Source organism: Porticoccus sp. W117 (assembly GCF_030341905.1).
Lineage (GTDB): Bacteria > Pseudomonadota > Gammaproteobacteria > Pseudomonadales > Porticoccaceae > SCSIO-12696.
In genome coordinates, this window is record NZ_JATAAF010000013.1 from 1 (window position 1) to 57,671 (window position 57,671).

A 57,671-nucleotide genomic window follows, 5' to 3' on the forward strand; every position below is an offset into this window, starting at 1 on the left:
TCAACCTGGTCAACAACGGACAATTTAAAGGCTAACGAATAATCACGCTGAGTGCGCTTAGCTGTTGATTTCATATCACTTTCCAATTTGGTGATTGAAAAGTGTCAACGTTATTCAGGACGGGACACTGCTAAACAAAAAGCCCCGCTTCCATAGAAAGCGGGGCTTTTTGTTTGCAGCCAGCTTTATTGTGCGTTGCTGGCAGCTTCTTCCTGCATTCTTTTCTTGAAGCTCTTGGCGCGCTGGCCGGGGCCGCTTTCCGGATCCATGGAAATGGCGTGTTCGTAGTAGCTCAGAGAATCTTGCTGAGAGCCGCCAGTGGTGTTGGCGTTGATAATGCCTTTAAACAGGGCAGCGGATTGGCGCATGCCCATGGAGTAACTGTCGTCGGCAACAACGCTCTGCATAAAGTTGACGCCGTTTTCGCCTTGATCGGCACCGATAAATGAGTCACCCAGCTGTGCCAGCAACCTTTCCAGATCGTGGCCCTCTTTGAGGTGTTTGTAGTTGTCGAAAACTGCCAGTACTTTTTCCAGTCTTTCTTCTTTGCTGATATCGCGGCCAATGGCTTTCATATCCTTGGCGATTTTCTGACTTGTCAGAATGGCGTTGTACTTGTTGAACAAAGCGTCGTCTTTACCTTTGGACAGTTCGGCAATCTCGATGATCTTGCCTTCGCGGTCGTCAACGATAGCGCTGTCGTTGCTCACCAGTTTGTCCAGCAGGCGGGCGCGCTCTACACCAGAGGCTTTGGCGATTTGTTTTTGCAGTTTTGCGGTGGCCTGTTTGCCGTCGCGCAGGGCTTGCAGGTTGGCGATGTATTTTTCAGCGCCGCCTTCTTCGTAGCCGGTCATCGCATAGCTTTTGGCGTTGCTGTCGGTGAGATAGATGCTGGGAAAGCCTTCGGGCTGAAACACTTCTTGCCATTCTTCGTTGTGTTCCAGCTGTTCTTCACTGATCAATTCTTCGTCGTTGGGGAAGTCCAGTTCCACCAGCACCAGATTTTTCTTGGCGTAGTCCACAAACACGGGCTTGGACAGAACTTCTTCATCCAGCTTGATGCACCAGCCACACCAGTCGGAACCAGTGAAGTAAACAAAAATGTCCTTGCCTTCGGCTTTGGCGGTTTTTTGCGCCTGATCCATGTCAGTGATCCAGGGCTCAGGTTTTGCTGCCAGCGCGCCGCCAGCAACAGTCATTACGGCAATGGAACACAGGGTTTTTGAAATGGCTTTTAACATGGTGCACTCCCGATAAATTTAAGGCAGCGAGTATGGGTGATGATCGTCCATTTGTCCCGTTAAGAATTGTTAATAAGTTTTTACGTTTTAATATATGGTTATTTTTGGAATTTTATTCCTTTATTTTCGGTTTTGTTTCCGTTGTAGATAGCTGATAAAGTTGCCCGGCGAGTGGGTTCCACAAAATTACAATACTGAATTACAACAAGGGTAGGGGGTTCTGATGGCAGCGGCTGCCGGGCAACACGAAAACTGGTCATCCCGTTTTGGGTTTTTAATGGCGTCGGTGGGCTTTGCCGTCGGCTTGGGTAATATCTGGCGCTTCCCCTACATGACCGGTGAGAACGGCGGCGCTGCTTTTGTACTGGTGTATCTGATTTGCGCCTTTGCCATCGGCGTGCCGATTTTGATGGCTGAGGTGATGATTGGCCGCCGAGGCAAATTGTCGCCTCCGGGCTCCATGGCAGCGGTTGCCAAGCAGGAAGGTACAAGCCGGGTGTGGGGTGCGGCTGGTGGTATGAATTTGTTAACCGCGCTGACCATTCAGGTGTTTTACTGTGTGATTGCCGGTTGGGTATTGAGCTACTTCTGGAAGGCTCTCAATACTGGCTTTGTGGGTATAGACGCCTCGGTTGCGGAGTCAACCTTTACGGCAACGGTGCAGGATGTGCCCGGTATGCTGCTGTGGACAGCTATTGCCCTTGGCGTAACCGGTTTTATTATTTACCGGGGCGTGCAAGACGGCATCGAGAAAGCGGTAAAGATAATGATGCCCACTCTGTTTCTGTTGTTGGTGGCGCTGGTTATTTACCATATGTTTGCCGGTGGTTTTCCGGAGGCGGTGGACTACCTGTTTAGCGCAGACTTCAGCAAGATTACCGGCGCTGTTTGGCTGGCAGCCATTGGCCAGGCATTCTTCTCTGTGGGCGTGGGTATGGCCGGGATGATGACCTTTGGTGCTTACCTGCCGCAATCCATCTCCATCAGCAAATCTGTATTCATCATTGTTTTAGCCGACACCTTTGTGGCGCTGCTCGCTGGCTTTGCCATATTCCCCGCGGTGTTTGCCAACGGTTTGGATCCGCAAAGCGGCCCCGGTTTGATCTTTAAAACCCTGCCGGTGGCGTTTTCCCAAATGCCCGGTGGTTACGGAGTGAGTATTGTCTTTTTCATGTTGTTGTCAGTGGCAGCCATTACCTCCATGGTTGGTTTGCTGGAGCCATTGATTTCCTGGGCGGAAGAGCGCAAAAACACCAGCCGCCAAAAAAGTGCCATCATCATTACCTTGATTACCGCCGCTATCAGTGTGCTTTCTATTTTGGCGTTTAGTGGCCAAATGACCTGGACGCTCTTTGGTCATACCTTTGGCGATTTAATGGATGTGTTCTCCAGTCGCTTGCTGTTGCCATTGGGCGGTTTGTTTATCGCCATATTTGCCGGTTGGTTTATCAGCCGCAAATCCAGTATGGATGAACTGGATATTCAAAACCCGATTGTTTATCAGGCGTGGCGCTTCTTTATTCGTTTTGTGGCGCCAGTGGCGGTGCTGATTATTTTGTTTAAAGGGATCACAGAATAATCAGCGCTGTTTATTGTGTTTTGCGGTAACAGTGTCAAGAAATGTGAAATGGGCGGCGTTGATACGCTTGCTGTGGCAAACTCCTTGCCGCTATTTTGGAGAGACGTCATGAAAAAGCTGTTAGCCCCTTTATTTGCCGTTGCCCTGTTGTTGCCCGTTGTTGCCAATGCCGAGCCCATCGAGTTTTCGTTTCCGGATCGTGAAGGCGAAGTGCACAATTTGTCCGATCATAAAGGCAGGTACGTGCTGGTGGACTTCTGGGCCTCCTGGTGCGTTCCCTGTCGCAAGCAGACGCCACACTTGAAGAAGTTTGAGCAGGAAAACCACTACGACAATCTGGTTGTGATGGGTATTTCCATGGACGACGATGTTGATGCCTGGGTGGATGCTCTGGATGAAGACCAGCCTCTGGGACTGCAGTTAATCTGTGAAGATAATTTTGATGATGATCTGGCAGTGAAGCTGGATATCTATGGCATCCCCCGTTTTGTGCTGTTTGGCCCCAGCGGCGAAGTGGTAGATGGTGAGCTGCCTCAGCCCAGTGATGACAATTTTAAATCCACCGTTGAAAAGCATGTTGGTGCGGCGCATTAAGCCCGCTTAGGTTGTAACAACAGTCAGTCTTTTGGCTTCTAAATCCGCGAAACTTCGGCTATGGGCAGCTTGATGGTGAAGGTGGCTCCTTTGCCACTGCTGCTTTCTATTTCGATAGAGCCTTTATGCTTATTGGTTACAATTGAGTGGGCAATAGCCAAGCCTTGACCTGTTCCCTGGCCCACTTCTTTGGTGGTGAAGAACGGGTCAAAAATTTTGTGTTGAATACTCTCTGAAATCCCCGGCCCTGTATCTGCTATACGGATCACTATCTGTTTTTTTTGGTTTCGACCTGTGGTAATGGTAATTCGGCCACCTGCACAACCGGCCTCTTTGAGTTGGCCTGAAATGGCTTGTACCGCGTTAAGAATAATGTTGATCAAGACCTGATTCAGTTCCGCCGGGAATCCGGGCACTTTAGGTAACGTAGTGTCCAGACTGGTTTCAAAATCAATAATATCCTTGCATTCGCTGCGTATTACGATAAGAGTGTTCTCAATGGCATTGTTGATGTCTACAAGTTGTCTGTTGTTGCTGCCTGGATGAGAAAACCCTTTCATGGCAGAGACGATTTCTGCGATGTTTTTCATGCCGTCACAAGATTGTTTCAAGGCTTCCGGTATTTCCTCAGTGAGAAACTCCATATCTGCTTCTTCCAATAGCTGTTTCCCTTCTTCTGCCAGAGAGCCTGAAGTGCGCTGCAATAGTGATTGCATCTGCTGAAACAGTTCCATCACTTCGCCAAATGAGCGTTCCAGAAATTCCAGGTTATTGTGGACGAACTGCACTGGAGTGTTAATTTCGTGGGCGATGCCAGCAGCTAATTGGCCAATGGCCTCCAACTTTTGAGCTTGTAGCAATTGCTGCTGAAGCTGGGCTTTTTCTTCAATATCCCGAAACACGACAACTGCGCCAATCTGCTCTCCTTCTGCGGAAATCACTGGAGCGCCATTTACCTCAATTAACTTCATCGGTGAATCTTCACCATGTTTCTGAATGCACATGCCAACATTGTGGGTAGTCTCCCCAGCCATGGCGCGAGCCAGTGGTAGCTGTTCCGGAGGGAAGGGGGTCGTACGATCGGTTTTGAACATGCCGTAGGTATTGCTCCAACTGTCGGGATCTACAGAAGAAGCGCCCAAGCCATGGATTTTATTCGCTGCTTTGTTGAAATGGGTGAAGTTGCCTTCCATGTCGCATACCACAACGCCGTCGTTAAGACTTTCGATAATGGCCAGCAGGGTGTCCTTATCATTGGGCATGCCTGGATGCTGGTTTGCCATAGTATTGCTCGCTTCTAATGGTTGGAAAAGATAATACCCATAAAAAGTTAAAGGTTATTGGCTGGTATGTCGATAAGGTAAAAATTGTAAAAAGTTGGATACAAATTGAATTGAAGCTGATTTATCCTACGGCAATCGCTAGCGGTTTGCTACATAAAGGAGAGTAGTAATGAAGTGTCTGAACCGTTGCGGCAAAAGGCGTGTATTTATCCCCCTGTTATTCTTTTTTAGCTTGTCATCTCAAAGCGAGCCAATAGTCCCGATAACCTCTCCCAGTGGCCTGAACGAACGTGAGGTGCAGCTCGGTAAGCGCCTGTTTCACAGTACAGAATTGTCTCGCGATAACAGCATTTCCTGCGCTTCTTGCCACAAGGTTGGCGGTGGAGGTGACGATGATTTGCCTTTTGCTGTGGGAGTGGATGGCCAGGTTGGGCCAATCAATTCCCCGACGGTGCTCAATAGTAGCCTTAATGCCTTCCAGTTTTGGGATGGCCGTGCTGCCACCCTTGAAGAGCAGGCAGAGGGGCCCATACACAACCCCCTGGAGATGGGCAGTTCCTGGCAAGAGGTAATTGAAAAGCTGTCCGGTAGCTCAGCTTGGGTGGATGAATTTCGAGAGGTTTATCAAGACGGTATTACGTCGGTCAATATTGCTCGCGCTATTGCCACCTATGAACGTGCGCTGGTAACGCCGAATTCCCCCTTTGACCGCTATTTGCAAGGAAATGAGTCGGCCATTGAAGATCAAGCCAAAGAAGGCTATCGGTTGTTTAAGCGTATGGGCTGTGTGTCTTGCCACCAGGGACAGAATGTAGGGGGCAATATGTTTCAACAGTTTGGCATCATGGGGGATTATTTTCGTGACAGGGGCAGTATTACTGAGGCGGATTACGGCCGCTTTAATGTTACCGGGAAAGAGCGAGACCGCTATACCTTCAAAGTGCCCGGGCTGCGCAATGTGGCACAAACGGCCCCCTACTTTCACGATGGCAGCGCAGAAACCTTGCCCGATGCCATCCGCACGATGGCGCGCTATCAGCTGGGAAGGGGAATAACGGCTGATCAGGTAAGGGCAATTGAAGCATTTTTAAAATCGCTATCCGGGCAAGTCAGGGAGGATTTGTTATGAGTAAACAAGCCATTCTTTCTGTATACGCCAAGGTTTTGATAGGCCTCTTTTTGGTGCTACTGGTGACTTTTTCCTTGTTGAGTATCAATAGGTACAGTGCCAGCTATGAGTACCAGAAGAGTTTGCTGTCAAAGCTACGGTTGTCATCACAACAACTGCATGCCCAGCTTCTGGAGGTACGAGGTGGGTTTGTTGTTGATTATGATGGCATGGTTGAAAAAGTATCTGAAATCAATAATCTGCTGTCCTCGTTTGCCAGCTCTAATTCGTTAAATTCCCAGTTGTCGGAGGAAGAGAAATCTGTTTTTGGCGGTTGGTTGGAGGGGCAGAAAAAGATTGATATCTCCTCTGCTGGCCTTGTTGCTGCGCAGTCCAGCCGTGCACAGGTTGTTGAAGACTTTAAATCTAATTTTTCGGTATTCAGAAATTCCCAGCTCATTGTTTTTCAACTCATAGCAGATCTTCGCCAGATGCACGCGGATAATCGAGTGTTGAATGATGATTTGGATAAGCTGGAGGCGAATGCTTTAAAAGCCATTCACGCAATGATTGATGAAAACGATAGCGCCCTTGATAGCAGTTTGAGCATTATCCGGGAGAGACACAGAAAATCATTTGAGGATATTGACGAATTCTTAGGGTTTATTATTGGCCACTTCAAAGTTATTAATACCAGGGAGTCAATAATAAGTGACATCGTCAGGGATGAAGTGGTGCTCTCAAAGGATTTTGAAGAACAGCTGGATGTTTTTGAGTACAAACTGGATGGCGAGTATCACCAGCACAGCCAGCGTTCATCAATGTATCGCTACGGTTTTGGTGCAGTGGCGCTGATTGTTCTTTTTTATGGCATATTTCAAGCGGTGCGGTCTGGCAGATTGGCGAGTCAGCTGTTGGTGCATAACGAAAACCTGGAAGAAGTGGTTGCCAAACGTACAGAAAATCTGAAGCTGGCTACTGATAATTTGCAGGCTGAACAAAAAGAGCGGGAAAAAGCTCTGATAGAGTTAAAAGAATCGAGAGAGATGCTGGATGCCATCATTAACAATCTTCACGGTTGTGTGTATGAGTACGATATCGTTGATGATTCGGTAAGCTATATGAGCCGAGGCTCTGAAGATATTTGGGGTGTCAGCCCCAGAGAAATGTCTACCAAAGAGGATATCAGGAAATATACCAATCAGGACGATTTGCCATCGGTGTGCAGCGCGTTTGAGCGATCATTGGATGAGCATGCGCCCTTTAATGTTGAATACAGAGTGATGCAAAAATCAGGGAATGAGCTCTGGGTGAGGGAGGTGGGTGTACCTATTGTTGAAAATGGTGCCGTCAAATCGGTTGTTGGTCTGGTGTCAGATATCAATGAATTCAAAAAAGCCGGCGAAGATAAAAAACGCATACAGGAAGAACTGCACCACGCGCAAAAAATGGAATCTGTGGGGCAGCTTGCTGCCGGTGTGGCTCATGAAATCAATACCCCTGCTCAGTTTATTTCCGATAACCTGGTATTCCTTCAAGAATCGGCCGGTGAATTAATTGGCTTGGTGAAAGACATCGAGGCAGAAGTTGAAAAGAGCGGTGGGGAGTCTACAAGACAAGTCATCGGTGAATTACTTGATAGGGCGGATATGGACTACCTTGCTGATGAGGTGCCGCAAGCATTGTCGCAATCAGCGGGTGGTATCGAGCGCATAGCAACCATTGTTCGTGCTATGAAGGACTACTCCCACCCCGGAGAGTCTCTTGAATTTGCAGATATAAATGGGGCTTTGCAAAGTACTATTATCGTCTCCAAATCTGAATGGAAATATTTTGCCAAACTGGAAACAGCCTTCGATGAAGATCTCCCTATGGTTGAGTGTGTGGTGGGAGATATTAATCAGGTGGTGCTGAATATGATCGTCAATGCTGCCCATGCCATCGTCGATAAATTTGATGATCCCGATAATTTGGGTGGCTTGATTACTGTTCGAACAAAAACTCTTGAGGAGCAAGTTTGTATAGAAATCAGTGATAACGGTGCGGGTATGTCGGAGTCGGTGAAAAATCGTATCTTCGATCAATTCTTTACTACCAAGGAAGTAGGCAAAGGTACTGGCCAAGGGTTGAGTATTGCCTACCGACTTATCGTTGAAAACCACGGCGGAAAAATAGATGTGGAGAGTGAGCCTGGGGAGGGGGCAACATTCCGTATTGTATTGCCTGTATCACAATCTCAAAAAAACAAAAATTAGAGTCATATGGAGAAAAATATGAAACGGATTGCCTTTGTCGACGATGATAAAAATGTCTTGGATGGTCTGCGCAGAATGCTGCGTTGTAATCGAAAAGAATGGAAAATGAATTTTTACCTATCCGGCGATGAATTGTTGTCAGAACTGGACGATAACTCGTTCGATATTATTGTCAGTGATATGCGTATGCCCCATATGAATGGTGGGGAATTGCTTTCCAGGGTTAAAGAACTATCGCCATCTACGTTGAGGATTGTGCTTTCCGGGTATGCCAATGAAGAAATGATTTTGGAAAGTTTGCATGCCACTCATCAATTTATCTCCAAACCCGCAGACAGTGACAAGATTACCAAATCAATCAATCGCGCTCTGCATCTTCAGGAATCACTGGAAGAGAGTGGAATAAAAGAATTTGTGGGTTCTATAGACGCCCTCCCCACATTGCCGGCGATCTACGATGAACTGATGCGAGAAACCTGTTCCGATGATTCTTCTCTGGAGCGGGTAGGGGAAATAATTGCTCGGGATGTGGCTCTTTCCGCCAACATATTAAAAATTGTTAACTCAGCATTTTTTGCCTTGGTCAGACATATAGAGTCACCCAGTCAGGCGGCCTCTATATTGGGGATGGACACCCTGAAAAACCTGGCGCTTTCCACCAGTGTGTTCTCCAGCTTTAAATCGGATCAAGGCAGCATTGAAGAAATAGAACGCCTTAACATGGCCACTCAGAGAGTGGGAGTTCTTTGTGGCAAACTTGGCAAGGAAAGTAGCTTGTCTGCCAGAGCTATTGATCATGGACAAATAGCGGGAATGATGTGCAATTTGGGTGAGTTGATTGTCCGCGTCTATCCTTCAGAGATGGCTGCCTGGAGTGGAGGTCAACCCAGTTTGTCACATGTGGGTAGCTATTTGTTGGGCATATGGGCAATGCCATTTCCGGTAGTGGAAGCGGTGCGTTGGCACCGTTGTCCGGCAGACAGCCAAATTGATGAGCTGTCTCCTTTGGCAGTCTTGCACTTCGCCTGGGCCCTGTTAAGTGCGCATGCGGATGGAGAAGAGATTGACCTCGAAAACGACAAACTGGATACGGACTATCTGAATACAGTCATCGGTGCTGAAACGCTGCAGCGATGGCTTCGTGTTACTGAAGAATTTTGCGATCAGGTAGATAGCTGATATGACTGAAAAAGTATTATTTGTTGATGATGAGTCCAGCATTCTCGATGGCTATCGCCGTACCTTGAGAAAGCGCTTTACGGTTGTGACGGCCCTTGGTGGGAAAGAAGCCCTCAGCCTGATGGAGACTGAGGGGCCGACTCCCGTCGTGGTTTCTGATATGAATATGCCAGAAATGAATGGTGTTGAGTTTCTGTGTGAGGTCAAGAACCGCTATCCGGATACGGTGCGCCTGATGCTTACCGGCAACGCCGACCAACAAACTGCCGTATCGGCAATCAACACCAGTGACGTGTATCGTTTTTTAAATAAACCCTGCCCCCCTGACCAAATGGCACAGGTGATTGATGCAGCCCTGGATCACTATAAATTGCTCAAGATGGAGCAGGAACTACTGGAGAACACTGTAAAGGGAAGTATTGATGCGCTGGTGGAAATTCTCTCACTGATCAGCCCGAAGATTTTTGGCCATGCGTCTGTCATCAGTAAATACGTCTCCAGCTGTGCCAGTAAAATGGGCATTGTTTCATCATGGGATCTGGAGGCGGCGGCGCTGCTCGGTCAGGTGGGCAAAGTGACCTTGTCCGACGGAGTTTTGGATCGCTTGCTCAAGGGGGCTCCTTTGAGTGAGGATGAGCAGCAAGTGTACGACCGGTATCCTGAGGTAGGGGCCAAACTGATCAATAATATCCCTCGCATGGAGGGGATCTCCCAGGCAATACGCTATCAAAATAAAAGCTATGACGGCACTGGACTGCCTGATGATGGTGTATCAGGCGATCAGATTCCGTTGGGAGCCCGATTGCTAAAGCCGATTATGGATTTGGTGGCTGGCGAAACTCGGGGGCTTTCCGCGGAAGAAGCACTGTCCAGGCTTAAAACAAATAGCAGTCGCTATGACCCTCAAGTATTGACGGTGCTGGAGCAAGTGATCTCTGTTGCCACGGAGAAAGTAGTTAAGGAAATCAATGTTGCTCAATTGATGGAGGGGATGATTGTCGCCACGGATATTGTCACGTCCTCAGGCACCTTGCTGGTTGGCAAAGGGCAGGCAATATCTTCATCCATGATTACGCGCCTGATCAATTTTTGCAGTAATGGCGCTGCACCTGAAAAGGTCAATGTGCTGGTAAGTAAGTGATGCTTTGGTCGGGACTGTCAGGATAAAGCATATTGGCTCACCCAGTTTACAGCGGCTTCCGGTGTTGAAAACTGCTGCCTCCAGGCAATGGCTTTTTTATCCAGAGAGTAGGCGGCTACAGAAAACACCTTGCGGTTTAATCGGGTAACCTCTCCGGGGCAGACATAGATATACAGTGGGCCGTTTTCGCCCTGTACCACAGTGGCTTTGTTGTGCCAGTTTTTCAGGGTGATATTCGGTGCGATGTGCGAATCCTGAATTCCCAAAATCGGGTCTTGAGGCGGCACAAAATATTCTGTGCTGTGCGCGATTTTGTGGCGACAGAATTTTCGTGTGGCTGTTGCGGCAGACATAAAAAAACCTCCGTAAAGGAGGCTGACGTTGGCTCGAATGATTGCTCAAGGTATTAACGGCAAGTACCTTGAACCTCATCTCCCCGTATTGCGGTAACTTTGGGGGAACCACCTTGCCCAAGCAGGCAGGTTGGCGATGGCGTCAGCCATATCTCTTGATGAAGGTTGAGATTCTAGGGATTGTTGGCGGACAAGTCCAGAAACTTGTCCGCTATTTGGGCTATTTACAGTTTCTCAAACAACAACGTCATGCGGTCGCTTTCGCCGATGGCTATGTATTTTTCGTTATTGCCGTCATTGGCCCAAAGTCTGGGTGGCAGTGCCCATACGCCGCGTGCGTAATCTTTGCTGTCCTTTGGGTTGGCGTTTACTTCACTGGTGTCGATGAGTCGAAAGCCCGCACCTTCAGCCAGTTTGACGACGTCACTGACGGTTACGTAGCCCTGGCCGCTTGCCTTGTCGGCGCGGTGTTCCACCACGCCCAGCAAACCGCCGGGTTTAAGTGCCTTGGCAAACAGAGCGAAGGCTTTTTCACCGCCGCCGGGCTGGCCAGTCCAGCTGTGTACGTTGCGGAAGGTCAGCACTCGGTCAGCGCTGCCGGCAGGTACGTCGAGAACGTCTTCGAAGGGGTTGAATTTAACCAGCTTGGCATTGGCAAAAACTTTCGGATGTTTTTCAAATTTTTGAATGATAGGCAGCTTCTGTTTGGCTCGTGCCAGCGCCATTTTGCGCTGCTCTTCATTCAATTTGGACAGCATTTCTTCTGTGGGCTGGAAAGGCTCAGTCTGGCCTGAGGCGGCGTAAAGTGTGCCGCTTTTGCCCAGATATGGGGCAAGAATTTCGGTGTACCATTGCCAGGATCCCGGTGTTATTTCCACCACGGTTTGTCCCGGTTTGATGCGGAAAAACTCCAGGGTTTGTGCCGGGTGTCGGTATTGGTCGCGGGCTTTGTGCTCGGCGATACGGTGGTTGCCGTCAATGGCTCTCTGCAATGCCTGGTCATCGGCTGCCAGGCTTGTTGCCACTAGTGCGGTGGCGAGTGTCACGATCAATTTCATTTTTCCCTCCAAAATAAAAAAGCACCTGCAGCGTTTATTCGCTGCAGGTGCGTTATTAAATGCCAGGGGGGAGAAACTGTCAGCCACTCGCCGGTTAAATTTTGTAAACCTGCGGAGTTACAGGAGCCCGGCCAGCTTTTCAGCCAATACCGCGTTTACCTGTTGCGGGTTCGCCTGGCCTTTGGATGCTTTCATAATCTGGCCGACAAAATAGCCCATCATCTTCGGTCGCTTGGCTTCGTCCGCCTTAACGTAGTTGTCCACTTGTTGTGGCGAGTTGGCGATGACTTCATCCACCAACGCTTCGATAGCGCCGGAGTCGGAGACTTGTTTTAAACCGTGTTTGTCGATAATGGCGTCTACGTCGGATTCTCCAGTCCATAGATGATCGAAGACTTGGCGTGCCATTTTATTGGATAAGGTACCATCGGAAATTCGCGCCACCAATGCAGACAATTGTTCTGCTGCAATCGGATTGTCGGCAAATTCTTTTTCTTCCGCATTCAGGCGCGCTGCCAATTCGCCCATCATCCAGTTGGCCACCAGTTTTGCATCGCTTTGTTGGGCGGCGCTTTCAAAGTAGCTCGCAGTTGTTGCATCTGCCGACAGCAGGTTGGCGTCGTAGGCGGACAAACCGTAATCGCTTTGGAAGCGGGTGCTGCGAGCGTCCGGTAACTCTGGCAGGGTTTTGCGCAGGGCTTCGATGTAGTCGTCTTCAATCACCACTGGCAGCAGGTCCGGGCAGGGGAAGTACCGGTAATCGTTGGCTTCCTCTTTGCTGCGCATGGAACGGGACACTTTGCTGGCGCCGTCGTACAGGCGGGTTTCCTGCACTACCTGGCCGCCGTCCTCAATCACATCGATCTGCCGTTGCACTTCCCGGGCAATGCACTCTTCCATAAATTTGAATGAGTTGAGGTTTTTGGTTTCGGTACGGGTGCCCAGGGGTTCGCCGGGGCGGCGCACGGAAATATTCACGTCAAAGCGCATGGAACCTTGCGACATATTGCCGTCGCAAATGCCGAGTGAGGTGACAATGCTGTGCAGCTTTTTAGCCATGGCCACTGCTTCAGCGGCGTTGGACATATCCGGTTCCGTAACGACTTCAATCAGCGGTGTGCCGGCACGGTTTAAGTCTATCCCTGACATGCCATGACTTTCCCCTCCAAAGAAAGCCTCGTGGAGCGACTTCCCTGCATCTTCTTCCAGGTGAGCGTGGTGAATCCGCACATCTTTAGTGCTGCCATCATCCAGTGCAATTTCCACACGGCCGGGGCCAACAATGGGTTTTTCCAGCTGCGTAGTTTGATAGCCCTTGGGCAAATCCGGGTAGAAGTAGTTTTTGCGTTCAAATGCGGATTCTTTGCCGATTTCGGCGTCGATGGCCAAACCAAACATCACCGCGTATTTGAACGCCGCTTCGTTGGGTACCGGCAGGGTGCCGGGCATGGCCAGGTCAACTGCGCTGGCCTGGGTGTTTGGCTCGGCGCCAAAGGCGGTACTGCTGCCGGAAAAAATCTTACTTTGAGTGGCCAGTTGCACGTGCACTTCCAGGCCGATAACAGTTTCCCAACTCATGACTGAACCTCCGCCGGCATTTGTTTGTGCCAGTCGGTCACCTGCTGGAAGCGGTGGGCGATATTGAGCATGTGTGCTTCATCAAAATAATTGCCGGTGATTTGCAAGCCAACGGGCAAGCCGCTGCTAAAGCCTGCCGGAATTGACATGCCAGGCAGTCCCGCCAGGTTGGTGGAAATGGTGTAAATATCTTCCAGATACATGGCCACCGGGTCGGCGGTTTTCTCCCCCAGCTTGAAAGCCGGATTGGGGCAGGTTGGCCCCATAATTACGTCAACCTTCTCGAAGGCATCCACAAAGTCCTTCTTGATCAGGCGGCGCACCTGTTGGGCCTTTTTGTAGTAAGCGTCGTAGTAACCGGCGCTCAGGGCGTAGGCACCCACCATAATTCGCTGCTTTACTTCCTGGCCAAAACCTTCGGCGCGGCTGCGGGTGTACAGGTCCATCAAATCTTGCGGGTCTTCGCAGCGGTAGCCGTAGCGCACCCCGTCAAAGCGAGACAGGTTGGCAGAGGCTTCCGCCGGGGCAATCACGTAATAGGCGGGCACCGCCAGGTGGGTGTGGGGCAGGGTGATTTCCACTAACTCAGCGCCCAGCTTTTCATATTCTGCCAAAGCATTGCGTACGGCTTTTTCCGTGTCCGCATCCAGCCCCGCTTCAAAATACTCTTTGGGTACGCCAATTTTCAGGCCATTCAAATCATCGCCAAGGTCGGTGGTGTAATCCGGTACTTCGCGATCAATGGAGGTGGAGTCTTTAGGGTCGTAGCTCGCCAGAGTGTTGAGCATAATCGCCGCGTCTTCGGCGCTGCGGGTAATAACGCCCGCCTGATCCAGGCTGGAAGCAAAGGCCACCATGCCGTAACGGGATGCCCGGCCGTAAGTGGGCTTGATGCCGGTAAGGCCACACAGGGATGCCGGCTGGCGAATGGAGCCGCCAGTATCAGATGCGGTAGTAGCCACCGCCAGTTGCGCGGCCACCGCCGCGGCGGAGCCACCGGAAGAGCCGCCGGGTACGCGCTCGGTGTCCCAGGGGTTTTTCGCCGGGCCGTAAAAGCTGTTTTCGTTGGAGGAGCCCATGGCGAACTCGTCCATATTCAATTTACCCAGCATCACCGCGCCATCGCGCTGGTAGTTCTCCACAATGGTGGCGCTGTAGGGGGGCACAAAGTTGTCGAGCATTTTCGAGCCGCAGGAGGTTTTAATACCCGCGGTGCAAAACAGGTCTTTATGGGCGATGGGAATGCCACACAGCAATGGTGCATCCCCAGCTGCCAGGCGCGTGTCCGCAGCGGCCGCCTGTTGCAGAGCCAACTCAGGGGTCACAGTGATAAAGCTGTTGTATTGGCTGTCCAGCTGTTGAATGCGATCCAGATAGTGTTGGGTCAGTTCGACGCTGGTGAACTCTCCGGCACGCAGCCCGGCGGCCAGTTCAGCTATTGTGTTGGGAAAGGTCTTTGTGTGCATCAATCAATCACTTTGGGAACAAGGTAGAGGCCATCTTCAGTGGCCGGGGCGATGGCCTGGAAGCCGTCGCGGTTGTTTGTTTCGGTAACGCTGTCGGCGCGCAGCCGTTGCACTGCATCCAGAGGGTGTGCCATGGGGGCAATGCTGTCGGTGTCCGCTGCCTGCAGTTGGTCCACCAGATTCAACACCTTGTTGATGCGGTCAGTGGTGTCGTCGATCTCTTCGGTCGAGATGGCCAGACGCGCCAGAGTGGCCACTTTGGCGATGTCTTTTTGTTCAATACTCATAAGCGGGTGATTGCCTGGTTGAGTGTGGGTTTATAGAGGCGGCGTAAGTTATCACAAATCCACTGACAATCGCACGGTTGTTGTTGCCCTCAACCCCCGTGGTTGTTACAGTCGCGGGTTAAATTTACCCTAACTATTCAGCTCACGTGTCAAAGCACACATGGCTGTGTTAAAAATTGATTATTTACACGTGTAAACTCACAATTTTCGCCTTGCCCTGCGCGCTTTGACACGCAATCTGAGCAGTTACGGGGCACGTTGAATAACTACAATTTACACAAGATTTTCTCGGCGACCTTCTTCCTGAACCTCCTTCCTGAAGAGTGCCAACAAGGAATAACAAACTGATGGTTTTTAGACGACTGCGCGGACTTTTTTCCAACGACCTTTCTATTGATTTGGGAACCGCCAATACCCTGATTCATGTCCGCGACAAAGGCATTTTGCTCAACGAGCCCTCGGTGGTGGCCATTCGCCATCATCACGGCCAGAAAATTGTTGAAGCGGTGGGTGTGGAAGCCAAGCGCATGCTGGGCCGTACCCCTGGCAACATTACCGCTATCCGGCCAATGAAAGACGGTGTGATTGCCGACTTCCAGGTGACCGAAAAAATGCTTCAGCACTTTATCAAGAAAGTACATGAGAACAGCCTGATACCCCCCAGCCCGCGAGTGCTGATCTGTGTGCCTTGCCTGGCCACGGAAGTGGAGAAGCGCGCCATTCGCGAATCCGCCGACAGCGCCGGTGCCCGCGAGGTGTACCTGATTGAGGAACCCATGGCGGCGGCCATTGGTGCTGGCCTGCCAGTGGAAGAAGCCTGCGGCTCCATGGTGGTGGATATCGGTGGTGGTACCACCGAGATCGCCATCCTGTCACTGAATGGTGTGGTGTATTCTGATTCCGTGCGTATCGGTGGTGACCGCTTCGACGAGGCTATCACCAACTACGTGCGCCGCAACTACGGCAGTGTGATCGGTGACTCCACTGCCGAGCGCATCAAAATTGAAGTGGGCAGCGCCTACCCCGGCAGCGAAGTGCGTGAGATCGACGTGCGCGGCCGCAATCTGGCGGAAGGTGTGCCCAAGAGCTTTACCCTCAACAGCGACGAAATTCTGGAAGCCTTGCAGGAGCCACTGGCGGGCATCGTCCAGGCGGTGAAGCGGGTGCTGGAACAGTCGCCCCCGGAATTGGCGTCGGACATCGCCGAGCGCGGTATTGTGCTCACCGGCGGTGGTGCACTGTTGCGTGACATCGACCGCTTGTTGACTCATGAAACCGGTTTGCCGGTAATCGTTGCGGAAGATCCGCTCACCTGTGTGGCCCGCGGCGGTGGCCGTGCCATGGAAATTATGGACAAGCGCAACCTGGATATACTGTCGCCCTGATGGCATATCACCGTCATCCCCGCGTAGGCGGGGATCCATTTCTGCGAAATGGTAGATTCCCGCCTACGCGGGAATGACGAAAACTACTAACATCACAGGGGAACCACTATCAAAAACCTGTTTGCACGAGGTCGCTCTCCCTCAAGGCGCATCCTTGTGCTAGGTTTGCTCGCCCTGGTGCTGGTATTTGTGGACAGCTACACCACTTGGCTGAAGCCGGCGCGCAATTATCTGGAAGAAGTGGTTTACCCGTTGCACTGGCTGGCAGACTTGCCGGGGCGTATGGCGGAGTGGGGCGAAGAATCCACTCTCAGCCGCGCCGACCTCACCAGTGAAAATCATCAGTTGAAAGCGCAATTACTGGTACTTCGCGCCAGCCAGCAACGTATGTCTGGGCTGGAAGCGGAAAACATTCGCCTGCGCAGCCTGCTCAACGCCACCGAAATGGTCAAAGACCGGGTACAGGTGGCCGAGTTGATCGGTATTTCCCCAGACCCCCTCTCACACACCTTTACCATCAATCGCGGCAGTGCTGACGACGTATTTGTCGGCCAGGCAGTGCTGGGTGCCGATGGCCTGATGGGGCAAGTAGTCGACGTATTCAGCGGCCACAGCCGGGTATTGCTGATAACCGACAGCCGCCACGCACTGCCGGTGCAAGTGCGCCGCAATGGCTTGCGGGCCATCGCTGAGGGTATTGGCGATGGCAACCTGAAGTTGCGCTATATCTCTCCCACCATGGACATCGCCGAGGGCGATTTGCTGGAAAGCTCCGGGCTCGGCGACCGCTACCCGGCGGGCTATCCGGTGGGCACGGTGGAACGCATTGAACACGACCCCGGACAGGCGTTTGTGGAAGTGATAGTGGCCCCCAGTGAACCCCTCAATCGGCGCCGTACTGTGCTGTTGGTATTCCCCTCCGAAGAGCAACTCGGAAGCAGCGGCAAATGAGACGTCGCAAACAGTCCCAAGGTCGCGGGCTACTGTTTGTCGCCTTGCTGACTGCCCTGGTATTGCAGCTGTGGCCTCTGTTTGGTGGCGTTGCCCTGTGGCGGCCCCAGTTTGTGCTGCTGGTACTGACCTTTGCCCTGATTTATCGCCCGGACTACTACGGCATCGCCACTGCCTGGGCGGCGGGGTTAGTAATGGATGCAGTAACCGGCGGTGTATTTGGTCGCTACGCCCTGGCCTTGGGCATTTGCGCCTACCTGTTGCATCTGTTTCGTCAACGCTTGTTGCATGCGCACGTGTGGCACCAGAGTGGTCTGGTGTTTTTGTTGGTGGCGATGACGCAATTGGTGGTGATGAGCATCAATACATCCGCTGGCAGTGGAACCAGCTGGACACTGGTGTGGTATCCGGCGATCACATCGGCGCTGTTATGGCCATTGTTCTACACACTGATGATGCGCCTCACCCGGCGTTGATCCCACTTGGAGCTGTACAGTGAATGGCGCTGATTTTATTCTCGCTTCCGGCTCCCCCCGGCGCAGCCAGTTGCTGCAGCAAATTGGTGCTGCTTTTGCGGTTGCACCGGCAAACGTGCCGGAACAGGTGCTGGCTGACGAAATGCCACGAGACTATGTCACCCGTTTGGCATTGGCCAAGGCGCAAGCGGGGTTTGATGCCCAGCGAGAAAGTCGACTGCCGGTACTGGGTTCCGATACCGCAGTGGTGCACGGCGGCCGTATTCTCGGAAAACCCCGTGATCAGCAAGACGCGGTGGATACGTTGATGAGCCTCTCCAACAGCTGCCATCAGGTGCTGTCCGGTATCGCCATGGTGGATGGACAGCATTCTGTGACTCGTTATGTGGAAACCTCCGTACACTTTCGTACTCTCAACAAACAGCAGTGCCAGCGATACTGGGAGACCGGCGAGCCCATGGACAAAGCGGGCAGCTATGGTATTCAGGGTTTAGCGGCAGTATTTGTGGAGCGCATTGAAGGCAGTTATTCCAATGTGGTGGGATTGCCATTGGCAGAAACGGCAGATTTGTTGGCGGAGTTTGGGATAGAAGTGTGGAGGGACGTACAAAGGTGATTCAGGCTTTGATACTAAAGAACAGGTGGTCGCACGTCGCACGTCGCACGTCGCACGCTAAAACCAAGCACCCTGTCAGAAAGGTTGGCGTCGTCCCCGCGAAAGTGGGGATCCATGTTTATGACGAAGTAGAGAGATGGATTCCCGCTTTCGCGGGAATGACGAAAGCACTGAACCAAAGCGTGCGACGTGCGACGTGCGACGTGCGACCACTTACCGAATACTCAGCAGCTTCAGCTCACTGCCGCCATCATCAGGTGCATCACCCATGAGCGCAGAAATCCTGATCAACATCACCCCCATGGAAACTCGCGTGGCGCTGGTGGAAAATGGTGTGCTCCAGGAAGTGGCCATTGAACGCACTCTGAAAAGAGGTGTGGTGGGCAATATCTACCGCGGCAAGGTGGTGCGGGTAATGCCCGGCATGCAGGCGGCGTTTGTGGATATTGGCCTGGAAAAAGCCGGTTTTATTCACGTGGATGACATTCATGTGGATGCCGCCGCTGATGGCAGTGAACAGAAAGTAGAGGACATTCGTCAGCTATTGCACGACGGCCAGGGTGTTACCGTGCAGGTGGCCAAAGACCCTCTGGGCACTAAAGGTGCGCGGCTCAGCAGCAAGTTGTCGGTGTGTTCCAAATACCTGGTGTATATCCCCAAAGAATCCCACATCAGCATATCCCAGCGTATTGAAGGAGAGGCGGAACGGGATCGGCTGCGGGCAGAGCTATCCACCGCGTTAGCGGAAGAGGGGGATGAAAAAATTCTCTCCGCCGAGGCCAGCCCCGATGGTGGCTATATAATTCGTACCGCCGCCGAGGGCTTGTCTGCGGACGAGTTGCGCCGGGACGTGCACTTCTTGCAGCGCCTGTGGCGGGACATTGTCGAGCGCGCTCCGGTGACGAAGCTGGCCAGCAATGTGTTTGAAGACTTGCCTCTGCACCTGCGCACCCTGCGGGAGATGACCCGCGACGGTGTGGAGAAAATTCGTGTGGACTCCCGCGAGTGTTACGAAAAGATGTGCTCCTTTGCCGGTAAATATCACCCGGATTTGCTGCCGTTGATAGAGCACTACCCCGGCGAGCGCCCGCTGTTTTACCTCTACTCGGTGGAGGATGAAATCCAGAAAGCCCTGCAGCGCAAGGTGCAATTGAAATCCGGCGGTTATCTGGTGATTGACCAGACCGAGGCGATGACCACAGTGGATGTGAATACCGGTGCTTTTGTCGGCCACCGCAATCTGGAAGAAACCATCTTCAAAACCAACCTGGAAGCGGCCACCGCCATCGCCCGCCAGCTGCGCCTGCGCAACCTGGGCGGCATTATTATTCTCGACTTTATCGACATGCGTGAAAAAGAGCACCAGCGTCAGGTGTCGCGTACTCTGGAAAAGGCGCTGGAGCGGGATCGCGCCAAAACCAGCGTGTTGACCACCTCGGAGCTGGGTCTGATTGAAATGACCCGCAAGCGCACCAGCGAGAGTCTGGAGCATTTGCTCTGCGAACCCTGCGAGCAGTGCCACGGCAGCGGCAGCGTGAAATCGGTGGAAACCCTGTGCTACGAAATTCTGCGGGAAATTCTCCGCGAGGCCCGCGCGTTTGAGTGCGAAAAGTTTCTGGTACTGGCCTGCCAGCCTGTGATTGACCGCCTGCTGGACGAGGAATCCGCCAACGTGGCGGACCTGGAGGAATTTGTCGGTCGGCCAATTCAGTTCCGCGTGGAGTCGATGTACTCTCAGGAGCAGTACGACATTATTCCGGTTTAGGCGTTACATGAGAGACGAGAGATGTGAGATGGGAGACGCGGCGCTCAATTCAGGGGGTGTGGTTTTCCGTTTTCCGTCTCACATCTTTCATCTCCCGGCATTCACATGAAAGCACTGAAATTACTTAGCAAACTGACCCGCTGGCTGTGGTTTTCCATGGCCGCGGTGGTTATCAGTTACGCGGTAGTTGTGGTGCTGGGGCGCGCCATGTTGCCCTATCTGGACGACTATCGCCCCCAGATATCACAGCAACTTTCCAACCTGTTAGGTGCACAGGTGCAGTTGCAACGGCTTTCCGGCACCTGGCCGCGACTGGCGCCCACCCTGTCTGCCGATGGCGTGCAGATTACTGCAGACGATGCGGGCCATATTGGCATTGGCCAGTTGAGTGCCGAGTTGGAGCCTTTTGCCAGTATCTGGCACGGCCAGCTGATCTGGCGCAAGCTCAGCCTCAGCGATGTCAGCTTGCAGTTGGTGGAAGATTCCAACGGCCGCTGGTCCCTGGCTGGCATTCCTCTGACCGGAGGTAGCGGCGGCATTCGCCCCCTGGATATGCTGCTCTACAGTTCGCTGATTGATGTGGGTAGCTTGTCCATATCCCTGAATTTTTACTCCGGTGCAAAGTTGGCCTTCGATGCGGGTGAGATTCTTGTTGAAAACAACGATGAGTTTCACCGCATTATCGCTGGCATCACGACCGCTGATCGACTCGATGACGAGAAACAAAATGCCGACGATGAACCCGCCGCCATTTTTGTGTTTGAGGGGGAGGGTGACTACCGGGATCTGGATGAGTTTCAGGCTCAAGCCTATATAGAACTGCAACAACTCAACCTGACCTCCTTTGGCGACTTTTTGTCCCAGCTATTACCTGTCTACAAAGAGAAACTGGCCACACTGGATGGCAGCGTTGCCACCCAGTTGTGGATGCAGTGGGGCGACCGCGGCCGGGTGGAAATGAGTGGTCGCCTGCAAACCGACCAATTGCCATTGGACAAAGCTCTGGCGCTGCCTGTGGTAACCGGCTTGAACACCGACATCACCGGCTGGTACCAACCCGGTGAGGATTGGGGGCTGGCGCTGCAAGGGCTGAAGTTTCAGTGGGGTGAAGAGAATATCATGCCCCTGGATATTCGCTTTAAACAGAGGGTGGGTGACCGCTGGGGCGAATTCGGTTTGGATATCAACTACCTCAGTGTCGATGCGCTGCGCAAATTATTGGTCAATAGCGCCTTTCTGCCAGAAAAAGTGGCAGATGCCATGGCCGCCATTGAGCCCCGCGGGCATGTGGATAATGTCAGCCTCGACGCGGTGCTGTTGGAAGATGGACTTCCGGACTTGGTGTTGAAGGCGAACCTCAGGGATGTAGCGATCAATGCTTACGAAGGTGTCCCTGCTGCCAGCGGTGTGGACGGCTACCTGGAAACCACCATTTACGATGGCATGCTGGCCCTGGACAGCAGCGACGCCAGTATCCACTTCGAAAAGCTGTTTGACAGCGCTATTGAAGTGAACCGGGTGACAGGCACTCTGGGGTGGTCCTGGGATCGCCAGCGCAATCTGCTCTACCTGACCAGTAGCCTGTTGCAGGCAGATTCCCCGGCCGGTCAGATGAAAGGGCAGTTTTATTTGTATCAACCCATTGTGCGCAGTGACGATGCTCCGCAGCTGTTCCTGCAATTGGGGGTGCTCAACAGTCACTCCCGCTATCGGGATCAATTTGTACCCACGGTTCTGAACCCCAACTTAACCGCCTGGTTGGATCGCGCCCTGGACAACATCAGCGTATCGGAAGCCGGTGTGATCTACCGGGGTTCGGTGCGCAAGGGGCAGGATGATAAGCGCACCATACAGCTGCACCTGGCGGCTAATGGCGAACGCCTGATTTATCACCCGGAGTGGCCGGCGCTGGAAGAATTTTCCGGTCGCCTGTTGTATCACGGTGATCAGCTGGAGGGGCATATTGACAGTGCCCGTATGGGTGGCATGGAGATCGCCAACGGTGAACTGGACATGGATGCTCTGGGTGATCAACGCCTCAATATTCGCGCCAGTGGCACCGCCAATGGCGAGCAGACTTACCAGTTGTTGCGCCGTTCGCCGCTCAGATCGCGACTGGATGGCCTGGAAGGCTGGCAATTGGGCGGTGAGGTCAGCGCCAGTGTGGATCTGCAGGTTCCCCTGAAAGGCGATTGGCAAAAAGGTCGTTATCAGGTGGTGGCGGATGTGGTTGATGGCGAGCTTTCCCAGCCGGAATACCAGGTGCGTATTGATGACATTGCCGGGCGTGTGCACTTTGATCTGGACAACGGTCTTAACGGCGACAATCTAACAGGCAAACTCTGGGGTATGCCCGCCACCGCCACTCTGGCCACTGAAGATGAAGGCCTGAAACTGACTGTAGATGGCGCTTTGCAACCGGCGCTGTTGGCACAACACTTCAATCTGGACATTGAGCAACAGATACAGGGCGAGAGCCGCTATCACGCACTGGTAACATTGCCGGGAGGTGAAGACGAACGGCCCGGCTCGATTAACGTGCAAAGCCAGCTGCAAGGTGTCGCTGTTGATTTGCCGCAGCCCTTTGGTAAGGAAGCAACCCAGGAGCAGAGCCTTGAGGTGTTGCTCACCTTTGGCGACGTGGTGGATATTGAGGCGTCCTACGGCCAGAGTGTTCGTGCTGGCGCCCAGTGGCAGGGTAAATACCTGCAGCGTGGCTACCTGGGTGTCAATCGCTCTGATTTGGAGTTGCCAGAAAATCAGGTGTTGCTGCTGGCGGCGGATGTCAGCGACGTCAACCTGGTGGATTGGCAATCCAGCCTGCTGACACTTTTTGACAGCCCCGAACAAAATCAGGGTGAGGGCACCTCAAGGCGTTGGTTGCCACCGGCTATTCTCGATGTGCGTGTGGGCGAGCTGGGGGTATCTGCACTCAGCCTGGAAAATGCCCACCTCAGTGGCACTCTGGTGGGCTCGGTGTTGCGCACCAGCCTCGAGTCCGATGCTGCCGCGGGTAAGCTGAATATCCCTCTGGATAACAGCCGCCCCATGGTGATTGATCTGGAGCACCTTAAGCTGCCGGAGTTGCCACAGTCAGGCAACGAAGGTACAGAGGATGCCGACGGCGCTGCTGCGTTTGACCCACGCACCCTGCGCAGTATGGCGTTTTCCGTGGACGATCTGCAGTTGGGTGAGCGGCAGCTGGGTTCGGTGTCATTTTCTCTGGATGCCAGCGAACAAGGTCTGACCATCAGCGACCTGAATGCCCAGGTGCTTGGCCTGCAGGCAGACGGGAATTTCCAGTGGCGCTACGACGGCGAGCAGCACAGCAGCAGTTACAGTGGCACCATGCAGTCAACCAATATTACTCAGGTGCTGGAAAATATCGGTATGGAACCGATTATCGAAAGCGACAATGCGGCGTTCCAAAGTGAACTGACTTGGTCCGGCCGCCCCTGGGAGTTTGATCGCAACAACCTGATGGGCCAGATAACTTTTAACCTGAGCGAGGGCACCATCCAGCAGAGCACTGGCGGCGCCAGCCCATTTATACGGGTGGTGGGGTTATTGAATTTCAGCACCTGGTTACGGCGCCTGAAGCTGGATTTTTCCGACGTGTTCAGCAAGGGTCTGAGTTACGACAATATCCATGGCAGCCTGATTTTTGACAGCGGCTATCTACGCTTTCCCGAAGCCATTGTCGCCAAAGGGCCGTCGGGTACCATGAAAATGTACGGCAACATCGACATGATCAACGAGCAACTCGATACTCAGTTGGTGGCCACTCTGCCGGTGGGTACCAACCTGCCCTGGGTAGCGGCGCTGGCGGTTAACCTGCCAGCGGCTGCTGGTGCCTGGGTAATCAGCAAAGTGTTCAAGAGGCAAGTGAATAAACTTTCCAGTCTCAGCTACAAAATTCACGGCTCCTGGGACGACCCGGAGTTTGAAATTGAAAAAGTGTTCTCTGATAAAAAGAGCATCGTTGAAGAAAAAGCATCACCGTCTGAGACTGAAGCCCAATCGGAGCAAGGTACGTAATGACTAAAGTAGCCGCCATTCAAATGTGCAGTACCCGCGATCTGCAACACAACCTGCAGAGGGCCGAGGCACTGTTGGCAGAAGCTTCGGGGCAGGGTGCCCAGCTGGCCGTACTGCCGGAAAATTTTGCCTACTATGGTTGTAAAGAACTGCGGCAGGCAGCCTGTGATGAAGCCGACGCTACTGGCCCGGTAAGACAGTTTCTCAGCGAGCAGGCCAAACGCCATAACATGTGGATTGTAGGCGGTACCGTTCCCGTGGCTGAGTCGGGAGATGAGCGAGGCTATGCCGCCTGCCTGGTGGTGGATAGCGAGGGCGAAGAAAGGGCGCAATACCACAAAATTCACCTGTTCGATGTGGATGTGGGTGACGCTCACAAGCACTATCGGGAATCGGACGATTACCGCCCTGGTATTGAGCCAATGGTGCTGGATACCCCCTTTGGCAAGTTAGGTTTAAGTGTTTGTTACGACTTGCGCTTTGCAGAAATGTATCGGGAGTTGGCAGATCGTGGCGCGGAAATTGTCGTCGTACCGTCAGCCTTTACTGCCGTCACTGGTGAGGCACACTGGCAGCTGTTGCTGCGTGCCCGCGCGGTGGAAAACCAGTGTTTCGTTATCGGCGCCAATATGGGCGACCGCGATCATCCCAAGCGCCCTACTTGGGGTGGTTCTGTGATTGTTCATCCTTGGGGGGATGTACTGGCGGAAATGGATGGTGGTGAAGGGGTGATTTTTGCTGAGTTGGATTTGGGTGAAATTCAGCGGTTAAAGAAAAATATGCCTATTGCTCAGCACCGGCGCTTGTAGACCCCGTCATTGCGAGGAGCCGAAGGCGACGTGGCAATCTAGTGGCTTGAGCTTTGTCGTTGTTCTTGGGAAAACTTTTAGCAAGGGTTTCGCCCTGCTGGGCGAATTCCTTTTTTGCTCGTGCAAAAAAGGAATCAAAAAAGCACGCCCCAGTCGCCCTTGGCCTTCGGGCAGTGACTCGCGCCTTCCATGGCGCTCGGCCCTACGGGCCGCCTTTGGCGCCCAAATCGGCTTTCCTGCCGATTTGTCCTCGCTTCTCCGGTGCCATGGCAGGGTCGCGCAGAGGGTACTTCCTGTACCCGCTGCGCTGAAACGGACGTCCTGTCCGTTTCACCCTATGTCACCTCCGTCGCTCGGCAAGGGCGAAGGGGGTTGGTGCACTCCGTAGCAAGTTCTGTTGGTGCCCGTAGCGCGCTGCTCGTAGCTTTGTTATGGTTCGAGCCCGCAACCTGCAACCCGCAACCGTTATGACAAACCCCATCCGAATCGCCACCCGCAAAAGCCCATTAGCTTTATGGCAGGCGGAATACGTAAAAGCCGAATTGCAAAAACACCACCCTGGTCTGGCGGTGGAGTTGGTGGGTTTTACTACCAAAGGCGACAAAATTCTTGATACACCCCTGGCCAAGGTCGGTGGCAAAGGGTTGTTTGTTAAAGAGTTGGAAGTGGCCATGCTGGAGGGGCGCGCGGATATTGCGGTGCATTCCATGAAGGATGTGCCTATGGAGTTTCCCGATGGCTTGGGCCTGACCACCATCTGCCCGCGGGAAGACCCTACCGATGCGTTTGTCTCCAATCAATACAACGATTTGTCGCAACTTCCAGCGGGCAGTCGTGTGGGGACGTCCAGCCTGCGCCGTCAGTGTCAGTTGCGTGAATCGCGGCCAGATTTGCAGATTCTCGACTTGCGCGGCAACGTCAATACCCGTTTGGCCAAGCTGGATAATGATGAGTATGACGCCATTATTCTGGCCAGCGCCGGTTTGATTCGTCTGGAAATGGGCGAGCGCATTCGCAGCCGTATTGCCCCGGAAGATTCTCTGCCCGCCGGTGGTCAGGGGGCGGTGGGTATTGAATGTCGTAACAGCGATCAGCGCACCATCGATTTGCTGGCGCCATTGCACCACCACAACACCGCTGTGTGTGTAACCGCCGAGCGCGCCATGAACCGCCGTTTGCAGGGCGGCTGCCAGGTGCCCATTGCCTGCTATGCGGTGTTGGAACCTGATAACCAGTTATGGCTGCGTGGCTTGGTGGGCGCGGTAGATGGTTCCCGTATCCTGCGGGATGATATTCGCGGCCCGGCCAGCGATGCTAAGCAACTGGGTATCGTGTTGGCGGATCGACTGTTGGCAAGTGGTGCCGGTGCCATTCTTGCCGAAGTCTATGGAAGCCAATGAGCTTCGCGGGAAAGAAGGTTCTGGTTATTCGCCCCAAGGCACTGCCGCAGTTGGGGTCGGATGAATTTATCGAACAGCTGGCAGCCACTGGGGCAAACCCTTTGCATCTGCCAGTGATGCGTATTGATCCCTTTGTTGTGCCTCTCACCGCTGAATCTGCCAGCGAGCCGGTGGAACAAATCAAAACCACCGTAATGGCGTTGGCCAATTATCAAGTCGTGATTTTTTTCAGCCGCCCGGCAGCGTTGCTGGGCGCTGACTGGATCGACCACTATTGGCCGCAGCTGCCCGTGGGGTTGCAGTTTTTTGCGGTTGGCGACAGCACCCGTCAGGTGTTGGCGGAGCAGGGGGTTGATGCCCAGGTACCCTCCCATACCCAAACCAGCGAAGGCTTGTTGGCGCTGCCAGAGTTGCAGCACTTGCAAGATACGAAAATCCTGATTTGCAAAGGTGAGAGGGGGCGTGAGTTTTTGGCGGATCAGCTGCAACAGCGCGGCGCCCAGGTGGATGAGTTAAACCTGTATCGTCGCAGCCCCACCAACAAGCATCAGGAGGATATCGTCCGTGCTTTGCAGAATGGCCTGAATGCCGTGGTGGCACACTCCGCGGAGTTGCTTGAGAGCTTGCTGAGTCAGGTACCCACAGTACTGCATGGTGATCTGTTTGCATTGCCTCTGGTAGTGCCCAGTGAGCGGATAGCGGATATCGCGACAGGCAAGGGTTTTGTAAACCTTCAGGTCGCCAACTCCGCTGTGCCGGGCGACATGGTTTCGGCTTTAAGCAGGTGTTACATTAGCGACTGACATCTATCAATTTCGCAGAGAAATGGGCCAGTGACGGATAAAGACCATAAAACACCTGACACCCCGAAAAAGGAAGACTCCGAAAAGGGCGGCCCCGAACAACCTGCGGCCGACAACAGCCAGCAGCCTCCCACCCTGACCAAACGGGCTGAGCAGCCGTCCGATGAGAAAAAAGACAAGTCGTCAGCCAGAAAAGCGGCGGCGGACAAGAAAACCAGCACATCCAAACCCCAGCACTTGCCGGAACCTCTGGATATAGAAGACCTTTCCACCGACAGACGTTCCGTTGGTAAAAAGTCCGCAGGCAAAAAAGCCTCTGCCAGAAAGTCGCGTCGCAGTACTCGTAATCGCCGCAGCGCTTGGCCCGCGCTGTTAGTCACCGTGCTATTGCTGGCCGGGATTGGGGCCGGTGGTTACTACGGCTGGCTCTATCTGCAGGATTGGCAAACCACTGGCAATAGCCAACAGCAAGCGTTGCAGGCACGCCTGGATCAGCAGGCGCAGCAACTGCAACAACTACAGCAGCAACTGCAACAACAGCAAAATTCCACGGAACTGGATTCGCTGGCAGCGCGCTTGCAACAGGCGGATCAGGTAGACCAGGCCAATCGCCAGCAGTTGGATGAACTGCAGCGGCGAGTCACCAGCCAGGGCAGCCGCTTGCGTAACCTGTCAGTCTCGACCCGGGACGATTGGCTGTTGGCCGAGGCGGAATACCTGTTGCGCCTGGCCAACCAACGCCTGCTTACCGAGCGCAGCACCGCCAATCCAGTATCTCTGTTACAAACCGCTGACGCCATTCTCAAAGATTTCGACGATCCGGACTTGTTTGCCGTGCGTAGCCAGATCGCCAAAGACATAACCGCATTAAAAATTGCCACCATCGTGGATCGCGAGGGTTTGTATCTACAACTCAACGCCCTGAACGAAACCATTCCAGAACTGACCCTGGCACTGGATTTAAAAGAACAAATACCTCAAGCCGCTCCTTCGCAAACGGTGGATAGTGAACAGAGTTGGGGCGACCGGGTGGCCGGTCATTTCAGCGATTTTGCCAATGGCATGAAAGATTACGTGCGCATTCGCCAGCGCGACGAGCCGGTCGAGCCTCTGTTGGGAGTGGAGGAGCAATACCTGCGCCACAACCTGCGAGTGATGATGGAGCAGGCGCAACTGGCCCTGTTGCGTGAAGAGCCACAGCTGTACCGTGCCAGCCTGGAAAAATGCCGCCAGTGGCTGCAACAGCACTTTGCCAAAGACCACACCTCTCAAGTATTTGGCGAACAACTGGATACGCTTTCCACACAAATAGTGACCAGCCAGTTGCCGGAAATCAGTGCCTCGTTGCAGGCGCTGCGCAACTATATCAACCTCTGGCATCTGCGCCACGAGCAACCCACCGCCGGGGCTGAAGCCGGAGACCAGCAATGAGGCGCCTGGTACTGATCTTCGCCGCCGCGCTGCTGCTGGGCACAGGCTTGTCCTGGCTGATGAGCCGGGAAAGTGGCTACCTGTTAATTGCTGTGGGTAACACCACCATCGAAATGAACTTGTGGGCAGCTGTCATTGCCCTGATTCTGTTGTGGTTGGTGGCGCGCTTGCTGTGGCGTTTGCTCAGTACCCTGAAAGTATTTGCCGGCTGGCGCCGGGCGAGGCTGAGCCGCCGTCGGGCACAAACCGCCCGTGGCCTGTTGTACTTTATTGAAGGTCGCTGGCAGCGAGCCCGTCAGCAACTGGTGCGCGGTGCTCACCAGTCAGGTATGCCGTTGGTGAATTATCTGGCCGCTGCCACTGCAGCTTATGAGGAAGGCAACTGGGAGGCAGCGCAAACCCTGCTCAACAAAGCCCAGGAAATCGCTGAAGAAGATAACCCCGCCGTGGAAATCGCCAAGGCGCGGTTGTATTTGAAAGAACAGCGCTACGAAGAAGCACTTTCCATTCTTAACCGAGTGCACCAGGAATACCCTAACCACACCAATGTTCTGCGGCTGCTGGAAAAGGCCTACCGCGGCCTCAACGATTGGCACAACCTGCAGCAATTGTTGCCTCAATTGCGCAAGGACAGCGGCTACGACAGGCAGCAATTTCAGCAACTGGAAGTTGAAGTCTATGCCAATCAAATGGCGTCCCTGGCAGAGCGTTGGGCCAAAACGGATAAGGCCAGTGATAAAACCAAACACCAACAAGCCATCGACCAACTGCGGCAATCCATGCCCTCAGTTGTAAAACGCAACGCTCAATTGGTGGCGGCTTACAGCGATCACCTGCAAGCCCGCGGCGATGGCCAGCAAGCCGAAAAACTGCTTCACAGTGCACTTAATAATCATTGGGACGACAGCCTGATACGCCGCTACGGTCTGCTGGTTGGCGGCGATGTCAGCACTCAGATGGTAATCGCCGAAGCCTGGCTGCGAGAGCGCCCCAACAACCCGGCGCTGCTATTGGCTCTGGGGAGGTTGGCGCAAAAAGCCGAGCTTTGGGGTAAGGCTCGTGACTATCTGGAATCGGCTTTGGGGTTGTCCCATGCGCCAGAGATTTACGCTGAGTTGGCAAGGCTGATGGCGCAGTTGGGTGAGGTGGATAAAAGTGCGGCGTATTACCAGCGTGGGTTGTTGGAGAGTGCTGCGAACTAATAGGCCTCATTGTTGAAATAAAAATAAATCTAAGGATAGTAAATTATGATTAAAAAAATCACTGTTGCTCTTTCATTCTTGCTGCTTTCAGGGTGCGCCGCAATGAATGCAAGTGGCCCGCTATTTGAGACGCATGTCTCTGTACCTGAAGGGAAAGCACTTATTTATTTGTTTAAACCGGATTCTGCATTAAAAGATGGTGTCACTACCTGTTTGGAGTTGACTCTCGATGATATTGAGCAAGGTTGTGTAAGAGGGAGCGGTTATATAGTCACTGAGGTGGATGTTGGCAAATATCAAGCTGCCTTGGTTAATAAATCTGCATTTGGCTATAAATTACTTCAGTTTGAACTGGAGGTTAGCTCGGGGGAGGTTGTGTATCTTGAGTATGCTTTTGCCAGGGATGTAAATGGCGAATCACTTGATACACGTTCGACCCATGTTGGGTTATATATATTTGAGGATCATGTTGTTGCAAAACTTCGAGAAGATGAGGCACTACAAAAGCTAAGCAGTTTGAAGCTATCCATATGAATGATGGGCGTCCAGATTATCTTCATTCTCGCTTTCGCGGGAGTAATAAAAAGAGCAACTTAGTAAACGGAATGTTATGAAAATACTAGCCACTTTTTGTGCTGCTTTATCTAGTGCCAGTTTGTGCGCCGAGCCTGTCACCCATATTATTGGCAACGAAAATACCCCCGATGTTTATATGACTGTCGATGGTGGGTCAGAAGGTAGCGTCTCCATTGGTATTTACCAACGCACCACCGACAAGCCCTACGTCACCCTCGCCGATATCGACGGCGATGGGGTGTTTGATCTGCTTTCTTATTCCGTGCTGGATAAAAACGGCGGCCATATTATGGAGGTGGAGGATTACGGCATGGACGGCCAGGCGGATTTTAAAACCAATATGTTTTCTGGAGCGGCGTCTATTCATATCAACGGCGAGTGGTACGAGTCGGTGGGCAGCACCGATGAGGATCGTTATTTCCTGATAGGCAAAAAGAAAGTGTTGGTGCGTGAGGCTGTGCACGAAATGCGTGTGGCTCATGGTTTGGTGCGCGACACCAAGAAAGAGTAATAATAGCTTCTGCTATGTGGTATTGAGATGAGAACTGTACTGTTTTCCATACTATTGGTGCTCTCATGGCATGGGAATGCTGACACTCTTAAATTTGATGATTTAGTCGGCGAGTGGGAGCCAAGTGGTGAATTCCCTGCTTCAGATGATTTAGTGCTGTCTGAATTTGAAGTTTTACCTTCAGGTGATGCGGTCTATAAATCTATCGGTGAAAGTGGCTATTCACTAATGTGTAAGTCAAAGAAGCCTCAATCACGGGTATATGTTTTTGATTGCTTTACAGACGATGAGAAGCATTTGATTACATTGTCCGTAAGTGGCTGGTCTATAAAAAGGGATAAGCCTAGCTATTCGCGGGTTAAGAAACTGATGTATGGTTTTGAATATTGGCTAAGCCCGTCGATGAATGGTATTTATGGCGGTGTTCCTGTGAGTTTTAAGCCTAAAACCCACACAAGCAAAGGTAGTGAATAAACTACTGTCTCGGATGTTAAGGGCGTAGCGAGAACTTATGAAAATCGCCCTGTACACCTGCCTTGCTCTGATTGCCTTCGCCGGTAATTCGGTGCTTTGCCGTTTGGCTCTTGAAGACGCTGCCATGGATGCGGGCAGTTTTACTGCGATCCGTTTGTTATCGGGCTTGGCGGTGTTGTTGGTTATTCTCAAGCTGGTTAAACCCTCTGCTGGTGTAACTCAGTCGAAGGGCAGCTGGAAGGCGGCGTTTTTTCTGTTTGTTTACGCCTTGGCGTTTTCCTTTGCGTATCTCTCTCTTGAAACCGGCGTGGGCGCGTTGATTCTGTTTGGCGCGGTGCAGATCACTATGATCCTGGTGAGCCTGGCTTCCGGGTATCGGCTCCATGGGTTGGAATGGCTGGGTGTGCTGGTGGCATTTGCGGGCTTTGTGTATCTGGTGCTGCCGGACCTGGCAACGCCCACTTTTACCGGGTTTGTGCTGATGGCGGTGTCGGGTATCGCCTGGGGGTTCTACACTCTGGCAGGCAAAAACTCTGAAAACCCGCTGGCTGATACCGCCTATAACTTTTTGCGCTGCATGCCGCTGGTTGTAGTTTTGGTGGCCCTGACATATCAGGAGGCGGCTTTATCCCCAAGGGGCGTGTTGTTAGCAGTGGTGTCTGGTGGCGTGACTTCCGGTATCGGTTACGCCATTTGGTACGCGGCCATGGGTGGACTATCGGCGTTGCAGGCGGCGGTTCTGCAATTGTTGGTGCCGGTGTTGGCTGCCGCCGGTGGTGTGGTGTTTGCCAGTGAAGGGATTTCCTTGCGGCTGCTGTTGTCATCGGCATTGGTGCTTGGTGGCATCTTAGTGGTCATACTGGGTAAGCAGTACGGGAGCGATCGCTCCCGTCGGTGTGACTAGATAGGGGGGTGCCTAGATAGGTAAGCTGCCTGGAAAGCCGATTGGCGGCTTTGTTTCGCCATAGTACGGTTTGTGCTAGCATCCCGCGCCTTCTAACCGATACCCCAGTTCTCAGGAGTTCCCATGTCCAGCGTCTCTCTCGCTGCCATTCCGTCGCGCCAGTCCATTAAAAACGATTTGCTCTCTGGCTTAACTGTTGCTCTGGCGTTGGTGCCGGAAGCGGTGGCGTTTGCCTTTGTGGCTCATGTGGATCCGCTGGTGGGTTTGTACGCTGCCTTTATTGTGGGGCTTATTACCGCTGCTGTTGGTGGCCGGCCGGGCATGATTTCCGGGGCCACCGGGGCGCTGGCGGTGGTGATGGTGTCGCTGGTGGTGGAGCACGGGGTGGAGTACCTGTTTGCCACGGTGGTGGTGATGGGGGTGATCCAGATTCTCTGCGGGGTGCTGCGGCTGGGTAAGTTTATCCGCATGGTACCGCACCCGGTAATGCTGGGCTTTGTGAACGGCTTGGCGATTGTGATTTTCCTGGCCCAACTGGGGCAGATTCCGGTGCCGGAGGTGGAGTCCGGATTGTTGAGCGGTGAGGGCTTAAGTGCTCTTATGGGCTACAGCCAGTTCTGGATTATGGCCGGACTGATTGCTTTGACCATGGCGATTATCTGGTTCCTGCCCAAACTCACCAAAGCGATTCCGGCTTCCCTGGCGGCGATATTGGTAGTGAGTTTGATGGTGATTGGACTTTCTATCGACACCAAGACCGTGGGTGATGTGGCCTCGGTGGCCGGTGGCTTCCCGGAATTTCATATTCCCGCAGTGCCGTTTAATTGGGAAACCCTGATGATCGTGCTGCCGTATTCCATTATTCTGGCGGCCATTGGCCTGATCGAATCCCTGCTGACGTTGACCTTGATTGACGAGGTGACCGATACCCGCGGTCGCGGTAATAAAGAATGCGTAGGGCAGGGGGTTGCTAACACCGTCACCGGATTCTTCGGCGGCATGGGCGGCTGCGCCATGATTGGTCAGAGCATGATCAATATTAACTCTGGCGGCCGCGGGCGTTTGTCCGGCATTTCTGCGGCACTGTTTTTGCTGTGCTTTATTCTGTTCGCTTCCAGTTTGATTGAGCAGATTCCCCTGGCAGCGCTGATTGGGGTGATGTTTATTGTGGTGATCGGTACCTTCGAGTGGTCCAGCTTCCGCATTATGGGCAAGATCCCTCGTGGCGATGCCTTTGTATTGGTATTGGTGTCTGGCGTTACGGTGGTGACTGACCTGGCCATTGCCGTGGTGGTGGGGGTGATTGTCTCGGCGCTGGTGTTCGCCTGGGAGCACGCCAAGCATATTCGCGCGGAAATCAGCACCGATGAGAATGGCTCGAAAATTTACGACATTCACGGGCCGCTGTTCTTTGGCTCGGTAAGCAACTTCCGCGATCTGTTTAGCGCCCGCGCCGACCCACAAGATGTCATCGTAGAATTCAAAAATTCCCGCGTTTGTGACCACTCCGCTATCGAGGCCATCGACGCTCTGGCGGAACGCTACCAAAACGCTGGTCGCACCCTGCACCTGCGTCACCTCAGCCCGGAATGCCGTTTGTTGCTGAAGAAAGCAGGCAAACTGGTGGAGGTGAATGTGATGGAAGATCCCACCTACCATGTAGCGGATGATGCTTTAGGTTGACTGTTACGGGTTACGCGTTTCGGGTTTCGAAGGCGCAACCCGAAACGCGTAACCCGTAACGAAATGATCAAAATTGTATATTTTTTGATCAGTTTATCTATTTTTTGATCGAATCTCTCCCTCTTATTCCAAAATCTTATAAATTTCTTAAAGTGTCGCTTTAAGTTGCTGTTGTACCTTTCTGTTTTGCTTTGTCTTTTGTTTTTAAAAATTCCACTTCTTGAACGATGTCGTCCAGTTCGGCGATTTTAGCCACACGTTTTTAACTTTTTGCCGCCTGGTTTCCTTGACTTCTCTTTTGATGAGCATATAGTGTCGTGTAGTGGCAGATTGTGGGTAATTGTGTCGTTTTGAGTCTTTGATTAATCCACTTTCGGCCAAGCACCACGAATAATTGAACAGAAAATAACCAATAAACTGGATAAAGCGGTGTTTCGGGGCAGCAACGACATCAACATAGATGCCAAAGGGCGCATGGCGGTACCGGCCAGGTTCCGTGATGAGCTTATGGAGCTGTGTGGCGGTCGCCTGGTGGTGACCGTGAATAACGATGTCCAGGATCGCTGCCTGTTGCTGTACCCCATGGATGAGTGGATCCAGATCGAAAACAAGATTTCCCGCCTGCCTTCCCACCCCAAAGCCCGCCGCTTGCAGCGCCTGCTGATCGGTAATGCCCGCGAGGTGGAAATTGATGGCAGTGGGCGTATTTTGCTGCCGCCGGAATTGCGCCAGCATGCCTCGCTGGACAAAAAAGTACGTTTGCTGGGTGTCGGCCACCGTTTTGAAATTTGGGATGGCGGGCTTTACAACGCACACCATGAGGAATGTTTGGAAGAGAGCATGGACGATCAGCCTATACCGGAAGAAATGCTTTCACTGAGTCTTTAGTGAACTAAAAAAGTCGGGACAGAAAGCGTGGAGCCGAAAGTGATACAACAGGATCAGACTGCACATACGACAGTGCTGCTGGATGAGGCAGTGGATGCGCTCGTCACCGATCCGGACGGTACCTATATCGATGGCACTTTTGGTCGCGGCGGTCACAGCGCCGCCATTCTGGCGCGACTTTCTGAAAATGGCCGTCTGCTGGCTTTCGACAAAGACCCTGAGGCCATTGCCAGTGGCCGCAAACGCTTCGCAGATGATCAGCGCCTTGAGTTGATTCACGACTCTTTCGCGACGCTTGGTGATCAGGTGGCACAACGCAATCTCACCGGCAGTGTGCAGGGTGTGCTGCTGGATTTGGGAGTTTCTTCCCCTCAGCTGGATGACGACCATCGCGGCTTCAGCTTCCTGCGGGAAGGGCCACTGGATATGCGCATGAACACCGAATCTGGCGAGAGCGCGGCCAAGTGGCTGGCGCGGGCCAAAGAAGATGAGATCGCTCAGGTATTAAAAGAGTACGGCGAGGAGCGCTTCGCTCGCCGCATGGCCAAGGCCATCGTCAGTGCTCGCCAGCAGCAAGATATTACCACCACCACCCAGCTGGCCAAAATTGTCGCCGATGCCCACCCGGCCTGGGAAAAACACAAGCATCCCGCCACCCGCGCCTTTCAGGGAATTCGCATCCATATCAACCGTGAGCTGGATGACCTCAAACAGCTGTTGGCAGCGGTACTGGATGTACTGGCGGTTGGCGGTCGTCTGGTGGCGATCAGTTTTCATTCCCTGGAAGACCGTATCGTTAAACGCTTTGTGCGCGATCAGGAACGCGGCCCGCAATTGCCCCGCGGGGTGCCGGTACGAGATGAGCCGGATTCGCGGCGTATGAAGTCACTGGGTAAGCCTCTCAAGCCCTCAGGCGGCGAGGTGGATGACAATATCCGTTCACGCAGCGCGATTATGCGCGTGGCGGAAAAACTGGCATAAATAATGAGTCGATCAGCAAACACAAAATCACTCCCTTGGGTCACAGCTGTGCTGTGGCTGGCAGTGGTTGTGTCTGCCTTGGCGGTGGTGAATGTCAGCCACAGCTGCCGTTCTCTGTTTGCCGAACTCAGCCAGCTGGAAAAATCCCACCACGAGCAACAAGTGGTGTGGGGGCAGTTGTTGTTGGAACAGGCGGCTCACGGCTCTTTCAGTAGCGTTGAGCAACAGGCGGCGGACAAGCTGGGTATGCGTGCCCCCATCGCTGACGACATTGTGGTGGTGCGGCCATGAGCACTGCCCGTAAAAACACTGCCCGTATAAATAAGGCAAAACGCATCACCATCTCCCGCTGGCGCTTTTTTGCGGTGGTGGCTTGCCTGTTGGCGTTGCCGCTGTTGCTGGTGTGGCACATCGCCCGTTTGCAGGTCATGCCCGACGAGGATCGCGGTGCTGAATTTCTGCAAAACCAGGGGGATGCGCGCACCGTGCGGGTGCGGGAAATTCCCGCCAATCGTGGTCTGATTACCGATCGCCACGGCGAGACACTGGCGGTGAGTACGCCGGTAGCCACCCTGTGGGCCAACCCGCAGGTATTGAGCAATGATCCAGCGGTGATTGCTCGTCTGGCAGGTCAGTTGGGGGTTAAAGCTGACGATCTGCAGCAGCGTCTTGCCCGTTACGCCAACAAGGAATTTATGTTCCTGGCTCGCCAGTTGGCGCCTGCGGATGCGAAGAAAATCATGGACTTGAAAATCGATGGTGTTCATCAGCGCCGTGAGTTCAAGCGTTACTACCCGGCCCATGAAGTCACCGCTCAACTGGTGGGCGTCACCAATGTGGACGATCGTGGCCAGGAAGGTGTCGAACTGACCTTTGATGAACACCTTACCGGCAAGCCCGGCGCCAAGCGGGTACTCAAAGACCTCAAGGGCAATGTCATCAAAGATCTGGAACTGATCCGTCGTGAACAGCCTGGCAAGGATGTGGCGCTCAGTATCGACCTGCGTTTGCAGTACCTGGCTTACCGGGAATTGAAAGAGGCGGTGAAGCGCTTTGGTGCCAAAGCCGGTTCCGTGGTGATGCTGGATGTGGCCAGTGGTGAAGTGCTGGCCATGGCCAACCAACCTTCCTTTAACCCCAACGCCAAGGGTTCCCGCTCCGCTGCCGCCATGCGCAATCGCGCGGTTACTGACCGGGTGGAACCTGGCTCCACCATGAAGCCCTTCACCATGGTGGCGGCCCTGGAAAGCGGCAAATTCAGCCCCAACAGTGTTGTTGATACCGGCATGGGCTACGTGCGGGTAGGCTACAAAGACATTAAAGACCCGCTCGGCTACGGTGTGCTGGATATGGCTGGGGTGTTGGCCAAGTCCAGTCAAGTGGGTACTTCAAAAGTAGCACTGGCGCTGGACCCTCACCACGTGCGCGAAGTGTTTGCCCGCGGTGGTTTGGGGCAGGCAACCGGGCTGGAATTTCCCGGCGAGATTGAAGGCTACCTGCCAGCGCCGCGCCGCTGGGACGACGTCACTCGCACCACGTTGGCGTTCGGCTATGGCCTCAACGCTTCGCCCCTGCAAATTGCCAAAGCCTACGCCGTGCTGGCAGCTCGCGGTGAATCAAGAGCGGTGACACTGTTAAAAAACAGCCAGCCCAGTCGCGCCCAACAAGTGATTGAACCGCAGATTGCCCGCCAGGTGATGGATATGATGAAGGCAGTGACTGAGCCCGGCGGTACCGGTACCAAAGCGGCACTGGCCGCTTATCAAGTGGCGGGCAAAACCGGCACCGCACGCAAAGTGGCCAAGGGCGGAGGCTACGACAATGATCGCCATATCGCCCTGTTTGCCGGAGCAGTTCCGGCGGATGACCCCAAGTTGGTGTGTGTGGTGGTGATCGACGAGCCCACTATCGGCGACAGCCACGGCGGCGGTACGGTGGCGGCGCCGGTGTTTTCCGGCGTAATGGCAGAATCCTTGCGATTGCTGCGAGTGCCGCCGGATACTGATAACAGTGAACAAGTGACGGCTCTCAAAGAGTCGCCACCTGTAGGAGGGGCTACATGATGGCGCAGCCCCACAATCCTCAAGTTGAACAAGCCAAAACGCTGGGCCAATTGCTGCCCGGCGTTGCGCTTTCTGCTGAGCAGCAAGTGCTGTCGGTCAGTGCCATTACCGCCGACAGCCGCCAGGTCGTGCCTGGTGGCTTGTTTGTCGCTTGTCCTGGGCTCAGCGTCGACGGTCGTCAGTTTGCCGCACAGGCATTAGCTGCTGGCGCTGTTGCAGTGATTGCAGAGGTTCAGGGTTTGTCGGATGAGTTGGCTGCAGAGCCTCGGGTGATTGCTGTTAATGAACTGGCTCAGCAGTTGAGTGCCATTGCCGGGCGTTTTTACGGCGAGCCTACCGGACAACTTCACCTGACCGGAATTACCGGCACCAACGGCAAAACCACCTGCAGTCAATTGCTGGCCCAGTTGCAGCAGCGGTTGTTTGCTGAGAGAGGCAATGATCAACAGGCCGGGTTTATTGGCACGTTGGGTTACGGCCTGGTAGACGGTGACTTGGTGGAAACCGGCATGACTACACCGGACGCCATCGGCACTCAGCAGTGTTTGGCGCAATTGAAAAACAATGGCGCCGGCTCTGTGGTGATGGAGGTTTCCTCCCACAGCCTGGAGCAAGGCCGGGTAGCGGCGCTGCCGTTCCACACGGCGATATTTACCAATTTGAGTCGTGACCATCTGGACTACCACGGCGATATGGGCAGTTACCTGGCCGCCAAGGCACAGCTGTTTAAACAGTCGGGTTTGAAGCTGGCGGTATTGAATAGCGACGACACGGCCAGCGCCACCATCGCTGCGCAATTATCCAGTGAAGTGGCTTGCTACCACTACGGTATCGATAATCCCAACGCCGATGTAACGGCGACAGACGTGGTGCTTACCGAACAGGGTATTTGTGCCAAGGTCAGTACGCCATGGGGCGACGGTGAGTTGCGTTCACCGCTGCTGGCTCACTTTAATCTCAGTAATTTGCTGGCGGTTATCACCGCGGCCTGTGGTCAGGGTTGGTCGCTGGATCAAGTGTTGGCGCAGCTGCCGGAATTGACCGCTGTGCCTGGCCGTATGGAGCTGGTCAACCCTCAGGTAGAAGCGGATCTGCTGCCAGCGGTGGTGGTGGATTACGCCCACACACCGGATGCCTTGGAAAAAGCACTCACCTCCCTGCGCAGTCATTGCTCTGGACTGTTGTGGTGTGTATTTGGCTGCGGCGGCGATCGCGACAGCGGCAAGCGCTCGCAAATGGGTGAAGTGGCGGCGCGCCTGGCGGACTGCCCGGTGGTAACCAGCGACAACCCGCGCAGCGAAAACCCGGATCAGATTATTCTCGATATTCTCGCCGGTATGCCGGATAACGCCGCGGTAAGGGTGGCGCCAGATCGTGCCACTGCCATCGGCGAGGCTATCGCCTGCGCCGCCGATGACGACTGCGTACTGATCGCTGGCAAGGGTCATGAAACCTATCAAGAGGTAAATGGCGAGCGCCTGCCATTTAGCGATGTGGTGCAGGCTGTTGACCTATTGCAGCAACGGGCCTTGAAGCAGCCGGTAGGCGATTTGGCAGCGCATTTGGGGCCGGTGGGCCTGGGAGGGGATGATGAGCACTGAAATGCCTGCTCTCAGTCTGTCCCGCGCTGCTATTGAATACGGCGGCACCCTGATGCATCCGGATTGCCACTTCGACGGCCTCTCTACGGATACGCGCAATATCGCCTCCGGCCAGCTGTTTGTGGCTCTGCGAGGTGAAAATTTTGATGCTCACAACTTCCTGGCTCAAGCGGCAGAGAAGGCCTGTGGGCTGGTAGTGGAAGCGCCGGATCGCAGCCTGGAAATACCCCAGTGGGTGGTGCCGGATACCACAGTAGCCTTGGGGCAGGTGGCCCATCTAAAACGGCGTGACTTTGAGGGTAGTGTGGTTGCGGTTACCGGCAGCGCTGGCAAAACCACTGTGAAAGAAATGTTGGCGGCGATCTTTGCCCAGGCGGTGGGCGAGTCTGCGGTGTTGGCCACCAAAGGCAATCTCAATAATCACATCGGTGTGCCTCTCACCTTGATGAACCTGCAACATCAGCATCGCTACGGGGTGATTGAAATGGGTGCCAGTGGCGGCGGCGAAATCGGCTATTTGTGTCAGCTGGCTCGCCCTCAGGTGGCTCTGGTGAATAACGTCTTGCCCGCCCACGTGGAAGGTTTTGGCAGTGTTGACGCCATTGCCGATGCCAAGGGTGAAATTTACAGCGGCCTGCCGGTAGACGGCACCGCCGTGCTCAACCTCGACGAAGTTTATGTGGATCGCTGGCGCGGACTGATTGGCGAGCGCAGCTGCCTGACGTTCAGTGTGGAGAATGCCGCTGCCGATATTTTTGCCAGCGACATTCGTGCCGATGAGCTGGGGCGTTGCAGCTTTACCTTGCACAGCCCTCAGGGCGAGGTGGGGGTCAATCTCACCATCAGCGGCCGTCACAATGTGGCTAACGCATTGGCCGCTGCTGGTGTTGCCCTTGCTGCCGGAGTGGAAGTCGCTCATATCGGTGCCGGCCTCAGCGCCTTGCAGAGTGTGCCAGGGCGTATGGAGTTGCTGGAATTGACCAGTGGCGACTACCTGATCGACGACAGCTACAACGCCAATCCCGGCTCGGTAAAAGCGGCGGTGGACGCGCTGTTGCAACTGCCCGGTATCCCCGTGCTGGTATTGGGAGATATGGGCGAGTTGGGCGATGACGAAGTCGCCTTGCACGCTGAAGTAGGGGAATACGCCGCCCAGGCCGGTGTGGCACAACTGATGACGGTGGGCACCTTGTCCGCCAACACCAGTGCCGCTTTTGGCGAAGGCGGACAGCACTTTGACAACCAGCAGGATTTGCTCGCCGCACTGGTGCCTCAGCTGGGGGCAGGAATGGCCGTGTTGGTAAAAGGGTCGCGCAGTTCCGGTATGGAAAACATAACCAAAGCGTTGGTGGCTGCCAGCGCGGGAGAACAATAATGCTCTATTGGTTGGCTGATTATTTGTCGCAGTACGTTAGCGCCTTCGGTGTGGTGCAGTACCTCACCTTTCGCGCCATTCTGGGGGTGCTGACGGCGCTGGGAATTTCTCTATGGCTGGGCCCGGTGATGATCCGCAGGCTGAACCTGCTGCAAATTGGGCAGTCGGTACGCACTGACGGCCCCCAGAGTCACCTTAGTAAATCTGGCACTCCCACCATGGGCGGTGCGCTGATTCTGATGGCCATTTTTATCGCCACTCTGCTGTGGTCCAACCTGGAAAACCGCTACGTGTGGGTGGTGTTGGGTGTGACCTTTATTTTTGGTGCCGTGGGCTGGGTGGATGATTACCGCAAAGTGGTGGAAAAGAACTCCCGCGGTCTGCCCGCTCGCTGGAAATATTTCTGGCAGTCAGTGGGTGGCTTGGGTGCCGCTATCTTTCTGTACTGCACTGCTGGCTCGGCGGCAGAAACCACTCTTTATGTGCCGTTCTTTAAAGACGTGGCACTGCCTCTCACCGCCATGGGTGGGGTTTGCTATATCGCGCTCACCTATTTTGTGATTGTCGGTGGCAGTAACGCGGTCAATCTCACCGATGGCCTCGACGGTTTGGCGATTATGCCCACGGTGATGGTGGGTGGTGCGCTGGGGATATTTGCCTACCTCACCGGCCACAGCCAGTTTGCCGATTATTTGCACATTCCCTATATCGCCGGTGCCGGTGAGTTGATTGTTTTCTGCGCTGCACTGGGTGGCGCCGGGTTGGGCTTCCTGTGGTTTAACACTTACCCGGCTCAGGTATTTATGGGTGACGTTGGTGCCCTGGCACTGGGGGCGGCACTGGGCGTTATTGCCGTGATCGTGCGCCACGAAATTGTATTTTTCATTATGGGTGGTGTGTTTGTGATGGAGACCCTGTCGGTGATGATCCAGGTTACCTCCTACAAACTGACGGGCAAGCGGGTGTTCCGTATGGCGCCTATCCATCACCACTTTGAACTGAAAGGCTGGCCAGAGCCGCGGGTGATTGTGCGCTTCTGGATTATCACCGTGATGCTGGTGCTGATCGGTCTGGCGACATTGAAACTGCGTTAAAACGTGAGATGTGAGACGTAAAACGAGAGACGTTGAAAACCGAACATTAAATTGAACATGAAACTGACAGACCACAATGCACAAAACAGCGTAACGGCGATACTGGGTATCGGCGTTACCGGCTTGTCGGCGGCGCGCTTTCTGGCGAGCCGTCAGGTGGCCTTTGTGGTTTGCGATACCCGCGATGCACCGCCATTGCTGGAGACATTCAAAAACGAATTTCCCGATGTTGAGTGCTTCCTGGGTGCAGATGCAGGGCAGGTGTTGCAGCTGGCCGCTGAGCTGGTGGTCAGCCCCGGTTTGGCACCGGATGAGCCGTTGCTGGTGCAGGCCAAGCAGCGGGATATAGATGTGATTGGCGATATCGAGTTGTTTGCCCGCCACGTGAAGGCGCCAGTGGCTGCCATTACCGGCTCCAACGGCAAAAGCACAGTTACCGCCCTGATGGGGGAAATGGCCAAAGCCGCCGGTTTGCGAGTGGCGGTGGGTGGCAATCTGGGCACTCCGGCACTGGAGCTGCTGGCGGATGACCGCGAGCTGTATGTGCTGGAGTTGTCCAGTTTTCAGCTGGAAATTACCCACAGCCTGAAACCGGCGGTATCCACCATTCTTAACCTGTCGGAAGACCATCTGGATCGTTACGGCTCCATGGCCAGTTATCTGGCGGCCAAGCAGCGAATTTTTCACGGTGCCGAACATATTGTCTGCAATCGCGATGACAGCGCCACCCGTCCTGTTGATGGTGACGCACAGATTTCCAGTTTTGGTCTGGATGCCAGTGAGCAGACCGAAAGCGACAAGCACCAGTGCGGCGTCGCCAATCGCGATGGCGAACTGTGGTTACACGGTGCTGACGGTGATCTGATGCCGGTGGATGAGCTGCGTATCAAAGGCCGTCACAACTGGGCCAATGCTCTGGCGGCTATGGCCATGGGAGCGGTGTTGGAATTGCCAGAGGACGCCATGGCGAAAGCCATGCGTGAATTCCCTGGTCTCGACCACCGTTGCCAGACTGTACGTACCTTGGACGGCGTCAGTTATATCAACGATTCCAAAGCCACCAATGTGGGCGCCACGTTGGCGGCGCTGGAAGGTTTGGCAGACAGCGAGCGTCGCAATATTTTCTGGATCGCCGGTGGCGATGGCAAAGGCGCCGAGTTTCACGAACTGCGCAGTGCCGTGGCCGCCACGGTCAAGCTGGCACTGTTGATCGGCGTTGATGGCCACCGCATTGGCGAGGCCATTGCCGATGCGGCGGATATGGAAAGACATGAGTCTTTGCAGACGGCAGTTGCCCGCGCCCGCCAGTTGGCACAACCCGGTGACCTGGTGTTGTTGTCACCGGCCTGCGCCAGCTTCGATATGTTCAACAATTTTGAACACCGCGGCGAGATGTTTGCCAAGGCGGCGGAGGCGCTGTCATGAGTGCCGTCATGAATCTCAGAGGTTTGCAGCTACCGCTTATTGCTGGCGACTTCCAGCATCTGGACGGCAAGTTGCTGCTGACCGTGTTGGCGCTGATCACCCTGGGCGTGGTGATGATTTATTCCGCCTCGGTGAATTTTGCCGATGTGAATTTTGGCGACAGCCTGTATTTCTTTAAGCGCCAGTTGATGTATCTGGCATTGGGCTCTGTATTAGGTTTGGTGGTGCTCAATATTCCGGTGGCTTTCTGGTACCGCTACGGCCTGTTGTTGCTGGCGGCGGCTTTTGCGCTGTTGCTGATTGTGCTGATTCCCGGCGTTGGTCGCAGCTTTAATGGCAGCCGCCGCTGGTTGGGGCTGGGGCCGATGACTTTCCAGGTATCTGAACTGGTGAAGCTGGCTGTGGTGCTGTTTATGGCGGGTTATCTGCAGCGCCACCAACAGGTGTTGCGGGACAACTGGAAAGAGATTGGCAAACCTCTGGGCATTCTCGCGGCGTTGGTGGGCTTGTTGCTGCTGGAACCGGATTTGGGTTCTTCGGTGGTGCTGTCAGCCACGGTGCTGGCCATGTTGTTTTTCGCCGGCGCCAAATTGTGGCAGGTGGGTGTGCTGGTAGGGCTGGCCGGTAGCCTGTTGGGTCTGGCGGCGGTGCTTTCGCCCTATCGCCTGAAGCGCCTGGTGGCCTACCTGGACCCATGGGCGGACCAGTTTGGCAGTGGCTATCAGCTGTCCCAGTCATTGATCGCTTTTGGTCGCGGCGAATGGTTTGGCGTGGGCCTGGGCAACAGTGTGCAAAAGCTGGGCTACCTGCCAGAGGCTTATACCGACTTTGTGTTTGCGGTGTACGCCGAGGAATTTGGCCTGGTGGGTGTGGTGGCGTTGATTGCCTTGTTCGGTCTGTTGCTGTGGCGGGTATTTGCCATTATTCGCCGCGCGGTGCGCCGCTGCGACTGGTTTGCGGCTTACTCGGTATTTGGTCTCGGCGTGCTGTTGGCGGGCCAGGCATTTATCAATATCGGTGTGGCGTCTGGCTTGCTGCCCACCAAGGGTTTGACCCTGCCTTTTGTCAGTTACGGCGGCAGCAGCCTCTTGGTGAGCTGCGTGATGGTGGCGCTGATTTTGCGTTTCGGCATGGAGTTGCACGCCCCGGTCGCCAAGAAAAAACCGTTAAAAGCGGGCGGGAGGGCGCGATGACTGACGTAGCTCAAGCGGCGCCCAGAAAAGTCATGGTGATGGCCGGCGGAACCGGCGGCCATGTGTTCCCGGCACTGGCGGTGGCCAGTGAATTGCGCGATCGCGGTGTAGCTATCGAGTGGTTTGGCACCCGCCGGGGAATTGAGTCCCAGCTGGTGCCCGCCAACGATTTTCCACTGCATTTTATCGACGTGGCTGGCGTGCGCGGCAAAGGCGTGGCGACCTTACTGAAAGCGCCGTTTTTGCTGCTCAAGGCGGTATCACAGGCTCGTGCTTTGTTACGCCAGCAGCGCCCCAACGCGGTGCTGGGTATGGGTGGCTTTGCCTCCGGCCCCGGTGGTCTGGCAGCGCGCCTGTTGGGCATTCCGGTGGTAATTCACGAACAGAACGCGGTGGCGGGTACTACCAACCGCTGGCTGGCGAAACTGGCGCGGAGGGTGATGGAGGCATTTCCCGGTTCCCTGCCCAAAGGCAATCACTGCGGCAATCCGGTGCGCCGGGAAATTATCGACTTGCCGGAACCGGGGCAACGTCTGCAGCGCAATGGCGATACGCCGAATTTGTTGGTGCTCGGCGGCAGCTTGGGTGCTCAGGCCATTAACGAGGTGCTGCCTCAGGCCATCGCCCGTTTGCCCCGGGAGGAGTGGCCCAATATCTGGCACCAGACCGGTCGCGACAAAGCAGTGGTGACTGCGGAGGGTTACCGGGAAGTGGGAATTGAAGCCCATGTGGTTCCCTTTATCGACGATATGGCGGAAGCCTATGGTTGGGCAGATTTGGTGCTGTGCCGTGCCGGTGCTCTGACGGTGTCGGAATTGGCGGCAGCGGGTGTGGGTTCCATCCTGATCCCGTTCCCCCATGCCATCGACGACCACCAGACCAAAAATGGCCAGTGGTTAGTGGACAACGGTGCAGCGCGCCAGATTCAACAGGCGCAGTTGAGCCCGGAGAAGCTGGCGGTGGAATTGCAACAACTGCTAGGGGTGCGCCAGCAGTTGATAACCATGGCGGAAAACGCCCGCGCCCTGGCGCAGCCGGGAGCGGTGGCCGCGGTGGCGGATGCCTGTGAGGAGGTATGCAAATGAGTAAAGCAACAACAGACGGTGGCAAGGTGAGCGGCGTATTTGAGATTCCGGAGATGCGCCGTATCCAGCGCATTCACTTTATCGGTATCGGCGGTGTTGGCATGTGCGGCATTGCCGAAGTGCTGCTCAACCAGGGCTACCAGATTTCCGGCTCGGACATTAACGATGGCCCGGTGACCAAACGCCTGCGGGATATGGGTGCGACTATTCATATCGGTCACGCCGCCAGCAACGTGGATGGCGTGGACGTGGTAGTGAACTCCACCGCGGTGAGCGATCACAACCCGGAGATGGTGCGTGCCCGCGACCAGCGTATTCCCATCGTCCGTCGCGCAGAAATGCTGGCGGAATTGATGCGCTACCGCCACGGTATTGCTGTAGCCGGCACCCACGGCAAGACCACCACCACCAGCCTGATCGCGTCTATTTTTGCCGAGGGCGATAAAGACCCGACTTTTGTGATCGGTGGTCGCCTCAACAGCGCCGGCACCAATGCCCGCCTGGGGGAAAGCCGCTATCTGGTGGCGGAGGCAGACGAGAGCGATGCGTCGTTCCTGCACTTGCAGCCGCTGGTGGCAGTGGTCACCAATATCGATATCGACCACATGGAAACCTACGGCTTTGACGAGGGCAAACTCAAGCAGACTTTTGTGGAGTTCCTCCACAACCTGCCGTTTTACGGGCTGGCTGTGGTCTGTGTGGACGACGAGCGTGTGCGGGAAGTGATGCCGGATGTGTCCCGGCCCATGCTCACCTATGGTTTTTCCGAGCAGGCGGATTACCGCATCAGTGATTTGCGCAGTGATAAAGGTCGCAGCTACTTCAAGGTGCATCGCCCGGAAGGCAAGGCGACACTGGATATTGCGCTCAATATTCCCGGTGCCCACAACGTACTCAACGCCACTGCGGCAGTGGCGGTGGCCACCGATGAGGGCATTGATGACAGCGCCATCTGCGAGGGTTTAAGCAAATTTGGCGGTGTCGGCCGCCGTTTTGAAATTCATGGGGAATTCCCGGTATCCACCGGCGCTGGTCGCGGTGGCGAAGCGATGCTGGTGGACGATTACGGTCACCACCCCCGGGAAGTGGCCGCCACTATTAAAGCGGTGCGCGATAGCTGGCCTCAGCGCCGCCTGGTGATGGTGTTCCAGCCACACCGCTTTACCCGTACCCGCGACCTGTACGAAGACTTTGTGCAAATACTGTCCAGTAGCGATGCCCTGGTATTGACGGAAGTTTACGGTGCTGGTGAGGAGCCCATTCCCGGTGCCGACAGCCGCAGCCTTTGTCGCAGCATTCGCCAGCGCGGCCTGGTGGATCCGATTTTCGCAGAATCCATTGAAGCGGTGCCGGACATTGTCCGCGACATCGTTCAGCCTGGTGACATCGTTATTACCCAGGGGGCGGGCAGCGTCAGCAAGCTGGTGAAACTGCTGACTGAGAGGAAGTTGCAGTGATTAACGAGAGATGTGAGATGAGAGACGTGAGACGGAAAATCAGAGTGGCAGTAACTTTTTGCCATCTCCCATCTTCCACCTCTCATCTCCCGAGAAAAGAGAGCGATCAACGATGAGCGAGCTTTTCGATTTTGGTCGCGTCGGCGTGATTTACGGCGGTAACTCCGCAGAGCGGGAGGTGTCGCTGCAGTCTGGTCAGGCGGTGTACGAAGCGTTGCTGCGTGCTGGTGTGGATGCGGTGCCAGTGGTGGTTGAGGACAACCCGCTGACCACGATTCAGTCTGTGGATATGGATCGCGCCATGCTGGTGCTGCATGGCCCCGGCGATGAGGATGGTAGTTACCAGGCGGTGCTAGAACTGCTTGGTATTCCCTATACCGGCAGTGGCGTGATGGCGTCGGCGCTGGCCATGGATAAGTGGCGCTGCAAAAAATTATGGCGCGGTATCGACCTGCCCACCGCCGAGTTTGCCATTTTGGATGAGAACAGCGATTGGGCGGCGGCTCTGGAGTCTCTGGGTGGTGCAGTGATGGTGAAGCCCAATGGTGAGGGTTCCAGCATCGGCATGCGCCGGGCGGAAACCCCGGAGCAGTTGCAGGATGCCTGGCAGCATGCAGCCATCTACGGTGACGTAATGGCCGAGCGCTGGATTGACGGGGCGGAATATTCTGTGTCAATCCTTAATGGCAGAGCATTAGCGCCGATAAGGTTAGAAACCGATAACGGCTTCTATGACTATGAGGCGAAATATTTGAGTGATGACACTCGTTATTTCAGTCCTTGTGGCCTTCACGGTGGCGAGGTTCACCAGCTACAGCAATTGGCCTTGCAAGCGTTTAACAGTATTGGCTGCAGCGGCTGGGGGCGGGTGGATGTGATGCGCAACAGCGATGGCCGCTTTCAGGTGCTGGAAGTAAACACCATCCCCGGTATGACCGACCACAGTCTGGTGCCAAAAGCGGCCGCGGCGGAAGGCATGAATATGGAGCAGTTGGTGGTGGAAATTTTACGGACATCAATGAATTGATATGACTCGAGCAGCAAACAAAAAAGGCGCCGTACGCAATCAGCGGGAACCTCGCTTCGAGGGTTTGTGGTCGCTGTTGCGTACCGCGATGTTCACCCTGTTATGGAGCTGTTTTGCCCTCGGCATGTTGTGGGGTGGAGTGCTGTTGTACCAAAACCTGGATCGCCCTATTGAGCGCATCTCGGTGCAAGGGGATTTTAAATACGCTAGCCGTGAGCAAATTGCTCGCCTGGTGCGCGGCCAACTGAATGGCGGCTTCCTCAGTCTGGAGCTGGGCAAAATTCGCAGCCAGCTGGAACGCGACCCCTGGATCGCTAACGCAGTGGTGAGCCGCCGCTGGCCCGGCCATTTGGAAATCTCGGTGACCGAGGAAATGCCCATCGCCCGCTGGAACCGACGCGGCTTCCTCAACAGTCGCGGTCAGGCATTGGATATTGAAGACAACAGCGGTCTGGAAAGCCTGCCTCTGTTGTTGGGCCCGCGGGGACAGGCGCGGGCGATTATGGAAGAGTACCAACACGCCGCGCAGATGTTGTTGCCGTCGGGGCTGAAGACCATGGAGTTTCGCCTCGACAACCGCCGCGCCTGGTATTTGAAAGTGGTGGCGGCCAGTGGCACTGGTGTTGTCGAAAACAGTGCTTTGGAGATTGAAGTGGGCCAGGGCAATGTCACCGAAAAATTAAAACGCTTTCTGGCGGTGTACGACACCGTGTTGCGCCATCGCCAGGGAGAGATTGCACAGATTGATATTCGTTACCCCAATGGCGTGGCCGTGAGCTGGCGTAGCCAGACCGCCATTGGCAAACAAAAGAGTGGGGAAGCAAAAAATGGCTAGTAACGAAGAGCGCATGATCGTTGGACTCGATATCGGCACCTCCAAGGTGGTGGCGATTGTCGGTTCGCTGAGTCCCGATGGTCAGTTGGAGATCGTCGGTACCGGCATGTACCACTCCACCGGCATGAAAAAAGGCGTGGTGGTGAACATCGAATCCACCGTGCACTCCATTCAGCGGGCTATTGAAGAAGCGGAACTGATGGCTGGTTGCCACATTCACTCGGTGTATGTGGGCATCGCCGGCAGCCATATTCGCAGCCTGAATTCTCATGGCATCGTCGCCATTCGCGATCGCGAGGTGAACCCCCAGGATGTAGAGCGAGTGATCGATGCGGCAAGGGCTGTGGCGATTCCGGCGGACCAGGAAATTCTCCATGTGCTGCCCCAGGAATTCATTATCGACAACCAGGAAGGGGTGCGTGAGCCGCTGGGTATGTCCGGTGTGCGCCTGGAGGCCAAGGTGCATCTGGTGACCTGTGCTGCCAACGCTGCCCAGAACATCAAAAAGTGTATTCGCCGCTGTGGTCTGGAAGTGGAAGACGTGATTCTCGAGCAGCTGGCGTCCAGCTACGCGGTGCTCACTGACGACGAAAAGCAACTGGGTGTGTGCCTGGTGGATATCGGCGGCGGCACCACAGACATTGCCATCTTTACCGAAGGCGCCATTCGCCATACCGGGGTGATTCCCATCGCAGGTGATCAGGTGACCAACGATGTCGCCATGGCGCTGCGGACTCCTACCCCGCACGCAGAGGAGTTAAAGATCAAATATGCCTGCGCGCTGGCTAACCTGGCGGGCCCGGAAGAGAGTATCAAAGTGCCCAGCGTTGGCGACCGCCCACCTCGCGATCTGTCTCGCCAGGCATTGGCGGAGGTGGTGGAACCCCGCTACGACGAGTTGTTTACCTTGATTCAAGGGGAACTGCGTCGCAGTGGCTTTGAAGACCTGGTGGCCGCGGGCATCGTGCTCACCGGCGGTACTGCCAAGATGGAAGGGGTGGTGGAACTGGCGGAGGAAATCTTCCACATGCCGGTACGCCTGGGTGCCCCCAGCAATATCACCGGACTGACAGACATTGTGAACAACCCGATTTATTCCACCGGAGTTGGACTGTTGTTGTACGGCATGCAGCAACAGCAGGAAGGGCCGGTGCGACGCACCAGCAGTAGTTCCGATAGTGGAGGTGAAGGTTTGGTCGGCCGTATCAAACAGTGGTTTCAGGGGAGTTTATGACGACTGTGTCGTCATTGCTCCTCGCAATGAAAAGCGTTTTAACAATTTTGGGTATCAACAGTATTTAGGGAAAACAAAGGGGAAGACTTATGTTTCAAATCGTAGACAGCATTCCGGATTCAGCGGAAATCAAGGTGATCGGTGTCGGTGGCGGTGGTGGTAACGCCGTGCGGCACATGATCGACAGCAACGTCGAAGGTGTGGAATTTATCTGCGCCAATACCGACGCTCAGGCGCTCAAGGACATTGGCAACGCCACCGTCCTGCAACTGGGTAACAACGTCACTCGTGGCCTCGGTGCCGGGGCCAACCCGGAAGTGGGTCACCAGGCGGCGCTGGAAGATCGCGACCGCATTGCCGATGTGCTGCAGGGCGCTGATATGGTGTTTATCACCGCCGGTATGGGCGGTGGCACCGGTACTGGCGGCGCGCCGGTGGTGGCGGATGTGGCCAAAGAACTGGGCATCCTTACGGTAGCGGTGGTAACTCGCCCATTCTCCTTCGAAGGCAAGAAGCGCATGGCCATCGCCGAAGAAGGACTCAAACACCTACGCGACCGTGTGGACTCGCTGATCACCATTCCCAACGAGAAATTGTTGGCGGTGTTGGGCAGCTCCACGAGCCTGTTGTCTGCTTTTAAAGCGGCCAACGACGTGTTGCTGGGCGCGGTTCAGGGCATTGCCGACCTGATTATCCGCCCGGGCATGATCAACGTGGATTTCGCCGATGTGCGCACCGTCATGTCGGAAATGGGCATGGCGATGATGGGCAGCGGCGAAGCGGCGGGCGATCAGCGTGCTCGCGAAGCCGCCGAATCTGCGGTACACAGCCCGCTGCTGGAAGACATCAACCTGCAAGGTGCGAAGGGCATTCTGGTGAATATCACCGCGGGCCCCGACCTGTCTCTGGGTGAGTTCCAGGATGTGGGTGACACGGTTGAGCAATTTGCCTCTGACGATGCCACGGTGGTTGTCGGTACCGTTATCGACGAAAGCCTGGGCGACAAGCTGCGGGTAACCGTGGTGGCCACTGGCCTGGGTCGCGACTTTGTGCCCACTAAAGTGGTGGACAACACCACCCAGCAGGCGGAACCTCGCAAAAACAACGGCGAAGTGGACTATGGTGAACTGGACAAGCCCGCGGTTAACCGGGTGCGTCGTGGCCAGGCACAAACCCGTCGCCCGGCTGGCAATCCGGCCCAGGCCCAGATGCAGCAGCCCCCGGTAAGTACAGAGGCCACTGCCCGCAAGCTGGAGGAACCGAAAGCGGAACAGGATATGGACTATCTGGATATTCCGGCGTTTTTGCGTAGGCAGGCTGACTGATCGGCAGGACAGCCGATCAGGGCGCCGAGCGCAGCGCTGGCGGGCGCAGCCCTAGCCACATGGATGTGGCGAGTCACTGAGGGTTACCGTCATCGCGAGCGCAGCGCGGCGATCTCCAGCAGGCAAAGTGTCACTAGTTAGGAGATTGCCACGGCCTTCGGCCTCGCAATGACAAGAGTTTCGCTGAATAAACGATAGCGCTACCCCACAATCCCTCCCCCTTTGTCAGTGGGGTGGCACTATCGGAGCTTTTTACGGTCTCACCGTGATTACCACCTGCTATTCCCTGGTTACAGGGAGGCAGGTGGTCTGGGTGCCGTGTATCTGGTATGATGCGCGGCTTTTCGGCTCATTTTGCGTGGAAACTCAAGCGTATGGTCAGGCAGCGGACACTGAAAAACACCATTAAAGCCACTGGCGTTGGTTTACATACCGGCGACAAGGTTTACCTGACACTCCACCCGGCTCCGGTGGACAGCGGCATTATATTTCGCCGTACCGACCTCTCTCCGGTGGTGGAAATTGAAGCCAAGGCAGAGAATGTTGGTGATACCACCCTTTCTACCACCTTGGTGAATGGCGATGTACGGGTTTCCACCGTGGAACACCTGTTGTCCGCTATGGCGGGTTTGGGCATCGATAACGCCATTATCGACGTGTCTGCCCCGGAAGTGCCCATTATGGATGGCAGCTCCGGGCCTTTCGTTTTCCTGATTCAGTCCGCCGGTATTGCCGAACAGGAAGCTCCCAAGAAGTTTATCCGCATCAAGAAAGAAGTGACCGTCACCCACGACGACAAGGTGGCGCGCTTCAAGCCCTTTGACGGCTTTAAAGTCTCTTTTACCATTGATTTCGATCACCCGGTGTTCAAGGGGCGGGCACTGCATTCCGCCATTGACTTCTCCACCACTTCTTTTGTGAAGGAAGTGAGCCGGGCGCGCACCTTTGGCTTTGTGCACGAATTTGAGTACATGCGCTCCAAGGGCCTGGCCCGCGGTGCCAGCGTGAAAAATGCCATCGCTGTGGATGAATACAGCATTCTCAACGAAGATGGCCTGCGTTACGAAGACGAATTTGTGAAGCACAAAATCCTCGATGCCATTGGCGACCTGTACTTGCTGGGTAACAGCCTGATTGGCGAATTCGAGGCCTTCAAATCTGGCCACGCCCTTAACAACGCGTCTTTGCGTGCCTTGATTGCTCAGACTGATGCCTGGGAAACGGTCACTTTTGAGGGTGAAGACGCTGTCGCCCCCATTAGCTACAGTAAGCCTGTGGCCGCGCTTTAAGGTGCTGTAGTTAAGGTTCAATGTCTTGCGACCTGGTTAACAGAGTTTGTCAGCTAGCAAAGTTACAGTGGTGGGCGATCCAGTGGCGAATACGCTTGGTAAAAACAATACAAGTAGCAACGAGAACGAAAACCACAATAAAAAGCAAAAAACTCGTGCCATGAAAATCATCTTTATTGGAAACAATCAGGAAAGCAGCCGCACGGTCAGCTTGAACAGCTGGGCGAAAGTTGTGCTGTCCCTGTGTTTTCTGGCACTGCCCACCGGTGCGGGTTTCCTGATTGGCAAACTGGTAAGCGACCGCAACACCGATCTGCAGCTGGTGCAGGCCGTAGAGGCCATGCACGAGGAGCTGCAACAGCAACGGGATACCCTTGATAGCGAACGTACAGAAGCCCGTCGCCGTCTGGCGGCATTGACCTCCAAACTCGCGGAAATGCAGGCGCGCCTGGTACGTATCGATGCCCTTGGCGATCGCCTTACGGATGTCGCCAGCCTTGATCAGGGCGAATTCGATTTCAGTCGGGTTCCGGCCTTGGGTGGTCCCGATGAAGCTATTCTTGGTGGTGGACTTGAGGGTGGAGAGCCTTCCGACCTGGATAAACTGTTCGCTCAACTGGAACGCCAACTGGATGACCGTGAACTGCAATTGCGGATGATGGAATCCATGTTGGTGGATCGCGAGATTACCCAGCAGACCACCGTTACCGGGCGCCCCATCACCAAGGGCTGGATGTCGTCCAAATACGGCTGGCGCACCGACCCCTTTCACGGCAAACGCGCCTGGCACAACGGCGTTGATTTTGCTGGCAAAGAGGGTGGTGACGTAGTCGCTACCGCTGCCGGTGTGGTGATCTGGTCTGGTGAACGCCAGGGCTATGGCAAGCTGATTGAGATTGAACACGGCGATGGATTTGTTACTCGCTACGGCCACAACAAAGAAAACCTGGTGAAAGCCGGCGACGTGGTAAAAAAAGGTCAGCTGATTGCTCTGATGGGCAGCACCGGCCGTTCCACTGGCCCCCATGTGCATTTTGAAGTGTTTAAAAACGGTCGCCCGGTGGATCCTGCCACCTACATCAAAAAGACCGTCCTCTGACTTCCCGCCGCGCTCGCGGCAGCTCCCACATATCGAAACGTCTTTTCATCCGTCAGGTGCCGTCATGGCCTTGAGGGCGGTGAAAACAACCCCATATAGCGACTATTACTGGCTCCGCCAAATCGAGACAAGCAAGGGAAACTGATGGCCAACCTGATAAAAAAAGTATTCGGCAGCAAGAACGACCGCGAACTGCGCCGCATGGGCAAGATCGTCAAGAAAATCAATGCTTTTGATGAACCCCTGAGGGAGTTGAGCGACGACCAGCTGAGCGCTAAAACCGCAGAGTTTCGCGAGCGTTTGCAGGCGGGCGAAAGCCTCGATCAGCTGTTGCCCGAAGCCTTTGCGGTAGTGCGCGAGGCAGCGGATCGCACCCTGGGCATGCGCCACTTCGATGTGCAGATGATCGGCGGTATTACCCTGCACGAAGGTTGTATTGCCGAAATGCGCACTGGTGAGGGTAAAACCCTGATGTCCACCTTGCCCGCCTACCTGAATGCCTTGCCTGGCGATGGTGTGCACATCATCACCGTCAACGACTACCTGGCGAAGCGCGACGCCGACTGGATGCGGCCTATTTACGAGCTGCTGGGGCTCACCGTCGGGGTGGTGTATTCCGGGCAAATGGCTCAGGAAAAACAGCTCAATTACAGCGCCGATATTACCTACGGTACCAACAACGAATTTGGTTTCGATTACCTGCGCGACAACATGGCGTTGCGCCAGGAAGATCGCGTGCAGCGCAAACTGTCGTTTGCGGTGGTTGATGAAGTGGACTCCATTCTTATCGATGAGGCCCGTACGCCGCTGATTATCTCTGGCGCCGCCAGCGACAGCTCCGAAGTGTACAAGCGCATGAATCGCATTGTGCAGCTGCTGAAACCTCAGCAGCATTCGGACAAAGTGCGCAACGACAAAATCCAGCTGCCCAAAGTTCGCCTGCAACGGGGCGATGACGAGCCGGAATTGGTGAACGTCGGCGCCGCTCAGGCAGAGGCTAACGAAGCGGGCAAAGACCTGGTAATGATGGAGGAAGGCAAACAGCCCCTGTGCCAGATTCTCGATACCGGCGACTTTGTAGTGGACGAAAAAAGTCGCACCGTGGAACTCACTGAGCAGGGCCACGAAAAAATTGAAGGCTTGCTGATTAATGAGGGCTTGCTGGGTGAGGACGAAAGTCTCTATCAATCCACCAACCTCAACCTGCTGCACCATGTGCACGCTGGTTTGAAGGCACACCACCTGTTCCGTCGCGATGTGGATTACATTGTTGAAGGCAGCGACGTGGTGCTGATTGACGAACACACCGGCCGCAAAATGCTGGGTCGCCGTTTGTCCGAGGGGTTGCACCAGGCCATCGAAGCCCGCGAAGGGGTGCAAATTCAGCAGGAAAGCCAAACCCTGGCTTCCACCACCTTCCAGAACTACTTCCGTCTCTACGACAAACTCTCCGGTATGACCGGCACCGCCGATACCGAAGCCTACGAATTTCACCAGATTTACGGTTTGACCGTGGTGGTAATCCCAACTAATCGCGCGATTGCCCGTGAAGATCTCAACGACTTGGTCTACCTCTCTCAAGGCGAGAAATACCAGGCGGTAATTGAAGATATCAGGCACTGTATGGAGAAAAACGCGCCGGTGCTGGTGGGTACCGCCTCTATCGAAACATCGGAGTTGCTGTCGGGCTTGCTGAAAAAAGCCAAAGTGCCTCACCAGGTGTTGAACGCCAAGTTCCATGAAAAAGAAGCGCAGATTATTGCCCAGGCGGGCCGGCCCGGTGCCGTCACCATTGCCACCAATATGGCCGGTCGCGGTACCGACATTGTGCTGGGCGGTAACTGGGAGGCGGAATTGCGGGACATGGGTGAACCCTCCGAACAGCAAGTTGCCGCTGCCAGAGAGGAATGGGAACAGCGCCACGCCACCGTTCTTGAAGCGGGTGGTTTGCATATTATCGGCACCGAGCGTCACGAATCCCGCCGCATCGACAACCAGCTGCGTGGCCGTGCCGGCCGTCAGGGTGACCCCGGTCTGTCGCGTTTTTATCTGTCATTGGAAGACCCGCTGATGCGCCTGTTCGCCTCCGACCGGGTGAAAAACATGATGCGCGCTCTGGGTATGAAAGACGGCGAGGCCATTGAACACCGCATGGTGTCCAACGCCATTGAAAAAGCACAGCGCAAGGTGGAAGGGCGCAACTTCGATATCCGCAAACACCTGCTGGAATTCGATGACGTGGCCAACGACCAGCGTCAGGTGGTGTACCAGCAGCGCAACGACCTGCTGGAAAGTGACGATATTTCCGATGTGATTGATTCCGTGCGCGAGGATGTAGTCAACGATGTGATCAGCGCCCATATTCCCCCGGAAAGCCTGGAAGAACAGTGGGATATTGCCGGTCTGGAAGAAGCCCTGAAAACCGAATTCCTGCTGGATGCGCCGGTTCAGGAGTGGCTGGATAGCGATGATCGTCTAAACGAGGAAGGCATTCGCGAACGGGTGAACAGCCAACTGAGCGAGCTTTACAAAGCCAAGTGTGATGACGTTGGCCCGGATATGCGCGCCATCGAGAAGCAGATTATGTTGCAGGTGCTGGACCAGTTTTGGAAAGAGCACCTGGCCAGCATGGATCACCTGCGCCAGGGTATTAACCTGCGCGCCTACGCCCAGAAGAACCCCAAACAGGAATACAAGCGTGAGTCCTTCGAACTGTTTGAAGGCCTGTTGCATAACGTCAAACTGGAAACTACTCGCTTTCTCTGCAAGGTGCAGATCGCCCAGCCCGACGAAGCCGAACAGTTGGAACAGCGTCGCCTGGAACAGCAGCAAAAACAGCAAATGGAATTCCAGCACGCACAGGCTTCAGCCATGGCCGCTGAACCGGAAGAGCAGCAACAGCAACAACCCCAGCAGGCACCTCCCGGTGTGGGCCGCAACGACCCTTGCCCCTGCGGTTCAGGCAAAAAATTCAAGCAGTGTCACGGCAAGCTGGAAGGGGCTGCGCAGCCTTTTGTGAGAGAGATGCCCAAAGTGGGCCGCAATGACCCTTGCCCTTGTGGTTCCGGCAAGAAGTTCAAGCAGTGCCACGGTAAGTTGGGGTAAGTCGTCATTGCCGCGGAGTGCATGGCTGGAGATCGCCACAGTCGCTTCGCTCCTTCGCGATGACGGAAGATATATAAATAACAATACACGGAACAAACAATGGCTGTAGGCAAGCCCACCTTCCCAACCATGTACCCGGTTCCCGGCTTTAAACTGGGTACCACCTCTGCGGGCATTAAAACTCCCGGCCGCAAGGATCTTGTGGTGATGGAAATTGCCCCCGGCAGCACCGTGGCTGGAGTGTTTACCAAAAACGCCTTTTGCGCCGCGCCGGTGCAAATAGCAAAGGCCCATCTTGCGCAGACTGCACCACGTTACCTGGTTACTAACACCGGCAATGCCAACGCGGGCACCGGTGAGCAGGGTATGGCGGATGCCAATGCCATCTGTCAGGCGTTGGCTGACGCTGCCGGTGTTTCTCAAGCGGAAGTGTTGCCGTTCTCCACCGG

Annotated in this window: 48 protein-coding genes and 1 riboswitch (1 of these 49 running past the window's edge); of the genes, 41 read left to right on the forward strand and 7 right to left on the reverse strand. The window is 54.7% G+C overall.

The window, feature by feature from the left end; translation table 11 throughout:
* Positions 1 to 185: 185 nt before the first annotated feature.
* The gene (locus QSV34_RS10170) at positions 186 to 1,241 is read right to left on the reverse strand and encodes a thioredoxin family protein (RefSeq protein WP_289154359.1); all 1,056 of its coding nucleotides are present in this window, start codon (positions 1,239 to 1,241) and stop codon (positions 186 to 188) included.
* A gap of 223 nt (positions 1,242 to 1,464) precedes the next feature.
* On the opposite strand from QSV34_RS10170, the gene QSV34_RS10175 reads away from it, so the two are divergent.
* A complete protein-coding gene (locus tag QSV34_RS10175) occupies positions 1,465 to 2,820 on the forward strand; it encodes a sodium-dependent transporter (RefSeq protein WP_289154361.1) in 1,356 nt (451 codons plus the stop codon).
* Positions 2,821 to 2,928: 108 nt separating this feature from the next.
* Positions 2,929 to 3,414: a TlpA family protein disulfide reductase gene (locus tag QSV34_RS10180; RefSeq protein WP_289154363.1), complete on the forward strand. Its 486-nt coding sequence runs from the start codon at positions 2,929 to 2,931 to the stop codon at positions 3,412 to 3,414.
* Between the two features lie 38 nt (positions 3,415 to 3,452).
* On the opposite strand, the gene QSV34_RS10185 is transcribed toward QSV34_RS10180, so the two are convergent.
* On the reverse strand, positions 3,453 to 4,697 hold the full coding sequence (locus QSV34_RS10185; protein WP_289154365.1) for a two-component system sensor histidine kinase NtrB: 1,245 nt from the start codon (positions 4,695 to 4,697) through the stop codon (positions 3,453 to 3,455).
* Between the two features lie 169 nt (positions 4,698 to 4,866).
* On the opposite strand from QSV34_RS10185, the gene QSV34_RS10190 reads away from it, so the two are divergent.
* The 4 genes from QSV34_RS10190 to QSV34_RS10205 are packed head-to-tail and all read left to right on the forward strand — an operon-like array spanning position 4,867 to position 10,380.
* Positions 4,867 to 5,826, forward strand: a complete 960-nt coding sequence (locus QSV34_RS10190) for a cytochrome-c peroxidase (protein ID WP_289154368.1) — start codon at positions 4,867 to 4,869, stop codon at positions 5,824 to 5,826.
* Positions 5,823 to 8,060 (forward strand): ATP-binding protein, encoded by a 2,238-nt coding sequence (locus tag QSV34_RS10195; protein WP_289154370.1) that lies wholly within the window; start codon positions 5,823 to 5,825, stop codon positions 8,058 to 8,060. The genes QSV34_RS10190 and QSV34_RS10195 overlap by 4 nt, the downstream gene beginning before the upstream one ends.
* 18 nt (positions 8,061 to 8,078) lie before the next feature.
* Positions 8,079 to 9,239, forward strand: a complete 1,161-nt coding sequence (locus tag QSV34_RS10200; RefSeq protein ID WP_289154372.1) for an HDOD domain-containing protein — start codon at positions 8,079 to 8,081, stop codon at positions 9,237 to 9,239.
* Position 9,240: 1 nt separating this feature from the next.
* Positions 9,241 to 10,380, forward strand: a complete 1,140-nt coding sequence (locus QSV34_RS10205; RefSeq protein ID WP_289154374.1) for an HD domain-containing phosphohydrolase — start codon at positions 9,241 to 9,243, stop codon at positions 10,378 to 10,380.
* Positions 10,381 to 10,397: 17 nt separating this feature from the next.
* Here QSV34_RS10205 and QSV34_RS10210 read toward each other — a convergent pair whose 3' ends face one another.
* The 5 genes from QSV34_RS10210 to gatC form a co-directional block, all read right to left on the reverse strand.
* Positions 10,398 to 10,733 (reverse strand): hypothetical protein, encoded by a 336-nt coding sequence (locus tag QSV34_RS10210; RefSeq protein WP_289154375.1) that lies wholly within the window; start codon positions 10,731 to 10,733, stop codon positions 10,398 to 10,400.
* A gap of 27 nt (positions 10,734 to 10,760) precedes the next feature.
* Positions 10,761 to 10,900: riboswitch (SAM-I-IV-variant riboswitch) on the reverse strand.
* A 57-nt stretch (positions 10,901 to 10,957) separates the two neighbouring features.
* Positions 10,958 to 11,791 carry a class I SAM-dependent methyltransferase gene (locus QSV34_RS10215; protein WP_289154376.1) on the reverse strand — a complete coding sequence of 278 codons (834 nt, stop codon included), beginning with the start codon at positions 11,789 to 11,791 and terminating at the stop codon, positions 10,958 to 10,960.
* Between the two features lie 117 nt (positions 11,792 to 11,908).
* Entirely contained in the window at positions 11,909 to 13,369 is a 1,461-nt protein-coding gene (gene gatB / locus QSV34_RS10220; RefSeq protein WP_289154378.1) for an Asp-tRNA(Asn)/Glu-tRNA(Gln) amidotransferase subunit GatB, read from the reverse strand.
* Positions 13,366 to 14,835, reverse strand: coding sequence for an Asp-tRNA(Asn)/Glu-tRNA(Gln) amidotransferase subunit GatA (gatA, locus tag QSV34_RS10225; RefSeq protein WP_289154380.1), 1,470 nt, complete (start codon positions 14,833 to 14,835; stop codon positions 13,366 to 13,368). Before gatA ends, gatB begins: the two co-directional genes overlap by 4 nt.
* A complete protein-coding gene (gatC, locus tag QSV34_RS10230) occupies positions 14,835 to 15,122 on the reverse strand; it encodes an Asp-tRNA(Asn)/Glu-tRNA(Gln) amidotransferase subunit GatC (protein ID WP_289154382.1) in 288 nt (95 codons plus the stop codon). Before gatC ends, gatA begins: the two co-directional genes overlap by 1 nt.
* Before the next feature lie 347 nt (positions 15,123 to 15,469).
* On the opposite strand from gatC, the gene QSV34_RS10235 reads away from it, so the two are divergent.
* From QSV34_RS10235 to argJ, 35 genes are all read left to right on the forward strand, one after another.
* Positions 15,470 to 16,507 carry a rod shape-determining protein gene (locus QSV34_RS10235; RefSeq protein WP_289154383.1) on the forward strand — a complete coding sequence of 346 codons (1,038 nt, stop codon included), beginning with the start codon at positions 15,470 to 15,472 and terminating at the stop codon, positions 16,505 to 16,507.
* 156 nt (positions 16,508 to 16,663) lie between these two features.
* Positions 16,664 to 17,458, forward strand: coding sequence for a rod shape-determining protein MreC (gene mreC, locus QSV34_RS10240; protein ID WP_289154384.1), 795 nt, complete (start codon positions 16,664 to 16,666; stop codon positions 17,456 to 17,458).
* Positions 17,455 to 17,934 carry a rod shape-determining protein MreD gene (gene mreD, locus QSV34_RS10245; RefSeq protein ID WP_289154386.1) on the forward strand — a complete coding sequence of 160 codons (480 nt, stop codon included), beginning with the start codon at positions 17,455 to 17,457 and terminating at the stop codon, positions 17,932 to 17,934. Before mreC ends, mreD begins: the two co-directional genes overlap by 4 nt.
* A 19-nt stretch (positions 17,935 to 17,953) precedes the next feature.
* Positions 17,954 to 18,550, forward strand: coding sequence for a Maf family protein (locus tag QSV34_RS10250; protein ID WP_289154388.1), 597 nt, complete (start codon positions 17,954 to 17,956; stop codon positions 18,548 to 18,550).
* Positions 18,551 to 18,818: 268 nt separating this feature from the next.
* On the forward strand, positions 18,819 to 20,315 hold the full coding sequence (gene rng / locus QSV34_RS10255) for a ribonuclease G (RefSeq protein ID WP_289154390.1): 1,497 nt from the start codon (positions 18,819 to 18,821) through the stop codon (positions 20,313 to 20,315).
* Between the two features lie 105 nt (positions 20,316 to 20,420).
* A complete protein-coding gene (locus QSV34_RS10260) occupies positions 20,421 to 24,353 on the forward strand; it encodes a YhdP family protein (protein WP_289154392.1) in 3,933 nt (1,310 codons plus the stop codon).
* On the forward strand, positions 24,353 to 25,162 hold the full coding sequence (locus tag QSV34_RS10265; RefSeq protein ID WP_289154393.1) for a carbon-nitrogen hydrolase family protein: 810 nt from the start codon (positions 24,353 to 24,355) through the stop codon (positions 25,160 to 25,162). The genes QSV34_RS10260 and QSV34_RS10265 overlap by 1 nt, the downstream gene beginning before the upstream one ends.
* A 467-nt stretch (positions 25,163 to 25,629) precedes the next feature.
* A complete protein-coding gene (gene hemC, locus QSV34_RS10270; protein WP_289154394.1) occupies positions 25,630 to 26,562 on the forward strand; it encodes a hydroxymethylbilane synthase in 933 nt (310 codons plus the stop codon).
* Positions 26,559 to 27,365, forward strand: coding sequence for a uroporphyrinogen-III synthase (locus QSV34_RS10275; protein WP_289154396.1), 807 nt, complete (start codon positions 26,559 to 26,561; stop codon positions 27,363 to 27,365). The genes hemC and QSV34_RS10275 overlap by 4 nt, the downstream gene beginning before the upstream one ends.
* A 30-nt stretch (positions 27,366 to 27,395) precedes the next feature.
* A complete protein-coding gene (locus tag QSV34_RS10280) occupies positions 27,396 to 28,796 on the forward strand; it encodes a uroporphyrinogen-III C-methyltransferase (protein ID WP_289154398.1) in 1,401 nt (466 codons plus the stop codon).
* Positions 28,793 to 29,998, forward strand: a complete 1,206-nt coding sequence (locus QSV34_RS10285) for a heme biosynthesis HemY N-terminal domain-containing protein (RefSeq protein WP_289154400.1) — start codon at positions 28,793 to 28,795, stop codon at positions 29,996 to 29,998. The genes QSV34_RS10280 and QSV34_RS10285 overlap by 4 nt, the downstream gene beginning before the upstream one ends.
* Positions 29,999 to 30,043: 45 nt before the next feature.
* The gene (locus tag QSV34_RS10290) at positions 30,044 to 30,532 is read left to right on the forward strand and encodes a DUF2846 domain-containing protein (protein WP_289154402.1); all 489 of its coding nucleotides are present in this window, start codon (positions 30,044 to 30,046) and stop codon (positions 30,530 to 30,532) included.
* A gap of 76 nt (positions 30,533 to 30,608) precedes the next feature.
* Positions 30,609 to 31,085: a hypothetical protein gene (locus tag QSV34_RS10295; protein WP_289154405.1), complete on the forward strand. Its 477-nt coding sequence runs from the start codon at positions 30,609 to 30,611 to the stop codon at positions 31,083 to 31,085.
* A 27-nt stretch (positions 31,086 to 31,112) separates the two neighbouring features.
* Positions 31,113 to 31,559 (forward strand): hypothetical protein, encoded by a 447-nt coding sequence (locus QSV34_RS10300; protein ID WP_289154408.1) that lies wholly within the window; start codon positions 31,113 to 31,115, stop codon positions 31,557 to 31,559.
* A gap of 37 nt (positions 31,560 to 31,596) precedes the next feature.
* Positions 31,597 to 32,463 carry a DMT family transporter gene (locus QSV34_RS10305; protein ID WP_289154410.1) on the forward strand — a complete coding sequence of 289 codons (867 nt, stop codon included), beginning with the start codon at positions 31,597 to 31,599 and terminating at the stop codon, positions 32,461 to 32,463.
* A gap of 123 nt (positions 32,464 to 32,586) precedes the next feature.
* Complete coding sequence (locus QSV34_RS10310; RefSeq protein WP_289154412.1) at positions 32,587 to 34,146, forward strand: SulP family inorganic anion transporter; 1,560 nt, start codon at positions 32,587 to 32,589, stop codon at positions 34,144 to 34,146.
* A gap of 429 nt (positions 34,147 to 34,575) precedes the next feature.
* The gene (gene mraZ, locus QSV34_RS10315) at positions 34,576 to 35,034 is read left to right on the forward strand and encodes a division/cell wall cluster transcriptional repressor MraZ (RefSeq protein ID WP_289154415.1); all 459 of its coding nucleotides are present in this window, start codon (positions 34,576 to 34,578) and stop codon (positions 35,032 to 35,034) included.
* A gap of 42 nt (positions 35,035 to 35,076) precedes the next feature.
* A complete protein-coding gene (gene rsmH / locus QSV34_RS10320; RefSeq protein WP_502929011.1) occupies positions 35,077 to 36,015 on the forward strand; it encodes a 16S rRNA (cytosine(1402)-N(4))-methyltransferase RsmH in 939 nt (312 codons plus the stop codon).
* A 3-nt stretch (positions 36,016 to 36,018) separates the two neighbouring features.
* Positions 36,019 to 36,306: a cell division protein FtsL gene (ftsL, locus tag QSV34_RS10325; RefSeq protein WP_289154421.1), complete on the forward strand. Its 288-nt coding sequence runs from the start codon at positions 36,019 to 36,021 to the stop codon at positions 36,304 to 36,306.
* Positions 36,303 to 38,078 (forward strand): peptidoglycan D,D-transpeptidase FtsI family protein, encoded by a 1,776-nt coding sequence (locus QSV34_RS10330; RefSeq protein WP_289154423.1) that lies wholly within the window; start codon positions 36,303 to 36,305, stop codon positions 38,076 to 38,078. The genes ftsL and QSV34_RS10330 overlap by 4 nt, the downstream gene beginning before the upstream one ends.
* Positions 38,075 to 39,679 carry a UDP-N-acetylmuramoyl-L-alanyl-D-glutamate--2,6-diaminopimelate ligase gene (locus QSV34_RS10335; protein ID WP_289154424.1) on the forward strand — a complete coding sequence of 535 codons (1,605 nt, stop codon included), beginning with the start codon at positions 38,075 to 38,077 and terminating at the stop codon, positions 39,677 to 39,679. The genes QSV34_RS10330 and QSV34_RS10335 overlap by 4 nt, the downstream gene beginning before the upstream one ends.
* On the forward strand, positions 39,669 to 41,054 hold the full coding sequence (locus tag QSV34_RS10340; RefSeq protein WP_289154425.1) for a UDP-N-acetylmuramoyl-tripeptide--D-alanyl-D-alanine ligase: 1,386 nt from the start codon (positions 39,669 to 39,671) through the stop codon (positions 41,052 to 41,054). Before QSV34_RS10335 ends, QSV34_RS10340 begins: the two co-directional genes overlap by 11 nt.
* Positions 41,054 to 42,148: a phospho-N-acetylmuramoyl-pentapeptide-transferase gene (mraY, locus tag QSV34_RS10345; protein WP_289154426.1), complete on the forward strand. Its 1,095-nt coding sequence runs from the start codon at positions 41,054 to 41,056 to the stop codon at positions 42,146 to 42,148. The genes QSV34_RS10340 and mraY overlap by 1 nt, the downstream gene beginning before the upstream one ends.
* Positions 42,149 to 42,205: 57 nt before the next feature.
* Complete coding sequence (murD, locus tag QSV34_RS10350; protein WP_289154427.1) at positions 42,206 to 43,573, forward strand: UDP-N-acetylmuramoyl-L-alanine--D-glutamate ligase; 1,368 nt, start codon at positions 42,206 to 42,208, stop codon at positions 43,571 to 43,573.
* Positions 43,574 to 43,581: 8 nt separating this feature from the next.
* Entirely contained in the window at positions 43,582 to 44,766 is a 1,185-nt protein-coding gene (ftsW, locus tag QSV34_RS10355; RefSeq protein ID WP_289154428.1) for a putative lipid II flippase FtsW, read from the forward strand.
* Positions 44,763 to 45,851: an undecaprenyldiphospho-muramoylpentapeptide beta-N-acetylglucosaminyltransferase gene (gene murG / locus QSV34_RS10360; RefSeq protein WP_289154430.1), complete on the forward strand. Its 1,089-nt coding sequence runs from the start codon at positions 44,763 to 44,765 to the stop codon at positions 45,849 to 45,851. The genes ftsW and murG overlap by 4 nt, the downstream gene beginning before the upstream one ends.
* On the forward strand, positions 45,848 to 47,308 hold the full coding sequence (murC, locus tag QSV34_RS10365) for a UDP-N-acetylmuramate--L-alanine ligase (RefSeq protein ID WP_289154433.1): 1,461 nt from the start codon (positions 45,848 to 45,850) through the stop codon (positions 47,306 to 47,308). Before murG ends, murC begins: the two co-directional genes overlap by 4 nt.
* Before the next feature lie 112 nt (positions 47,309 to 47,420).
* Positions 47,421 to 48,335: a D-alanine--D-alanine ligase gene (locus QSV34_RS10370; protein WP_289154435.1), complete on the forward strand. Its 915-nt coding sequence runs from the start codon at positions 47,421 to 47,423 to the stop codon at positions 48,333 to 48,335.
* Position 48,336: 1 nt separating this feature from the next.
* Positions 48,337 to 49,170 carry a cell division protein FtsQ/DivIB gene (locus tag QSV34_RS10375; protein WP_289154438.1) on the forward strand — a complete coding sequence of 278 codons (834 nt, stop codon included), beginning with the start codon at positions 48,337 to 48,339 and terminating at the stop codon, positions 49,168 to 49,170.
* Positions 49,163 to 50,404, forward strand: a complete 1,242-nt coding sequence (ftsA, locus tag QSV34_RS10380; protein WP_289154441.1) for a cell division protein FtsA — start codon at positions 49,163 to 49,165, stop codon at positions 50,402 to 50,404. Before QSV34_RS10375 ends, ftsA begins: the two co-directional genes overlap by 8 nt.
* Before the next feature lie 89 nt (positions 50,405 to 50,493).
* Positions 50,494 to 51,729, forward strand: a complete 1,236-nt coding sequence (gene ftsZ, locus QSV34_RS10385) for a cell division protein FtsZ (RefSeq protein WP_289154443.1) — start codon at positions 50,494 to 50,496, stop codon at positions 51,727 to 51,729.
* 374 nt (positions 51,730 to 52,103) lie between these two features.
* The gene (gene lpxC / locus QSV34_RS10390; protein WP_289154494.1) at positions 52,104 to 53,018 is read left to right on the forward strand and encodes a UDP-3-O-acyl-N-acetylglucosamine deacetylase; all 915 of its coding nucleotides are present in this window, start codon (positions 52,104 to 52,106) and stop codon (positions 53,016 to 53,018) included.
* A gap of 46 nt (positions 53,019 to 53,064) precedes the next feature.
* Complete coding sequence (locus QSV34_RS10395) at positions 53,065 to 54,117, forward strand: M23 family metallopeptidase (protein ID WP_353738382.1); 1,053 nt, start codon at positions 53,065 to 53,067, stop codon at positions 54,115 to 54,117.
* Positions 54,118 to 54,258: 141 nt separating this feature from the next.
* Positions 54,259 to 57,222: a preprotein translocase subunit SecA gene (secA, locus tag QSV34_RS10400; RefSeq protein ID WP_289154497.1), complete on the forward strand. Its 2,964-nt coding sequence runs from the start codon at positions 54,259 to 54,261 to the stop codon at positions 57,220 to 57,222.
* Positions 57,223 to 57,321: 99 nt separating this feature from the next.
* Positions 57,322 to 57,671: the 5' portion of a bifunctional glutamate N-acetyltransferase/amino-acid acetyltransferase ArgJ gene (argJ, locus tag QSV34_RS10405; protein WP_289154446.1), read on the forward strand. Its footprint extends 865 nt past the window's final position; only the first 350 of its 1,215 coding nucleotides appear in the window; the start codon lies at positions 57,322 to 57,324; its stop codon lies beyond the right edge, outside the window.

Bases quoted from the DNA above. Each gene is read 5' to 3' on its own strand.
- QSV34_RS10275 (WP_289154396.1), top strand. From the start codon at position 26,559: ATGAGCTTCGCGGGAAAGAAGGTTCTGGTTATTCGCCCCAAGGCACTG.
- QSV34_RS10235 (WP_289154383.1), top strand. From the start codon at position 15,470: ATGGTTTTTAGACGACTGCGCGGACTTTTTTCCAACGACCTTTCTATT.
- ftsZ (WP_289154443.1), top strand. From the start codon at position 50,494: ATGTTTCAAATCGTAGACAGCATTCCGGATTCAGCGGAAATCAAGGTG.
- QSV34_RS10265 (WP_289154393.1), top strand. From the start codon at position 24,353: ATGACTAAAGTAGCCGCCATTCAAATGTGCAGTACCCGCGATCTGCAA.
- rng (WP_289154390.1), top strand. From the start codon at position 18,819: ATGAGCGCAGAAATCCTGATCAACATCACCCCCATGGAAACTCGCGTG.
- QSV34_RS10205 (WP_289154374.1), top strand. From the start codon at position 9,241: ATGACTGAAAAAGTATTATTTGTTGATGATGAGTCCAGCATTCTCGAT.
- hemC (WP_289154394.1), top strand. From the start codon at position 25,630: ATGACAAACCCCATCCGAATCGCCACCCGCAAAAGCCCATTAGCTTTA.
- ftsW (WP_289154428.1), top strand. From the start codon at position 43,582: ATGAATCTCAGAGGTTTGCAGCTACCGCTTATTGCTGGCGACTTCCAG.
- QSV34_RS10295 (WP_289154405.1), top strand. From the start codon at position 30,609: ATGAAAATACTAGCCACTTTTTGTGCTGCTTTATCTAGTGCCAGTTTG.
- mreD (WP_289154386.1), top strand. From the start codon at position 17,455: ATGAGACGTCGCAAACAGTCCCAAGGTCGCGGGCTACTGTTTGTCGCC.
- murD (WP_289154427.1), top strand. From the start codon at position 42,206: ATGAAACTGACAGACCACAATGCACAAAACAGCGTAACGGCGATACTG.
- QSV34_RS10170 (WP_289154359.1), bottom strand. From the start codon at position 1,241: ATGTTAAAAGCCATTTCAAAAACCCTGTGTTCCATTGCCGTAATGACT.
- QSV34_RS10215 (WP_289154376.1), bottom strand. From the start codon at position 11,791: ATGAAATTGATCGTGACACTCGCCACCGCACTAGTGGCAACAAGCCTG.
- QSV34_RS10210 (WP_289154375.1), bottom strand. From the start codon at position 10,733: ATGTCTGCCGCAACAGCCACACGAAAATTCTGTCGCCACAAAATCGCG.
- murC (WP_289154433.1), top strand. From the start codon at position 45,848: ATGAGTAAAGCAACAACAGACGGTGGCAAGGTGAGCGGCGTATTTGAG.
- murG (WP_289154430.1), top strand. From the start codon at position 44,763: ATGACTGACGTAGCTCAAGCGGCGCCCAGAAAAGTCATGGTGATGGCC.
- QSV34_RS10340 (WP_289154425.1), top strand. From the start codon at position 39,669: ATGAGCACTGAAATGCCTGCTCTCAGTCTGTCCCGCGCTGCTATTGAA.
- gatA (WP_289154380.1), bottom strand. From the start codon at position 14,835: ATGCACACAAAGACCTTTCCCAACACAATAGCTGAACTGGCCGCCGGG.
- gatB (WP_289154378.1), bottom strand. From the start codon at position 13,369: ATGAGTTGGGAAACTGTTATCGGCCTGGAAGTGCACGTGCAACTGGCC.
- QSV34_RS10300 (WP_289154408.1), top strand. From the start codon at position 31,113: ATGAGAACTGTACTGTTTTCCATACTATTGGTGCTCTCATGGCATGGG.
- ftsA (WP_289154441.1), top strand. From the start codon at position 49,163: ATGGCTAGTAACGAAGAGCGCATGATCGTTGGACTCGATATCGGCACC.
- QSV34_RS10190 (WP_289154368.1), top strand. From the start codon at position 4,867: ATGAAGTGTCTGAACCGTTGCGGCAAAAGGCGTGTATTTATCCCCCTG.
- QSV34_RS10375 (WP_289154438.1), top strand. From the start codon at position 48,337: ATGACTCGAGCAGCAAACAAAAAAGGCGCCGTACGCAATCAGCGGGAA.
- ftsL (WP_289154421.1), top strand. From the start codon at position 36,019: ATGAGTCGATCAGCAAACACAAAATCACTCCCTTGGGTCACAGCTGTG.
- lpxC (WP_289154494.1), top strand. From the start codon at position 52,104: ATGGTCAGGCAGCGGACACTGAAAAACACCATTAAAGCCACTGGCGTT.
- QSV34_RS10260 (WP_289154392.1), top strand. From the start codon at position 20,421: ATGAAAGCACTGAAATTACTTAGCAAACTGACCCGCTGGCTGTGGTTT.
- QSV34_RS10330 (WP_289154423.1), top strand. From the start codon at position 36,303: ATGAGCACTGCCCGTAAAAACACTGCCCGTATAAATAAGGCAAAACGC.
- QSV34_RS10185 (WP_289154365.1), bottom strand. From the start codon at position 4,697: ATGGCAAACCAGCATCCAGGCATGCCCAATGATAAGGACACCCTGCTG.
- QSV34_RS10195 (WP_289154370.1), top strand. From the start codon at position 5,823: ATGAGTAAACAAGCCATTCTTTCTGTATACGCCAAGGTTTTGATAGGC.
- QSV34_RS10285 (WP_289154400.1), top strand. From the start codon at position 28,793: ATGAGGCGCCTGGTACTGATCTTCGCCGCCGCGCTGCTGCTGGGCACA.
- QSV34_RS10200 (WP_289154372.1), top strand. From the start codon at position 8,079: ATGAAACGGATTGCCTTTGTCGACGATGATAAAAATGTCTTGGATGGT.
- QSV34_RS10310 (WP_289154412.1), top strand. From the start codon at position 32,587: ATGTCCAGCGTCTCTCTCGCTGCCATTCCGTCGCGCCAGTCCATTAAA.
- QSV34_RS10370 (WP_289154435.1), top strand. From the start codon at position 47,421: ATGAGCGAGCTTTTCGATTTTGGTCGCGTCGGCGTGATTTACGGCGGT.
- QSV34_RS10335 (WP_289154424.1), top strand. From the start codon at position 38,075: ATGATGGCGCAGCCCCACAATCCTCAAGTTGAACAAGCCAAAACGCTG.
- QSV34_RS10180 (WP_289154363.1), top strand. From the start codon at position 2,929: ATGAAAAAGCTGTTAGCCCCTTTATTTGCCGTTGCCCTGTTGTTGCCC.
- mraY (WP_289154426.1), top strand. From the start codon at position 41,054: ATGCTCTATTGGTTGGCTGATTATTTGTCGCAGTACGTTAGCGCCTTC.
- QSV34_RS10305 (WP_289154410.1), top strand. From the start codon at position 31,597: ATGAAAATCGCCCTGTACACCTGCCTTGCTCTGATTGCCTTCGCCGGT.
- QSV34_RS10290 (WP_289154402.1), top strand. From the start codon at position 30,044: ATGATTAAAAAAATCACTGTTGCTCTTTCATTCTTGCTGCTTTCAGGG.
- gatC (WP_289154382.1), bottom strand. From the start codon at position 15,122: ATGAGTATTGAACAAAAAGACATCGCCAAAGTGGCCACTCTGGCGCGT.
- QSV34_RS10175 (WP_289154361.1), top strand. From the start codon at position 1,465: ATGGCAGCGGCTGCCGGGCAACACGAAAACTGGTCATCCCGTTTTGGG.